Genomic DNA, 57671 nt, shown 5'->3' on the forward strand with positions numbered 1-57671 from the left:
GACTGGGAGTTGCGCGAAGACGTGCAAGCAGAAGTTGCTGAAATCTGGGATAACTTAACATCAGAAAATATTTATGAATTGACTGATCTGGAAGGATATCGTCGTGAATTTTTCCAATTGTTCGGTTTTGAGACCGATCATGTTGATTATGAAGCTGATGTAGAACCCGATGTAAAAGTTCCTAATATTTATTCAGAATAAGCTTGTCATACCAAAAAGCACATGCCTATCTCACATAGGATGTGCTTTTTGTGTATAACTATAGTATAAGGATAAAAATGATCTACATCTCTTCTACCTCTCATCGCGTAGCTCCAAATACATGTTGTAGATCAGCAGACTCCGATTGCAGTGATAGCACTAATTGGGATGGATCTTCAGGCAAATAGATAACACGAATAATCTGTCCTTGTTGAACTTGAGCTAGACTGCTTTTAAAAATTTCTTTTTGCACATTTACAGTTAATGTCTCTCCTGACGGTTGAGTCATACTAAGTGTAAGTTGAAGACTTATTTTATGTGCGTCGATATCTCCTAAAGGTACAACATCGATTATTTTAGCGTACGCTTGTTGACCCTGTGTAGCGATATTCATCATTTCTGGTGACACGCCTTGTTTGATCATTTGCTCATTTAATAATTGCTGTGCTTCTGCTTGCGAGACCGGCCCTTTCCAATCGATTCCTATTTTAGATGGATCTTTAGGAGAAACGAGTAATGGAATCAGTGCACCTGGTTGAAATTGAGCCAACGATGTAAGCGGCACTACAGCACGCAATTCAGCAGGATATGAATCTTCGCCCTGACAGGTCACAATCACTTTACACTGAATTTGCGGTTGCTCATTGATATAAGTACCTGTTTGTTGAATAGACTCAATAAGACCAACTGCGGACTTGCCAGATTTAACAGTTTTGAGACTGAATACTGTAGAAAGAATCGTGGGTATAAAAATAAGCGCAATTCCGATATAAAGCAAAGGATGATACCACGGTTGATCTATGACTTCTAGCACATCGCCCCCTGTTATATTCAAGTACATCGGTAGTCCCCATACAAGCGCTATACATAGTATACCTATTGTTAGCAGAATTTTTTTCATTATTATTGCTCCTTATTTGTTCAAATGGTTGTTTGTTTGGTTGTTAATTATGAAGAAGATATGATTCCCATATAAATAAAATTAGCAGGTGAAGATGGATGAATGCCTAATCCTATATGATCACCCGGACGTGGAATATGCATTTTAGATACCATTGTTTCTAATGTTTTCTGATATCGGGTTCCATTGTTCTCAGTCACATCTAAGACCAGAATAATAATAGGATCAAAATTTACTAACTTGCCTGTATCTTTTACAGAGATAACCTGTGCGGTAGCAGTGATCGGAATTTGTCCACTTGCAGAGGATTGGGCTTGGCGTGCCATCTCTAGGCTAGCATTTATCTGATCTCGCTGTTCTTTAGGAACTATAGTTTTCATAAATAATCCGCTTAATCCTTTGCTCATAGCTTGATCTGCTTGCTCCATATGATCTTGCTCTTTTTTATTTCGTTTAAAAAATCCCATAGGTGTATGCTCCTTCTGTTCAGGTATATTGTGGTTCTGCTTTTATTATATAAATGCTTTTGACACACAACAATAGATACAGGCACATACAAAAAAAGCAGACAAATCGTCTGCTTAATCTATCTTTTCTATCAAAATAGGGTTCGTTTCAGTAAATATTCGCAAACAATACGTACAAATCTTTGCTTGAATTCTTTTTCACACCTAGATATTTGTAAATTGATCAATATTTTTATCTAAATGATATAGATATATGAGCCAACAATATTAATAAGTACGTAACAAATAGACTAATTTTCGATAATACTGAGCAGCTTCTTTGTATCGTCGCTGATCTTCTGATACAACTGCTAAAGCTTCATATAATATACTGAGTCGGGTAGATTGATGGATTGATTCAAAGTAAGGCAAACACACCAAGGCTTTTTCAATAAACAGTTCCGACTGTCCTTGAGACAAAGCTATCTGACTTTCATAAAATGTAACAGCCATCTGCTGATCCTGATGAAGAGTGAGCGTATTCAATTGTTCGATATGATTTATTACGGATGCCCAATCTTTGGTCGCAAGTGCTATCTCACAACGATAAATAAGTAATACAGGCCACATATTTTGCTTTGTTTCTTCAGACTGATGATCCACCATCGCTTCAAATCGTAGAATCTCTGCTTCTGCCTGTTCTAGTTGCTCTGTCATGGTTAACATCATAATCCGATTATTCATAATCACACTTAACATATCACTTTGATGTTCTGCATAGACGAGATGAGCTTCTGCCATAGAGAGAGCAGTTAGCGATTCTTGTATAAATTTCATCGAAAAACAGTAACCACTATAGATGATATACAGACCGGATAATCGGTGAAACCATCGCTGTTCATACACTTGCTTCATAATTTGTTCAAAGGTTTTTTTCGCTTCTTCAAACTGCTTGGTATGTACATATGCTTCCATCCGAATATGTTGCGCTGTAAGCCATGTTTCACTACCGGTCTGAAGCAATGCAATCCAGCGTTCTACTTGATGCAGAACATCGTAATATTGATGCTTGGAGCGGAAATGTTGAATTTTATAAAATAACAACGCTTTGAGTAATGGAATAGGCAACAGAATATCGTCCGGTCGTCCAAACTTATCCAGATAAAAATTCAAATACGATTGATGCAAATAGTTGTACGCATCATGATCATTCAATTGTTGAAAATAGGTCGCTTTCATCAAAGCCGTTGTTAATTCTATCGTTAAAGTATCATCACGATCAGGAAGATCATTTACTTCTTGCTCAGGAATACTGGAAGCTTGCATCGATAATCGTTCAAAAATCTGTTCAGCACGTTGTAATGTCTCCAGATCATCAGCTGCTGTACGTTCCAAATACACCTTACTCACACCCAGACGTTCAGCAATCTGCTCTGCCAAGTCTTCTGGTAGTGGATAACGTTCTGCTAAAATATTAGCAAAATGAGCTTGAGTGACTAATCCTTCCACCAAGTCTTTACGAGTAATCTCCTTTTTTTTGCACAAATAATCAATACGTTCTTTTAGCATAATATAACCTCCTTGAACGATTGTTGTAGACATGTAGCTACTGCTCATTGTAATCAAAAACAACCTGACGGTCATCTATTCTGTTGGTTTATGCACAGAATAAGTGATCATCAGGTTGTGAGAGATTGATTATATTTTGAAGCGACTTACTAATGCTTGTAAATCTTCGGCAAGGCTTGTTAAAGCGACAGCAGAATGTAAAACTTCTTCACTAGAAGCTAATTGCTGTTCGGTTGCCGCTGCAATTTCCTGTGTGCTATCTGATATTTCTTGCGTGCCTTTAGTCATCGTTTGCATAGAATCGGCAGAGTTTGCAAACGAATCGTTAACATGTGAAGCATTGGAAGCAATACTTTCAGTTTTGGTAGAAATTTCTTCAACAGCACGTAAAATATCATGGAATTGCTGTACTGTTGCTTTGGTCATTTGATTACCTGTTGCCACATCTGTTTGAACAGTTTGAATAGCAGACATCGTAGATTGAGTTTCTAACTGAATATGACTGACCAGTTCTTTGATTTGTTTTCCTGCATTAGCTGATTGTTCTGCTAATTTTCTAACTTCTTCTGCAACGACTGCGAATCCACGTCCATGTTCTCCAGAACGAGCTGCTTCTATAGAAGCATTTAAAGCAAGCAAGTTCGTTTGAGAAGAAATTTCATTGATTAGGGTAGTAACTGTATCTATCTTAGTGGCATGTCCTGCCAGTACGCTAACACTTTGATCTGCACGAGACACTGAACTTTGGATAGACGTCATTTGCTCGCCTACACGTTCTATAGACTCTGTTCCTTTTTCAGACTGCTGTTTCATCAATTGCGAGAAGTTCACCATCTGAGCTGTATTATCTGAAATTTCAGACAATTTGTGGAATGAATTTTGTAAAGATGTAGATTGATACCCTAGTTGTTTGGCTTGTCCACCTGTCTGATCTGCAATCACTTGCATCGATTCAGCAACCTGTTGAGAGGTAGACTTGGATTGCTCTGCACTGGCTGAGAACTCTTCTGCTGAAGCTGCAACCATATCAGATGATACCCCGATCTGGCTAACAATCGAATGTAATGTAGCTACAAAAAGATTAAAACTAGAAGCCAATGTACCAAATTCATCTTTTTGCTTCAAATCAATCGTTTGAGTCAAGTCTGCTTCACCTTGAGCAATCTCTAACATTTGACGATTTAATAGATGTAACGGTTTGAGGATAGCACGTAATAAAAGAATACCTAGAATAATGCCTATTACAGACGAAACGATAATGACAACGACAATAACGACTTTACTGATATGTGCTTGTGCTTCGTTTTGCGCTTGTAATTGAGCTACTTCTTGATCCAGTTTGGTAATCACATCATTGACTACTGGTGTTAATGCTGTTTTGCGTAGTGTACGTTCTTCTCCGAAATGATATTGACTTGCAGCGGTAGGATTTTCACTTTGTAATTTGACAACATTAGCATTTAAATCCAAGACTTTAGCAAAAGTGGTACTGATGTTTTGCAAAGACGTTTTGTAAGGTGCACCTGCGGATGATTGTTGTAACAACTGTAATATATTATTAATTTCAGTGATCTTTTTCTGCATCTCAGGTACGTATTCTTGTTCACCTGTAAGTAAGTAACCACGTTCATCATTTGAAAGTCCTGCTAATCTAAAATCGATTTGTTTCATATTTTTTTGCATTTCCATTTTCGATTGCAATAGAGCACTCTGTTCAATCGTATTAGAGATGGTGACATAAGATAATATCCCGCTTCCTAAAATAGTAAAAATCAATAAACTGATAGTGGTGATTAATCGTGTTCTGACTGTCATGGTGTATCTGCCTCCGGTATATTCTTGTATAAAAATATTAGTAAATAAGACCTAATAATATTATCGAATTTTGTCGTATTATGTATTAGCTTTTTTCGAAAATTTTACACTGCGTTAACAAACCAAAAAAACTTTATCTCTGGTATGATAAAGTTTCGTGTTTATTTTATATTTTTTTCTGTATTGCGGTCATTCTTCATACAAATATAAGTAAATCTGACATGCCATTCGTACGTTAAACCACTCATCTCCATGATCAAAAGAATAACCTAATAATTCTTGAATCCGTCCAAGACGATAATACAGCGTATTATGATGAATATTTAACGATTGAGTAGTATTTTTAAGATTACGATCATATTTTACAAATGAGACTAGCGTGATCATTAGATTGGCTTTTTTTTGCTGATCATATTGAATAATTGGTTCTAATACATCATTCAAATACTCTTCTAACTCTTCACGCGATTGTTGCATAAAAAAGCGAATCACACCTAGATCGCCAAAATAAATCAATCGCTGTTGATTGCCTTCTTTGAGCAATAACTGCATACATTGTTCTGCATCTTTGTAAGACCGACTCACTTTATCTAACCCTTGATACATTCTACCGATACCTGATGACAATTGACGATCTCGGCGAAGCTCTCGTAACAATAATTGAAATTGGGATTGACGTTCTTCTTTATTTAGATGTCCTGCAATATTAACAATAATAATCGTATGATGATGCCGTTCAACCAATAGATAATGGATATGTAGCTGGCTCATAATAGATTCAAACGAATGTCGCGCAGTCACTGACAGAGGTTGCATTAACATTACTGCATAATGATCTTCCTGTTCAAATCCAAGTACACGAGCTTGTTCTTGTAAAGACATATTCATTTCGCCCGATAGAATACTTTCGAAAAAAACATCTTTGGCACGCATCTGAGATTGTTGAACGGCTTCTTTTTTCACCCAATCTAGCGCAAGCACAGTAGCGCTGTATTCAAAAATCATTTTATTGGTACTCATAACTTCCTGATTTCCTGTCCATGCACACAAATAACCGAGCAACCGATCAGTGCCGACAATCGGAGTAACAATAATAGATTGAGAATTATCTTCTTCCAGTACAATCCGTTGCCACTTTTTGCTACGTTGTACCCACTGCATCGCAGGATGTTGCAGAAATTGATCGGGTAAATGAGGGGTCACTTCAGCAGGTAAATAATCAATCGGTGTGAGTAATAGATCAAATACAGCGATAGGCATTTTGACATTACGATATAAAGCAGACAAAATTTCAGGCGTTCCATATCCTTTGGCCGCCAAGTTATTAATCTGATTATGAAAATCCATTGTGATTTGCAAACGTTCATGTTCTTGACGTAAAGCATCATGAGTCAAAAATAATTCATGATTCTGCTCTTGCACCTGTCGAAATAAACGATGATGCTCAATTGCTATCGTTGCCAGATCACAATAGATTTGTAACGTTTGAAGATCATGTTCGGTCAAAGCTTGTGAATCAGTAAAATTATCAAGCGTTATTACTCCTATACAACGATTATCAGATAATAAAGGTACTGAAATACAACAACAAGGAGTTTCTCCTTGAGTAGATGATTCTACATAATATTTGTAATTAAAAGCACTCATATTACTCATAGCGCTTTGTAGTTCAGAAAGATTGTTGATTCGAATAGGCATACGTTCTGCAAAGACTTTGCCTGATATCCCTTCTCCTGAAGACAATCGAGTCATCGTCATCACTGCCGGAAGATAACCGACTGTAGCTTGAATAATCAACTTATTAATTAACGGATCATGCAAAAATAAAAATCCTGCTCCTGCGGCTGGAATACTATCTATAGCTGTCTGCAAAATCAGTTGAAGCATCTGTTCTTCATGAACAGGAGACATAATCGTCTTCATGAAGCGCATCAGAGAATGAATCGGTGGATGCTCCATCGTTTACGCCTCCTTTAAGTTCATTTTGTGCTATAGATTACAAGTAATTGTTGTGTATCTATAAGGGTGATCCAGACTGTTCAAATGTAATCTGTCCACCTGCAATTGTGAATGCCACTTCGCCGGAATCGGTTAATGGATGCGTATTCCAGATCACAACATCTGCATCTTTGCCTACTTGTAATGAACCTGTAGAATCTGCTAGATGCAAATGACGAGCAGCTTGAATCGTCAACGCTTCCCATGCCGCATCTAGTGGTAATCCTGCTTGAGTAGCCATTTTGGCTGACGTTGGCAAATATTGAATAGGTAATACAGGATGATCAGTTGTGATCGATATTGGCACTCCAGCTTGGTACAAAGCAGGATACGTTTCCCACGAAAGGTTACGCAATTCTACTTTACTACGTGCAGATAACGTAGGCCCTATACTGCAATAGCGACCAGATGTTGCTAATTCTTTGGCGATTTTGATCCCATCCGTTGTATGTTCAATCGTAAGATCTAATTCAAATTCATCTCCTAATCGCAGTGCTGTAGCGATATCATCGGCACGATGTGCATGAAAGCGAACAGGGATTTTCTTTTCTAATGCAAGCGCTAAAGCTTCCATGCGTAAATTACGTGGCAATGTTGGTATCGATTGTTCTGTCTCTATCGATTGCCGCTCTGCTAAGTAATGTTGAGCCTGTACTAATTGTTCACGAATAATACCAGCTATCCCCATACGAGTCAATGGGGCTCGTCCACTCGCTACGCCATGATATTTTTTAGGGTTTTCGCCTAATGCCATTTTAAGACCGGACGGATGTAGTACTAACATCTGCTCTACGGTTGAGCCTGGAAGTACTTTGAGACAACACATTAAACCTCCAATCACATTAGCACTACCCGGTAACACTTGAACGGTAGTCACCCCTGTTCTAGCGGCATCGACAAACCCATCATCATAAGGATTGATTCCATCTAAGGCGCGCAGATGAGGAGTCACCGCTTCAGATGTCTCATTATAATCTGCACCTTCCCACCCGATACCTTGTTCATCTATACCGATATGAGTATGAGGATCGATCAACCCGGGCGAGACTAAGCGATGGTGTGCATCAATAATTCGAGTATTGGATACATTGCTCACTTGTTGTTTGTACCATTCCCATTCAGTTGTATCGCCTAAGCCTGCAATTTTATCATCTACGATATGAATCCAACCTTCATTTATCGTTGTTCCCTCCATCGTTAACAGAGTTGCATTGGTAATCAGGATAGAGGATGTGTTCAAAAGAGATGGTGTAGTAAAAGAAGGATCATGTTCTGGAAAATAACTCATCGACTCAACCTTTCTTTTCGAGTGGAATGCCTTTCATAACGGTGTCCACCCAGTCGTAGTATTGTTCAATTAGTACTGACCGATTGCTGTAATAAATTCTTTCTAATTCAAGAATAGGCTCAGGATGATCATCTACACGAAAATCGACATAAGGAAAACCAGGCGTAGCCGCTACTTTGAGCACAGATGCTTGTTTGCCGCGACGATCTCCACCAGCATCTGAACCTGCTTTGAGAGCAGCAAGTAGACGCTCTGCTAGTTCAATATCTGTATTTTGTTCAAAAGCTTGCTTCATAGCAGGTAAAACATCTTCATTTGCAAGCAGATTGCCGGATAGACAAAATTGATCACCGATCAAGTGTCCTTTGACATCATCATTCTCACTACCTGTAAAAGCAGCACAATGACCAAACCGATCCATCACAGCAACCTGTCTCAAATCCCGACCTGGATCTTCCATGAGTAGATCATCTAATACTTTATTAGCGGTAAGCCCCTGTCGTAACAATTCAATACCACGAGGCCCAAGTGCTGGATTCATCCACCCTTGCGTAGCTACCACACCATATTCAGGATCAACACAAGGAGAAAATGCGCCGACACCGGGAAATTTAGAAGCCGCCGCCGCGCCAAACCGCTTCGTTTGGGGACAACGGGCAATAATAGCAAAGGTATTACATTTAAAATCAGCTAAAGGTCGATCTGTCGGATAAAAGATAGGCATCACACACCACTCCTTTCTTCTAAGATGATTTAATGTTTATTGGATTTGGGATCAAGAACATCTCGTAGACCATCTCCCAAAATATTAAAGCTTAATACAGCTATCGTAATCGCCAGACCCGGGAATACAGCTATCCACCAAGCAGATTCCATCCAGTCTTTGCCTTCATTCAGCATCGTTCCCCATGATGGGGTATCTGGCTCTGCACCCAGTCCTAGAAAGCTAAGTGCTGCTTCTGCTAGAATAGCGAATGCAAAAGATAAAGTAATCTGTACAATAAGTGGAGCCATAATATTAGGCAATACATGCTTGAGCATGATTCGAATATGTCCTACACCGATTGAACGAGCGGCTTCGATATAAAGAGAGCTTTTAATCGACAATACAGCGCTACGAGCAATACGTGCAAATATCGGTGTATAGACAATACCGATAGCAATCATCAGGTTTGTTATACTTGCACCTAGAATCGCCATAATGGATAAAGCTAACAAAATATCAGGAATCGAAAATAGAACATCAGTGATACGTGAAATGATAGCATCGACCCATTTGCCAAAATAACCTGCAAGAATTCCCATCGTTGCTCCGATAAGCAAAGCAACCCCTACTGCAATAACACCTACTCGCAATGATATCCTTGCTCCATAAATAATGCGAGAAAGAATATCTCGTCCTAACTGATCTGTACCTAGCCAGTGATGAATACTAGGCTTGCCTAACATTTCGCTTCCCAGTGCATACGGATCGAATGGAGCTATCCAGCCTGCACCACATGCGATCAGTACAAAAAAACTAATACATAGGAGGCCCATCATGGCGAGTTTGTTTTTGCTAAAACGATACCAAATCTCTTTCATTCAGAGCTCCTCCTAATAACGAATTTTGGGATTTAAGATCGAATACAGAATATCAACAATCAGATTAATGACTACAAAACAAAAACCTACAAATAATATCGTTCCTTGCATCAATGCGTAATCTCGATTCGTAATCGCTTGCAGTGCTAACCGTCCAATTCCGGGTAACGAAAAGATTTGCTCAATAACGACAGAGCCACCGATCAAATAACCAATCTGGATACCGAGTACTGTGATGATCGGAATCATCGCATTTTTGAGTGCATGTCTTATTAATATTCGCAAAGGTGACATTCCTTTGGCACGAGCCATTTTCATATAATCTTCACTTAATACTTCAAGCATAGTTGAACGTGTCATCCGCATAACTACAGCAGATACCGCTGCACCAAGCGCAATACCTGGCATCCACATATGATGTAAGTTTTCGAGTGGATTTTCCCAAAATGAGATATACCCGCTGGAAGGAGCCCAACCTAACTTCAATGCAAATAATAAAATAAAGATCGTTCCTAACCAAAATCCCGGAATCGAAATTCCTAATAGCCCTACAACAGTTGCCATATAATCCGGGAGTCGATTATGACGATAAGCTGCCCATATGCCCAGTGGAATTCCTATAAGACTGGCAATCAATACACTGATCAATGTTAATTCCAGGGTGACGGGTAACCGTTCAATAATCGATTGCATTACCGAATCTCCGCTAAATGAAGAACGTCCTAGATCACCACGCAGTACATTGCCAATCCAGATCAAATATTGTACATAAAGAGGCTTATCAAGCCCATAATAAGCTTTCAATTGTACTGCTTGTTCTTCACTATAACGTGTTCCCAATAGAGCAGTAACCGTATCTCCGGGCACTAACCGAATCATCAAAAAAGTAACGATAGAAATTCCGAATAACACAGGGATAGAAACCAGAATCCGCCGGACAATATACTTCAACATCTTATCCCTCCTTTAACCAAACAGGAACTGACAGGCTTGTCCTTATCAGTTCCTTTGTTCATCTCTAATATTTACAGTTCACACGATATACGCACATCTTTTGTATAGATAGATCATTGTGTTCTATATTGCGTTTTACTGGACTTTGGTTTGTTTTAAGAAAATAGAAGTTACTGTTGGTTCTACAATAAAGCCTGTAACATTATTACGATAAGCGGCTGCACGTTCATTCATATACAGGAATACCATCGGAGCTTCATCGGCTACTGTAGTCTCGATTTGTTTGTAAATGTCTTTACGTGCTGCTTCATCCGCAGTCGTACGACCTTTTTCGAGTAAAGCATCCACTTCTGGATTAGAGTAACCTTGTTGGTTATACGCTTCACCTGTATGGAATAGGTTATACGTATATTCATCTGGATCAACAAATCCTTGCCAGCCGACTACTGCCATCTGGAAATCCCCTTTACCTAAAGCATCAAAAAAGACGCTAGATTCTTGAGATTCCACTTTGACTGTAATCCCCACTTCAGCTAATTGTTGCTTAATCACTTGCGCGGCTTGTACCTGATAATCATATTCAGAACCAACTTTAAGTGTAAGCGAAATAGCTGGACTTCCTGCGGCTTGTAATAATTGTTTGGCTTTTTCTACATTACGCTGAGCATACGGATGAATATCAGGGTATGCCCAGTGATTTGGAGGAATATTTCCACCATCAAGCACAGTCGCTTTACCTAACTTCACCAGTTGATTGATCTGATTGCGATCTACCGCATTGGCAATCGCTTGCCGAACACGAACATCACGTAATGCAGGGTCTTTAACATTCAGACCAATATATTCCCAGAAAGTACCCGGTTCTGACTTCAAAGTTATTCCTTCTACATTTTCTAATACTTTATTTTCTTTTTCTGTCGTCTCCAAAATCAGATCAATCTCATTATTACGAAGAGCGGTTGTACGAGCAGTTGCATCTGCAATAGGCTTGAAATCCACCTCATCCAGATACGGCAACCCTTTTTCATAATAATCAGGATTTTTTTTCAATGTTAACTGTTGATCTTTTTCCCATTTGACCAATTCGAAAGGCCCTGTTCCTGCATCTACATTATCCAGACTATTGTTGTTTGCTTTTACAATATCGCTATCTACAATGCCATTCATCGGGTTCGCTAGGTAAGTAAGAAAAGGGGCCATCGGCTGTTTTAAATGAAATACAACTGTATATGGATCTGTTGCATCTATACTTTTGACAGCGGTAAATTGATTCGCTCGTACTCCTTTATCAATAATTCGTTCTATGGAATATTTCACATCGGCTGAAGTCATTTCTTTACCAGAACCATGAAACTTCACTCCTTGATGTAGATTAAATGTGTAGGTAAGTAGATCATCCGAAATCGTATACGATTCAGCAAGTCCCGGTTCAATTTCACCGTATTTGCCATTGTATTGCATTAATGTACTATACATATTTTCGATATAATGCATTGAACCTGCATCTGTAGCGGTATGAGGATCAAGCGTTTTGCCATCAGATTGTACTGCTACTCTAATCACATTTGATGCTGTAGATTGACCAGTTGTTGTTGAAGAGGTTGTGGTTTGTGTTGTATTTGGAGCTGAACTAGAACAAGCTGTCAACATAATTAACATTGCAATCAAAATTCCGCCTGTTATCTTTCTCAATATACTCACCTCATCTATAAATTGTTATATTTGATGTTTTTCATGTTAACAATGTTTACTTTTTAAACATACGTTAAATCTACCAAAATCGAAGAGCACTAATTGGTATAATTCCCAAACAAACTATTGACCATTGTCCAAATAATTCGATTCAACTACCAAAACCTATGTATTTTTATCCAATATCATCTGTTGAATAAGTGCTACAATTAAAGAAACAACAATTTTTGTCTATAATCAGTTGTCAGCTAAGTTATCATAAAGATAAACTACGTATATAGTTTCTTATAAATAGGCACTTTCGATATTTTGTAACTTTTAATTGTACTTTTAGCAGAGTATTTACGTTATATTTGAATTATTAAAATTGTAATAAAGGAGATTGTACTTATTATGATCAAAAATGCTCTAAGTATGTTACGTGTGATTGGTAACGTGGAAGCGGTATCTTATCTTGCGCTAGTACTGATTGCGATGCCTCTTAAATATTTTGCGGATATGCCTCTTGCAGTAACTTATGTAGGAATGATTCACGGGGTATTATTTGTAGCTTATGTAGCAGCGATTGGATTGACTTTGATTTTGCGTAAAATATCATTCAAACAAGCTGTATTGGGATTAATCGCTTCTGTTCTTCCGTTTGGACCATTTGTATTTGATCGTTACTTGCATCGCCAACATCAACGTGATGCGGTAGAACAGACTCAAATTTCTTAATTGTTGACAGATCATCAGGAGCGAATATACATAAAAAGAGATAGATTAGCTTTATTGTGACAAAGACAATTCTTTTGAGAGAATTGTCTTTTTTGTATAGTATTGTATATAGAAGAGCAATGAACTTAAATACAAAGATAACGATTTGCACAAAGGAGACATGTATAATGCAACTGGAGCAAGAACATCAAGACTCTGCATTAAGACGCTTTCTTTCACCTGTACGTCAATCTAAAGCATTTACATATCTCTGGTTAGGTCAATTAATAGCCATGTTAGGTAGTTCGGTTACTATGATTATTTTGCCGATTCTGGTCTACAGCTTAACCGGTTCTTCTACTATTATGGGACTTGCGATGACCATCTATATGTTGCCGATCGTCATTATTTTACCGATATCCGGTTGGATTGTAGATCATACTGATCGTGTACGCTTGATTTTAATGACCAATAGCGTCCGGTTTGTTTTGATGCTTAGTGGAGCAATATTGATTTTTACAGATCATCTGTCTTTACCTGTATTGTATGTAGGACTTGCACTATATGGATTGATGGAAGGAATTTTCCAACCTGCTTATTCTGCGTTGCGTGCTGAAATATTTACACCTGATATTCGAAATGCGGCGAATGCTCTCACTCAAGTCAGTATTCAATTTGTACGTTTACTAGGCCCGACTTTGGGAGGAATCCTTGTTACAGTAGCTTCTCCGGGAAGCGGATTTGCACTCGATTCCCTTACATATTTGTTCTCATTACTTTGTTTTACATTACTTAGTAAGCACTTTATATCCGCACGTCAGCAACAACAGGCAAATCAACAGACTGTCGCCAATGCAGACCCTACTAATTCTCTATCTGTAGCAACCAAAACATCAGTCTGGCAAGAGTTTACTGCCGGGTTTGTGATTTTGAAAAAACAACCATGGTTGTGGATTACAATTGTTATTTTCTCATTACTGAATATCTGTTATGTCGGTATTACGAGCGTTCTGATTCCATGGCTTTTCAAAATTCATCATCAGTTAGATCCTGTTGTCTATGGACTGGCTATGACATCTGCTGGAGTGGGCGCTATTATCGGGGCAGTCTTATTTGGTAGTCGAAAGCACTGGCGCAAACGCGGTTGGATTGGTTATGGTGGAGCATTGGTAAGCGGAATCGCTCTATTTTTATTATCTGTGATTACATGGCCACCGGGTATGGTGATGATTATGGCTCTGGAAGGATTCGGTTTGATGATGTTTGCTCTAGTCTGGGAGACCAGTCTGCAAGAGTTAGTCCCTGTAGAAAGCTTTGGTCGGGTAGCTAGTCTGGATATGTTTGGTTCGTTCGCTTTTTTACCAATTGGATTTCTATTGATTGGTTGGTTAGCAGATCAGATTGGAGGCATAATAACGATTAGTTTATTTTCGGGGATTGGGATGTTACTGGTGATTATCGGGTTATGCGTACCTGCGATCAGACGATTCGACTAAAAGGCATAAAAAAGAAGCATCATCGTGTGTGATATGCTTCTTGTGTTTTACTTTTTGTAATCGTTCTTGTTTGGTAGAAGTTATACGAGTATGTTGTGAGATTGCCGCATAATCTTCGTTGGCTTTGCGACTATACTCTGGAATCCAACTGCCACTGCGTTTAGCTTTACGAATAGCTTTTTGAGTCTGTGTACGTGCCATAAAATCATTCACTCTCCTGAATATAAATAATATCGTTCTTTATAAGTATACCATATTTCTCCAAATAGAATAAATAGTTGAATAAGCGAATAATATGTTACTTATTATCACATATTATTCGCTTATTTTTGTTTAAAACTCAAAATTTGTTGTTCTGAATTGTGAAATATACAAAAAAGGACAAAATCTATAGTAACCCCTTTATTCAAATGTTATAAAATGCTACATAAGATAATTGCAGATTGATAACAACAACACCTATCATATGATTACTTTTTTATGCAATGATCATGTATCGTAGCCAAGCATTTGAATATCAAGGAGGTTTATTATGAATTTTTTTAAATCGTTGTTTTTTCAAATTATTGTAGCTGTTGTGATCGGTATTGGTGTAGGAATAGCCTTTCCCAACTTCGGAGAGCAGTTACAACCGCTTGGAACTGGATTTATCAAACTAATCAAAATGTTAATTGCACCGTTAATCTTCTTCGTTGTGGTAGCCGGTATTGCCAAAGCAGGTGATCTCAAAGCAGTCGGTCGGATCGGTCTCAAAGCAATTCTATGGTTCGAGCTTGCTACAACCGTTGCATTAATGCTCGGTCTGGTAGCCGCTCGTGTGTTGCGTCCAGGAGATGGAATGAATATCAATGCCAGTACACTTGACCCTAATGCAGTAGCAGCCAAAACAGGCGGTGCAGAACTTCCACATACTGTTGATTTTATTCTTAATATTATTCCGACCAGTGCTGTCGATGCTTTTGCTCAAAATGCACTGCTGCAAGTTCTACTACTGGCTTGTCTATTTGGCACAGCACTGGCAGCAAGTGAAAGTAAATTAAAAGATAATGTATTAACTCTAGTCGATCAGATTACGGAACTTATTTTCAAAGTAGTTGGTTATATTATGAAATTAGCACCGCTTGGAGCGTTCGGAGCAATTGCTTATACTGTAGGTGCTTATGGCGCAGCCACTTTAGCTTCTTACGGAATGCTTATTATCGCCTGCTATCTATCGGCAATCTTATTCCTGGTATGTCTGGGACTTGCTGCATGGTGGATAACAGGAATGAATCTATTGCAATTTATCAAATACACTCGTTCAGAAATTATGCTTGCAATCGGTACAGCTTCATCCGAAGTAGTGATGCCGCGCATGATGGAAAAGCTGAACAAAGCAGGTTGCGATAAAGCCGTAGTCGGATTAGTCGTACCGACAGGTTATTCGTTCAATCTTGATGGCGCTTCGATCTACTTATCATTAGCTACCGTGTTCCTTGCTCAAGCTGTAGGGATCGACCTATCGTTAGGACAAGAGATTACGATCTTAGCTGTATTGATGCTTAGTTCAAAAGGAATGGCAGGTGTACCGGGTTCAGCATTTCTAGCGTTATCTGCTACAGCAGCAGCGCTGAATGCTTTCCCTGTAGCGGTTGTAGCGTTATTGCTTGGTGCAGATCGATTTATGGATACGATGCGTGTATTTACCAATCTTATGGGTAATTGTGTAGCTGCTTTTGTGGTGGCTAAATGGGAAGGCATGTTAGATACGAAGAAAATGAAAGCTGTACTTTCAGGAGAATGGACAGAAGAAGAAAGCGAGCAGATCGCTACTACCAAACATACGAAATCACCAGAAACTATCCCTTCTCCACTTGGTCATCCATTGGCTCAATCTTATACTGTATACGATAAAACCTAATGTAGTCTGCTAATCTAGCTACGAATATATCTATGTATCACCGTTCTCTCCCACTACAGCAAAAAGCTGTTACCTTTTAACATAGGGTAACAGCTTTTTGTTGTCATTTAACTATAGTCATTTTGGTACAACTTTTTACTTATTATCTAAAGAAATGGTTTTGTTATCCGCTTGAGATTGGAAAGCAGACAAAATCACTGATAATGATTTTTTGCCTTCTTCACCTGAAATGGATGGTGGTGTATTGGTAACGATAGATTCGATAAATGCGTCTACTACACCACTTACTTCTTGCTTCTCATTTGTGGAGATAGCTCCAACACGATATTTCTCAACAGTACCATCACGAAGCTCTACAATAACTTGATCATCAGGATCAGTACCAATTTTCATAATACCGTTCTCGCACCACAAGTAAGTACCGTTATCTTCTCCACGATAAGCTGTCCAGCTCGCTACCAGTGTACCGATCGCACCGCTCTTCATACGAAGCAAGCAGATTGCATTATCATCCACATCGGTATCTTTTTTATCCAATGTGCCGATAAATGCACTCACATCCACCACTTCATCATCTAGCAACCAGCGAATCATATCTGATTTATGTACGCCTAGATCACCCATCGCACCCATGATTGCTTCATTTTTGCGGAAGAACCAGCTTTCTTTACCATCGATACTCCAGAATTCTGGACCTCCATGACTAAAAGCAGTACGGAATGTGAGAACGCGTCCCAATTTCCCTGTTTGCAATACTTCTTTTGCTTTTACATGTGGTGGCATAAGGCGTTGATTATGACCTACCATCAAGTAAACATTGTTCTTTTTCGCTGCATCAATCATAGCTTGTGCTTCTTCTTCAGAGACAGCCATAGGCTTCTCAACCAATACGTGCGCGCCAGCATTCGCAGCCGCTATCGACATTTCAGCATGGAAAATATTCGGGGTGCACACGCTTACAGCATCGAACCCACCAGCTGCTAATAATTCTTTATAATCACTATATGCTTTGGCATCGAAACGTTTCGCATAACCTTCAGCACGTTCTATAATTGGATCAGCAAACGCTACCAATTCTACATTCGGATGTTCTGCATACTCTGGAATATGGCGACGTTCCGCGATACTTCCACAACCTATAACTGCTACTCTGACTTTAGTCATCGTTACATTCCTCCTGAAATATGAAGTTAAGTGTTCCACAGCTATCTTATAGTAATCCGCTCAAATTATCTACCTCTTGCGCTAAAGATTCTACATTTTCAGAGCTAAAAAACAGCTTTTTCTAGAAAATAGTTATCGTTTATCTACCATATATAGAACTAATTTTATTTTACGCTCTAAATACAGGTCGAATATCCAGAGTATTTCGACAAAAAAATCTAGATATTTATTTTTAAATTTAATAATTACAACGTGCAAAAACACCAAAAAATGTAGTTCAACCCTGTCAGATAATCAACAGATTGAACTACATTTTATAATGAGCTATCTTTCTATTTATTTGGAAGTGATTGGTACTTTTGTTGATAATGTTTGGAATGTTTTGAGATACGTAGCCACTTGAGGTTGGATCTTTTTAAAGTATTTCAGATTCGCTTGATTCTCTAGCTTTTTGGCAGCATCACTTTCCGGGAAAATAGAGTATTCTTTATCTATTTTGCCTTTGCGATACTGAATTTGAATCAACTTACCGGTTGCCCAGTATTCTGCTATATTCTGGTTATCTCCATAAATCTGTAACCATGTATCTTTATCTTTGTAATTGAAGCTAAAAGCAGGATCTGCTAACGCTTGAGTTACCGTATAGCCCGTTTGAAAAACATCATTTACAAATTGACCTTGTTGGATCAAATTCGCTTCCGTTTGACCGGCTTTACTTTTAATAATTTGTCTCACTTCGCCCAGACCGTTCCGTTGGTCTTTGCTCCATTCCCCTTTATAAGTAACGACAAATGTCCGTCCTTTTAACGTATATTTGTTTACATATTTTCCGGTACCTTGCCGAATTCCATCGACCCATTGTCCGGCATAAGATTTGGAATCACCCCAGCGAATCGTGCCTGTTCCATTAGGCTTGCCATTTTCCACCTGTCCGTAATAAGAAGCACGACCAGAAAGTTGCAGAGATTCTTTATCCGTAGCCGCATGTATCGTTGCCGGCACAAACAGACCTATCGAAGTAGCAATCATTATCGTAGTTAAAGCTATCTTTGTATATGTATGTACTAATGCTCTCATTGCTTCATCCCCTTTAGTGTCTCTAACGATAGAAAAAAAGAAAATCATACATATTCGTCTGTACGATTTTCTTCTCTCTAAAGCAAGTTACCTTTATGCTATTTTATACCCTGAACAGGTCATTTATAATCTAATGGATTAGATATCTTCGCCAGTCAGACGATTAAGGAACTGCTTGGCACGCTCGCTTTGTGGATTGTTTAGTACATCTTTGGGATGTCCTTGTTCTATAATATATCCGCCGTCCATTAGAAGCACATGGTCAGCAACATCTGCGGCAAATTTCATTTCATGTGTTACAATAACCATCGTTCTACCTTCAATTGCTAATTGTTTGATAACTTTCAGCACTTCACTAACCAATTCAGGATCAAGGGCAGAAGTAGGCTCGTCAAAAAGAAGTACATCAGGCTCTACAGCCATTGCACGTGCAATTCCTACACGTTGTTGCTGTCCACCGGATAATTGATGTGGATATGAATTGCCACGATCGCCTAAGCCAACTTTGGCAAGTAATTCTTGACTGGATTGGCGAGCTTCTTCTTTGCTTTTTTTCTGTACTGTAATTTGTGCTTCCATTACATTCTCGATCACCGTTTTGTGAGGAAACAGATTATAGGATTGAAAAACCATGCCTGTCCGTTTACGAAGTTCAGTCACTTCTTTGCTAGACACTTTACGACCTTTTTGAAAATTCAAGGAGCGATCACTTAATTTGATGGTTCCTTGATCTGGAGTCTCCAGTAGATTCATACAACGTAGCAAAGTGGTTTTGCCTGAACCAGAAGGCCCGATTATTACCAGTACTTTTCCTTTATCCAAGCTTACATCGATTCCTTTAAGTACTTCCAATGCACCGAATGACTTGTGCAAATTACGAATCTCGATCATCATCGGCTAATCTCTCCTTTACTTCTTCAATGACTACTCTGTATGATAGTTAGTCCGCTGACGAGCGACCTAATCTTTTTTCTAATTTATTTTGGAAAAACGATAAAATTGAAGTGAATACAAGATATATCACTGCTGCTTCAGAATATACTAATAAATATTCGTACGTAGTTGCTACGATTTCTTCAGACTTACGAAATAATTCTACATAAGTAACAGTTCCTGCTAGAGACGTATCTTTCACCAAGCTAATAAATGAATTTGATAATGGTGGTAAGGATACACGTGCTGCTTGAGGAAGAATAATTCGGCGTAATGCTTGTCCACGCGTCATCCCTAGAGAATAAGCCGCTTCCCATTGACCTTTATGAATCGATTGAATAGCCGCACGTACAATCTCAGAACCATACGCCCCTACACTTAAAGAGAAACCTATCAATGCTGCTGGAAAAGGATCTAACTCAATCCCAATCGTAGGTAGTCCGTAAAAGATAATCGCTAACTGCACAATTAAAGGTGTTCCACGTATAATCCAAATATAGAAACGTGCAATAAAGTCTAAAATTTTCACACCCGATAATCGAGCTAATGCTGTTAGTACAGCCAAAATCAAACCAATAATAAATGAAAAAATAGCTAATGGAATCGTGAATCGTATCCCTGCTTCAAGCATAGGCCAAAAAGAATTCACAAGTATCTCTATTTGACGATCGTCCATATTCTAACATCCTTTATTTTCAACAATTTGGATTGGTACATCATGTATATACTAAGTAGATATCTTAGAAAGGCTTACAACGAACAAATATCTTGACGAGTATTTATTCGTCAAGATATCGTTATCGTCGCATATATACAAAATCAAACTAAACGTATTATTTAGATACATCTTCTCCGAAATATTTCTCAGAGATTTTCAAATAAGTTCCGTCATCTACCATATCTTTTAACGCTTTATTTACAGCTTGAACCAAATCTTCTCCGCCTTTGTTGAAAATAGCTCCACTTTGAGAAGCATTTGCTTCTTCAGCTACAACTTTGATCGGTGCATCTGGTTGTTGTTTTTTCAAATCAAGATAAGACAAGTTGTCGTTAATCGTAGCTTGAGCGCGATTGGACGTTAACAAACCTATAGCTTGTGTAAATCCATCTACAGAAACGATTTCTGCTCCATTGTCTTTTGCGATTTGTGCAAGGTTACTTGTTAAAGATTGAGCCGATTTTTTACCTTTTAAATCAGCAAATGATTTAATATCTGTATTATCATCACGTACAATCAATACTGCTTTGGAAGCGATGTATGGATCAGAGAATAAAAATGTTTTTTGACGTTCTTCAGTAATACCTACTTCATTAAATACAGTATCAAAACGTTTGGATTCCAAACCACCAAGCAAGCTATCCCAAGCTGCTTCTGTAAATACAGGTTCTACGCCAAGACGTTTACTTACTTCTGTTGCGATATCTACATCAAAACCAGTTAATTTACCATTAGCATCATGGAACGTAAATGGTGCATATGTTCCTTCTGTACCAATACGCAATTTACCGCTTGCTTTGACAGACTCTAATGTTGCCGCTTTACCAGAAGAAGCTGTGTTGTCTGTTGTAGCCGCTCCAGTTGTATCTGTATTGCCTGTCGTTGCTGTATTAGAACTGTTACCACATGCTGCAAGAACAAGCATGGTCAGTATCATAACCAGTGTAAAAGAACCCCATTTTTTCATTTAAAAAGACCCCTCTCAGATGTTGGTGAGCACGCTTATGGTTGGTGATTCACTACTTATTAATAACGTACTGCAAATTGTATAGTACACTGTCTTTCATCGCACGTCAACTCTTTTTCCGATAAAAATACTTGGTTTTATTAAAAGCGATCTAATTCTGTCATATTTCTTACCCTTTATACGTTGATTTGAACAGTATTTCTCTCTTTTAAAGCAATATATGTATTCAAAATTAGGGTATATACTTTTTAGAATAATGATCTCAGCAAGGAGGATTTTATCCAGATGATATGGATCACGTTAGAACATATTTTAAGAGTATTAATCGCTGGATTAGGCGGAGCTATTATAGGATATGAACGAAGTAGCCGGCAAAAAGAAGCAGGGATTCGTACTCATTTTATTGTCGCGGTTGGCTCTTCATTAATGATGATTATTTCCAAATACGGTTTTACAGATATGGGGAACTGGAATAATGTATCACTTGACCCCTCCCGGGTAGCTTCACAGATCGTTAGCGGAGTCGGATTTTTGGGAGCAGGCACTATTTTTATGAATAAGCAAAAAGTCAAAGGATTAACGACAGCGGCGGGCATATGGGCAACAGCTGGAGTAGGAATGGCAATAGGAGCAGGTATGTATACAGTAGGGATCGGCGTTACACTTTTAATAGTAGCTGTACAATTCGCTATGCATCGCCATCGTAAGCCCTTTGCAGCGACTCGTATGCCTCATCGACTAACTGTGCGGATAATTAATCATGAGGGGGCGATATCATCGATTCTAGACGTTCTAGATCAGCATCAGATACGTGTGGTTAGTCTACATTCTGAAGTAGAACCCTCTGTACATCATCATGATGTCTCAGATACTTCGTATTTGCTGTTACAATCTTCGGTTCAACTGGATTCTACTATCCAGAGTAAAGATATTGTTCCAATCCTTCAATCGATTCCCGATGTACAAATGGTCAAAATAGATGAATAACTTTCAACTCACTTTTAAGAATTACCCATCAAAAAGCATCTTGCTATGATCCAAGAACGAACATGTGACGCGTTCAGTTCTATTAGCAAGATGCTTTTATTGTATGATTGCATCGAAATATTAAGATCATCAAAAGTTTTGCTTTAACTGATCAAATTGATGACGTATCCGATCTCGTACATCTTCTGCCCCGTTTTTAAAATAAGCCTGACGCTGGTTATTCATTCGTTGTCTGGCTTCACGTTGCAATTCACGCTCTACTTCATATGCCTGATCAATCTCTGCTTCGACATCAATCACATCATGACGACATATGAATTGAGAACCTAATTGACTTAATACATAGTTGAATACGCTTACATTATTTTCTTGCACAATACTGATCAAAGCCATTTGTCCTTCATCTAGTGAAAATAGTGTAGATTGAATCAGTCCCATTTCTTGTTCTGCAACTTCGTGAGTAAATGGCATACTGATGATCGAATCGATACTACGTTCTAATAAAACACCCAAAGGGCCTGCAAAAATACCAATCATTGAACCTAACAAACCACCTGTTGTCCATTCGCCTGCAAGTGCTCCTTGTGTACCGAATCCATCCCAAAATACGACTTTGCCTTTCTCACGTGCTACAATAGCAGCTTCCAGTACCGCATATCCTTCCGTAATTCGACTATGTCGAAGTGTAGATAATGCTCGATATGCTTTACACTCATCTGTAAAAATAACGGTCACTACATTTTCCATAGGACACCCACTTTCTTTTGCTTATCAAGTTGTAAACGTTCTCAGGTAGGGTTAGATAGCTAGATTTAGAAGTAGAAATAGAGATCATCAAACGGCTGTTTCTTTTATCTTATGCTATTTTACAATTAAATCAACTTATTTTATTGTAAAATAGTAGAAATAACGCGAAATTGAAATATATTTCATTTTTAGTATATTATTTAATCTAAAGGAGGGTATATGATGTTACAGGGTATAGGTATATACGGGCTTGTTTTGTCTATTATTGTATTGGTTGCTTTTGTGATCGCAGTACGTTGGTTGGTAGCGAAGTTATTTCGAAAAAGCTCTTAGATTAGTAGACTGACTTGGGATAAGATACACAGCTTACATATTCGATAGATACGAATGGAGTGAATACTAATGACTCAACCTCATCATTCATCTGCTGAATCAAGATCGACGATAGAAATGAACACAGATTCTTCTTTTAATAGTGTTACCGAATACAATCATACAATTCTAGGGGTTCCCCGTACCGGGAATATCGAAAATATTTCGGATATGCCTGCTCCGATACGCTGGTTTGGCTATATAGCTTTTGGCGCTATTGCCGTAGGCGGAGTGGCTATTCTGGCTATTGGACTATTGATGTAGAGTTAGAACATATTCATATGTGTTCTTTGATAGAGGATAGCGTATTGATTATATTCATTTAGAGTTACGTCTAATTGTTGAGATTTATCCAAAACACGATCATCTGAAAATCCGTACATTTCAGCTAATTGATGCATCTCTTGACGTTGTTGTTCTATTTTCTGTAGGCATTGGTATAAGTTCAATGTGCCACTCTACTCCCTCTCATTTTTTCTTGGATACAGACAGATCTTTATCATCTTTATTATTCTGCTACTTTTTCTAATATGATATATCTATAAAGAGCATATAAAAATCGATTATTCTTTTTTCTATATACTTTATATCGAGCAGTTTTGACTGTTGTGTGAATAGTTCCGAAGTCTGCTTTATTCGACATTATAATCACATGTACTACGTTATTAGCTATACGCAAATAGAAAAAACCCGACTTTACTGAACGATCTGTTCATTAGTCGGGTTTTTATCGTTTTACATTATATAAGGGATATATCTATTATTCCGTAACTGTTCCGTACACCAATGTTGGAGCGTCTGCATGATCTGCGATACGAATACTTTCGTATAGTTTTTTCAATACATCGTCTACATTTTCACGATTAGCGTGGATGGTTACTAGAGAGTCGCCCACTTTAACAGCGTCGCCTACTTTTTTGTTTAACATTAGACCTACAGCAAGATCGATCTCGGATTCTTTCGTTGCGCGTCCAGCACCTAACAACATTGCTGCTGTACCGATCTCATCCGCTACCAGTTCAGCGACAAATCCGTCTTCTTTCGCAGGAACTTCGATCAAGAATTTAGCTTGGGGCAAACGTTCTGGTTGATCGACAACCGATGCATCTCCACCCTGACTTGCAAGGAATAATTTGAATTTCTCTAACGCTTTACCGTTAGCAATAACTTCTTTCAATTTTTCTCTTGCTTCGTCAAGTGAACTTGCTTTACCTGCAAGATATACCATTTGACTTCCAAGTGCCATGCACAATTCTTCTAGATCCGCAGGACCTTCACCTTTTAGTGTATCGATGGCTTCTTTCACTTCAAGAGAGTTACCGATAGCTAGACCTAGTGGTTGGCTCATATCTGAAATAACTGCCATTGTTTTGCGTCCTACGTTGTTACCGATACTTACCATAGCATGAGCTAATTCTTTAGCATCTTCTGCTGTTTTCATAAATGCACCAGCGCCTGTTTTAACATCCAATACGATAGCGTCTGATCCAGCAGCGATTTTTTTACTCATGATTGAACTTGCGATCAACGGAATCGAGTTAACCGTTGCTGTTACATCACGCAAACCGTATAACTTTTTGTCCGCAGGTGTTAAGTTACCACTTTGTCCGATAACTGCGATTTTGTTTTCGTTGACTAATTTGATAAATTCTTCGTTCGTGATTTCTACGTGGAAACCTTCTACTGCTTCCAATTTATCGACTGTACCGCCAGTGTGACCTAGACCACGACCGGACATTTTAGCTACTGGAATATCCAATGCAGCTACAAGAGGAGCCAATACCAATGTTGTTGTATCGCCTACGCCGCCTGTAGAGTGCTTGTCGACTTTGATTCCTTCGATAGCCGATAGATCGATCGTATCACCGGAGTTCACCATTGCCATTGTCAGGTCTGCACGTTCGCGTTCTGTCATGTCTTTGAAAAAGACAGCCATTGCAAATGCGCTCATTTGGTAATCTGGAATTTCGTCGTGTGTATAACCATTAATAATAAAGTTAATTTCTTCTGTTGTTAGTTCTTTACCATCACGTTTTTTTTCAATAAGGTCTACCATTCTCATAATTATTCTAGCTCCTTGTACGTTTTATTTTTGAAAAGAGATTGCTGCATCTAGTGCAACTTCCATCATTTCGTTAAATGTAGATTGTCTTTCTTCAGATGTAGTTTCTTCGCCTGTTAGCAAGTGATCACTTACTGTCAAAATCGTCAAAGCATTCACACCAAACTTCGCTGCTAATGTGTACAATGCGCTTGTTTCCATTTCAACGCCTAGTACGCCATATTGCATTAATAGTCCTGTTACTGTTTTGTCGTCGCGGTAGAATGAATCTGAACTGAACACGTTACCTACATGCAAGTTCAATCCTTTTTCTACACCACGATCATACGCAGCTTTTAGTAAAGGGAAACTAGCTACAGGTGAGAAATCGTATCCGCCGAAAATATGACGGTTCATGCTGGAATCGGTACAACATGCTTGTGCCAAAATGACGTCACGAACACGTACATTTTCTTGCATTCCGCCACATGTACCCACACGGATCAAGTTTTTGACGCCGTATTCGCTGATCAGTTCATTGACATAGATGCTGATCGATGGCAAGCCCATACCTGTACCTTGTACAGAGATACGGTTACCTTTGTATGTTCCTGTAAATCCAAGCATACCGCGCACTTGATTGTAGCAGACTACATCTTCAAGATACGTGTCTGCGATGTATTTAGCACGAAGTGGATCACCTGGTAAAAGAATTGTTTCAGCGATTTCGCCAGCTTTGGCTTCAATATGAACGCTCATTTTATAAAAACCTCCAAAGTGTGTGTTTAATAGTGGTTGCTTGTGTTGATCCGCTACGGCTAATGGATTGGGTTCCGCTCTCTGGTAAGCATAGATATCTTGAAAGACTGCTGATGCAGTCGATATCTATACTTACGAGGAGAGACTACACTCCAATCCATTAGCCTTCGCTCTGTGCGGATGCAACAATATGATAAAACAAAAAGATTGGTGGTCAGCGCTGGGATTCGCTTGACCGGGTAGGGCAAGGATTAAATGATAAACATTGATATTGATTTTAGACATGGGTTTAGGATTGGGCTACGGGTTATTGGGGTATGGTTTGATACTTCTTTGTGATACCTCAATAGATGTAAGCTTCGTCTTTGGGATTTCTATCGTTTCTTAACAAATTTGATGCATGTTTTATATTACTTAAGATCAGACAGGAAGCTTGTTCCGTACTCAGGGCTTGTTACACCGAAGTTTTCGGCTACTGTAGCAGCGATGTCTGAGAATGTTGTACGTAATGACAATTCTTTACCACCATTAGCAAAACGTTTGGAGTATACAAGTAATGGTACATATTCACGAGTATGATCTGTTCCTGTGTAGGTTGGATCGTTACCGTGGTCAGCTGTAATGATCAATAGATCATCTTCTTCCATACCTGCAAATACTTCTGGTAAGCGAGCATCGTATTCTTCCAACGCGTCAGCGTATCCTTTAGGATCGCGGCGGTGTCCGAATAGCGCATCAAAGTCAACCAGATTCAAGAAGCTTAGTCCATGGAAAGGCTTCGCTAGCACATTCACCAGTTGATCCATACCGTCCATATTAGACTTGGTACGAATCGATTCTGTTACGCCTTCACCATCGTAGATATCAGCGATTTTACCGATAGCAATTACATCTAGACCTGCATCTTGCAAAGCGTTCATTGTCGTCGGTTTGAACGGTTTGAGTGCATAGTCATGACGATTGGATGTACGTTGGAAGTTACCTACTTCGCCGATAAATGGACGAGCGATAATACGTCCCAACATGTACGGATCTTCAAGTGTAATCTCACGACAGAATTCACAGATTTCATACAATTCTTTCAAAGGAACAACATCTTCGTGTGCTGCAATTTGCAATACGGAATCTGCAGAAGTATAGATAATTAGTGCGCCTGTTTTCACATGTTCTTCGCCTAGTTCATCCATAATTTCTGTTCCACTTGCAGGTTTGTTACCAATCACTTTACGTCCTGTTTTTTCTTCGATGCGTCCAATCAATTCATCCGGGAATCCGTCCGGGAATACACGGAAAGGTGTATCAATATATAATCCCATGATCTCCCAGTGTCCTGTCATTGTATCTTTACCGCGGGATGCTTCTTGCATTTTAGTGTAATAAGCAAGCGGTTGATCAGCTACAGGTACGCCTTGAATCTCGCTGATGTTTGATAATCCTAGACTTGCCATATGTGGCATATTCAGACCGCCATTTTCGCGTGCAATATGTCCGAATGTATCGACATCAACATCTCCAAATTCAGCCGCATCCGGTGCTTCTCCGATTCCTACTGAATCCATAACTACTAGATGAATACGTTTAAATTCGCTCATTTGTATTACCCCTTTCAATGTTGTCCATATTCTATTGTGCTCGTTGCTCGTATACATTCCCATATCCAAAATGCGCAGTAGAGCATTTGGCTGCTATCATGCTTATGCAAAAATAGTGTACCAAATGCTCTATGTTATACCTATATCTGCTTTTTGAAAAGTCGGTTCATGATATGAAGATGTAACATTGCTCCTCTAATTATAAACCAAACTGTATTGATGGTAACAAATGTGGAGACATCTTACTTATTTTAAGAACAACCCTGTAATTGTAGCAGAAAGCACACTTACCAGTGTAGCACCATATAACAGTTTCAGTCCAAAGCGAGCTACAACATTACCTTGTTTCTCGTGTAGACCTTTTACAGCACCAGCAATAATACCGATAGAAGAGAAGTTAGCGAAAGATACTAAGAATACAGATACGATACCTAGTGTACGTGAGCTAAGTTCTGTGTGTTTAACTAGATCTAGCATCGCTACGAACTCGTTCGATACCAATTTCGTTGCCATAATACTACCTGCTGTTACAGCTTCACTCCACGGAACACCCATCATGAATGCAAATGGTGAGAAGATATAACCCAAGATTTGTTGGAACGTAATACCGAAGATTAAGCCGAATAGACCGTTGATCATACCGATCAATGCTACGAAACCAATCAACATGGCTGCTACAATAATAGCAACTTTAAATCCATCTAAAATATATTCGCCCAACATTTCGAAGAAGGATTGTTTCTCTTCTTCTTGTACTTCTAAAATATCTTCTTCTTTGGTAACAACATAAGGATTGATAATAGAAGCGATAATAAAGCCACCGAATAAGTTAAGCACTAATGCAGTTACAACATATTCAGGTTTAAGCATTTGCATATACGCACCTACGATAGACATTGATACCGTAGACATTGCAGATGCACAAAGTGTATACAGACGGTTTTTAGGAAGCGCACCGATTTGTTTTTTAACAGAGATAAATACTTCAGATTGACCTAGGATTGCAGATGCAACCGCATTGTATGATTCCAATCTACCCATACCGTTGACTTTACTAAGCACAAGACCAATGTATTTAATAATAAACGGTAGAATTTTGAAGTATTGCAGAATACCGATCAAAGCTGAGATAAATACGATAGGCATCAATACGCCTAAGAAGAACGGTGAAGAACCTTCGTTAGCAATACCACCAAATACAAAGCTAATACCTTCACCAGCATATGCTAATAAATGTGTAAATACTGCTGCAAATCCTCCGATAATCCATGTTCCTACTACTGTATTTAGAAGTAGAAATGCTAAAATGGCTTGCAACACGATCATAACAAACAATGGACGATAACGAATATTTTTTCTATTGTTACTTCCCAAGTAAGCTAATGCAAACACCAAAAGAATCCCCAAAATTGCGATAATATAATTCATAAATAATTAGCTCCCATTCTGCACTCTGCTTCATAATCACTTACTTAAAATCTTTTGAAACAAATTGAAATAATCAGAAATTATACATTAAGCGCTTACATTATTCGTAAAAAAGAACAAATCCTTGCGGATATATTCTTTTTTTGGATTATTCAGCAGGCTGGCTATGGTCCATATCATGTGCCTGGAAAAATCCCGGTAACATTTGAGATATCGTCCACTCGGTAACATCACCTTTAAGGTTAGTCAGGTATACTTTCGTATTCTCATCACTGAATTCAGCAATAACTTGACGACAAGCACCACAAGGAGAGACCGGACCTTCTGTATCCGCTACGATCGCAATCGCTTCGATCTTACGCTGACCTTCAGATGCAGCTTTGAAAATAGCGGTACGTTCTGCACAATTGGTAAGACCATAAGAAGCATTTTCTACATTACATCCCCCGTAGACTTTGCCATCTGCAAGCAGAGCAGCACCTACTTGAAACTTAGAATAAGGTACATAGGCATTTTTACGTGCTTCTATTGCTGCTTGAATCAATTGATCTTTCATGATAGGTCTCTCCTCTGACGGATAAGATAATTAGATTGGTAAGATAAATGTCGTATTTTTACTGCCAAATGCTTGGGTAAGATATTTTGCTTTGCAAAAATCACTTTTCATCCTACCAGAAGATGTCGCATTTTTACTGCCAAATGCTTAGGTAAGATATTTTGCTTTGCAAAAATCACTTTTCATCCTACCAGAAGATGTCGCATTTTTACTGCCAAATGCTAGTAAGAAGAAGTTCCTTCTTCACCTTCAACGATTTTGACACCAGAGCTTGCACCGATGCGTGTTGCACCTGCTTCAACCATGTTGTTCAAGTCTTGAAGATTACGTACGCCACCAGATGCTTTTACGCCAACATCAGGTCCTACTGTTTTGCGCATCAAAGCTACGTCTGCCGGTGTTGCTCCACCTGTAGAGAAACCAGTTGATGTTTTTACAAAATCAGCTCCAGCTTTTACAGACAATTCAGAAGCACGAACTTTTTCTTCGTCTGTTAGTAAGCATGTTTCGATAATGACTTTGACTAAAGCTTTACCTTTAGCAGCATCTACTACAGCTTGGATATCACGTTGCACTAGCTCGTTATTACCATCTTTCAATGCGCCGATATTGATAACCATATCAACTTCAGTAGCACCGTTTGCAATAGCATTGCTTGCTTCAAAAGCTTTCACTTCTGGAGTTGTTGCTCCTAGAGGGAATCCGATTACCGTACATACTTTGACAGGGCTACCTTTTAATTGTTCTGCACAGTACGCTACCCATGTTGGGTTAACACATACAGATGCGAACTCATATTTTCTAGCTTCTTCTGTCAATTTAGTCACTTCTGCTTGTGTAGCATCCGCTTTCAATAACGTATGGTCGATCAATTTTGCTAAGTTCATATTTTTAAGCTCCTTTGAGTAAATTAGATAGGAAACATAGTAGTAAATCGCTTCAATATCCACATCATAACACCAACATGAACATATGTAAAATGATTTTTGAAATTATGTTCAGACACAATTTGATGATCTTGTAAACATTCTTTTGCAGATTGCATTACTCTGTCCGCTAGCCGCATATCAGTGTAACAGGAAAGTAGGATTCGTGCTATTTTTTCGTTATAATACGGTATTGTATGTAGCTTTTTTGATGGATGATTTCCTTTATGACTTTACCACTTCACTTCTGAAAGGAAGATTAGATCATGACTCAATGGACACGTTATACATGGAATAAGCTTAATAGTGAGCAGCGGCTTCAATGGTTGCAAGAATTAGTAACCCGTCTTCCTGAAGGGTTTGCTTTGAAAAACATGCAATCCTTTAACAGATATGGACAACAGATCGAAACAGGTATTTTTTCATATCAACAATCTGAGTTTGTTTTTGTACCTGGTGATGAAGTTACACTCGGTTGGAATGATCCTTATGTGTCATGGGATCCATCTACATTAGAGGACTTGGAAAGTGGATTAGAGGAAATCGAGCTAACTATAGACGAAGCTATACCGATGATAGCCAAACAAATGTCTCCTGTGCGAACAGTACATATTCCATCGTTATTAGTAGAACGCCGTACTCATTCTGTAGGTTGGCAGGAATACACACTTGAAGAACTTGATCCTATCGAAAATAAAGAGATTATAGATGCTCGCGCTACCTTCTCCCTTTCAAATTATAGCAGTCATGAAATGTATCAAGATTATCGCTTCGTACGAGACGGGCAACAGATCCGTATTTATGTATTTGAAGAAACAGAAGATGTTCATGAATGGCAAAAGCTTTCTCTAGAACATCCATTTACTATTTTTACCGAAGATGAATGGGAATATGTATATGGCGGTGGAACTCGAACCTTATTTCCATGGGGAGATAGCTTTGACTATATGATGAATGTCAGACATTACGGCAATCTAAATCCAGCCGAAGATGACTCTTCTGATACAGACTCTGCACTTCCTTACGACTTGGAACAACCGAACGGATTCGGTATTTATTTTCTTGGCGATCCTTATGAAGCAGAATTAACGATTACGTCAGATGGTCAGGTGATCGACAAAGGAAGTGACGGTGGTAGTGGCATCTGTGGAGGAGTTGGTATTTTATTAGGTTATTTACCTGTAGCGACTTATTACCGTAATCCTTATCAAGATCAATTGGAGTGGAATGAACGAATCAGTTCGATGCATTATCGGCGCATTATTCGGCTATAAGAGCGATACTATCACTAGCATGTGAACAACAGCTTTATTGCAAATAAATCTATACCAAAAACCCCGTTCGCTTTCCAAGCTGACGGGGTTTGATTGGTTATTTTGAAATGGCAGGACGAGTAATTATACGAGATTGTACATAATATAAAACAATAATCACAATCGCTAACAATGCTTGTATAGAGAAAATATTGCTAAATACGTATCCGTCTGCATATATTGCCAGCGGATTCAAATGAACCGAGCCATGATTAGCTTCGATCATTTTACCAATAATACTGGTTGCTGTCGCTCCTGCTATAAAGTTTAACAGTGAGAACAATCCCATCCCTACACCGACTTGATCTTTAGTTAATGTACGTGAGATCGTATTAGACATAGCTATCTGCATAAAGGTCTGCCCTACATTACCGAAAATTAGAATAAATAAGACGATATATGGAGATATTCCGACCACGATGGATAATGAGACAAAACAAATAAAAATTAATGTTGTCGCAATATACACAAGTAATGGATTTCCTCTACGATCGGCTAACTTTCCACCTTGACGACCTAACAAAGCTGAACAAATCGCCGCCGGGAACATAATTAATCCGATCAATGCTGGAGATAATCCATTTAATGCACTTAGAAATTGCGGTGTTACATACGGTAAACCAAAGCTAAGACCTGTCGCTAGAAAAGCAATCAACAACCCGAATGAATATTGTTTGTTGCTAAACAACTTGGGCTGGATAAAAGGCTCTGCTGCTGTACGTATCCGAATAATAAATAAGATCAACAAAATGACTCCAATTACAGCAAACAACCAGTTTCCTTGAGAAATAGATAATAATAACATCGCTACAGTTCCACTTAATAACAGTCCACCGATAAAATCGATCTTTTGCGCTTCGCCCCGATAATCATCAAGATATTTACGGAAAAATGGCAAAGCAATCAAAGGGAAAAGAGATAATAAGAATAAAAAGCGCCAGCTTCCAAAGCTTGTGATCAGTCCGGCAACAATCGGTGCTATCGCTGTTCCGAGAGATAGACCAATCGCTGTTGTACCCAGTGCTCTACCCCTTTTTTCAGGAGAAAAATAACGTACAGGTACAATCATGGCTGTCGCTGGAATTACAGCGGCTCCGGCGGCTTGCAGTACACGTCCGACCACCATCATCCAAAATTCACTAGCAAATAATCCAACTACAGATCCTAATGCAAAAAAGATCAGACCGAACGTTAACAAATCTTTTAACCGATATTTATCCGCAAGCTTACCATATACGACCGAACCTACAGCATACACAATCATATAACCGGTCAATAACCATGTTACATCTGCGGCTCCAATATTAAATTCTTTACTGATAGTAGGCATTACTACATTGAACATCGAAGCGTTCATTACCGAGAATACTAATGTAAATGCGAGTACACGCATTAATTTATCGCCATTAGGATAGACTCGTTCTTGTTTTGTAGACACTTATGCTGTCATCCTCTCTACTCATACCGTTACTGCTTATTTTGATTGTTATTGATACACATCTACTAATTTTTGTAGCAACTTTTTAAGCTGGGTTAACTCTTGATCGGTAAATGTATGAGCAGAACGACTTTTCACTTCATTTACGGCTTGTTGAGCTTGAATATGCTTTTGCTGACCTGCCGGAGTGAGCATTATTTGCTTCATGCGAGCATCATTCGGATGAGAACGGCGTACAATCCAGCCCCTTTTTTCAATACCGTTTACCAGACTGGTCACACTAGATTTCTCTATCAGTAATTGATGTTCTAGCTCATGATTCGTAATACCGGGTTGGGTCGCTATTTCATATAAAGCCTGACTTTGCTGTGAAGTCATACCTAGTGAGCGTAAAGACTGCTCAATCTGACGCTTAATTGTTATATATGTTTTTTTGATTAAGGGTGTAGGACTATTCAAAGCGGCTTGTGCGTACTGTTCATGTTGCTCTCTATCTTTTGAACTCAATATGTCTCCTTCTCTCTTAGTTCGAATTCGAACTAATTTTATTTCAAAATAAAACTATTGTCAATACAAGTTGATGATTATATTTTTATTTCAATATCGCACAAAACAAACAAAAACAGCCTTTTACAAAGCAGTAAAAGACTGTTGACATAAAATAAGTATATTTTTTCTTTTTTATGTTAATAATGCTTGGGCTGTAAATTGATCTGTTACCAAAATGTTAGCATACTTGCCGATTAGCGCAGCTTCGATTGCTTCAATTTTGCGCTGACCGCCAGCGACCAGTATTGATTTTTCTTTTTTACGCAAATCGACCAGATCTATGCCTACTGTACGATCATTAATCGCAGGACTACAGATATTACCTTCTTTATCAAAAAAGCGAGAACAAATATCACCAGCACCGGTCTGTTGTAACAACCGTTGTTCTTCTTCATTGAAGTAACCTAGCCTGAACAAAAGCGCATCTTCTTTCACTGTACCTACTGTAAATACAGCGATATTCGCTTGTCTACCTAATTCAATAATACGCTGAATATGACGATCTTCATCCACCATTTTTTTGAGCTCGATACTATCGAAAATCACAGGCAATGGCAAATAACGAGCAATCGTATGATAAGCTTCTGCAAACAGATTGACTGTTTCTGCGGCATACGTGTTTACGTGCGAGTGGCTGACTCCGCCTTTGAGCTGTACGACTTCCACTCCGCGTACTTGCTTCTGTTCCAGATGTTCTGCTACTGCATGCATCGTCGTTCCCCATGTGACGCCAATAATATCGGTGTCTTTGACAGTATCAAATAAATAATCTGCGGCACGTTTGCTAATATGCTTTTGGATTTCTTTATATTCATTGATCGGTGAATAACAGACATGTACTGTATCTAATCCGTAGCGTTTTTTCAATTGTTCTCCGAGTGCATCCAAATCTTCTAAAGGATCTACAATATCTATCCGCACATAACCTTTTTCTTTCGCATACTGTAGCAATCTAGATACAGTTGGTCTAGATACACCTAGCTTAGTCGCTATCTCTTGTTGACTATAATCAGAAAGGTAATACAACCTTGCTGTTTCTATACTCAAACGCTGTTTGTCATTATCCACGGCTTTTATCATCCCACATCTCTATCAGAATCTAGTTGAACAGTTCAAAGCATCTCATTTCACATATTATACATTTTTTATACATTTTTTAAAAATTTATTTCAAGAACGCTTAAGATCATTGTTGCTTCTCGCTTTCCAGTTGTTAACAGCTTTGTCTACTTCCTTTATATTTTTAGCAAGTTGTTATTTACCGATGGTCGGTTAGAATTTCCTTCATATATGGCGTTTGTTTTCGGCAATATAGGGTATGGATTAAGAGGGCCTTTTATTTCAACAATTTGGGTGCACACCCATTGCTGAACATTTTTGCAGAAGGCTACAAATACAATAATACTGGAGGTAAGATAATGTTCACACGTCTTGACCAAATCATGATTGAAATCCCGGATGTCAAAAAACCAGATCCTAATGCAGCTGCGGCTGTACAAGAATTACTAGGTGGTAAATTCGGTGAAATGTCGACTTTGAACAACTATCTATTCCAATCGTTTAACTTCCGCAATAAATCCAAGTTAAAGCCTTTTTATGACCTGGTAACCAGTATTACAGCAGAAGAATTGGGTCACGTTGAGTTAGTTGCCCATGGGATTAACAAAATTTTGGCAGGTTCTAGCTTGCCAGGCGAACCTGATTCTACACCACTTGATCCGCTTAAAGATGTTCGTCTAAGCTATCATCATTTAGCAGGCGCACAAGGTGCAATGCCTCGTGATTCTATGGGTCGTCCTTGGACAGGTGATAATGTATTTAACAGCGGTAATCTTGTAGAAGATTTGTTGCATAACTTCTTCTTAGAGTGTGGCGCAAGAACACATAAAATGAAAGTCTATGAAACAACTGACCATCCAGCTGCACGCGAAGTTGTTGGTTTCCTTCTAGTACGTGGCGGTGTACACGTTGTTGCTTATGCTAAAGCACTTGAAGTTGCAACAGGCGTCAATGTAACCAAACTTGTACCTGTTCCTTCGTTAAGCAACAAATCGTTTAATGAAGCACGTAAATACGAGGAAAAAGGCGTTCATACTCGTCTGTATACACATAGCACAGAGGACTTCAAAGCTATCGATCAGATCTGGAAAGGTACTCATCCAGAAGACGGTTTGCCGCTTGAAGTGATTCATGGATTCCCTCAAGGTGTGCCTGTTCCTGAGTATCCTCCATTGGATGAAGAGTTCGCTCCAGGAATTTCTCAAGAAGATTTCAAAGAAATTGCGAAGCGTCTCAAAATGGCTGGTAACATCACAGACTAAAGCAAAAAAGGCTGGTTTCCAGCCTTTTTTTACATAATTCATTCTTCACATTTATCGAATTCCACCTATTATTTTTAGTTATTTATTTATTAAATTTTGAACATATGGTTTCGATTGCTAAACAATGGTTAATAAATAGACGAGAAGAGATTGCTGAATAAATCTTCTAAGTGCTTGTTGTAACACAAATGTTATGAAAAGTGATTTAGTGTAGTTATTCAACTATCTTAAAAAAGACATTCAATTATTAGGAGGCGACAACAATGGGTTGGTTATGGGCATTAATCGTAGGTGGTATTATTGGTTGGATCGCAGGTATGATCGTAGGACGTGACGTTCCAGGTGGTATTATTGGTAACATCATCGCTGGTTTCATCGGTGGTTGGTTAGGTAACATGTTGCTTGGTACTTGGGGTCCTGAAATCGGTGGATTCTTTATTATTCAAGCGATTATCGGTGCAGTCATCGTGATTGCTATCGTGAGTGCTATCATGCGTTCTTCTAGAAGATCACGCGGTTAACACAAAGCATACTTAACTTGAATATAATATTCAATCAGAAGCCTGTTCCTTTGGAGCAGGCTTTTTTTATGATTTTGGAAATCATTCTATCGTGCACTGGAAAATCGGTTAATAATACGTAACAACATAGAAGATGTAGCAAGGGATGGTGGATATGTACTTATATTCGTTTTGGGATAATATTGTTGCGTGGTATTACAATATCCGCTGGATCGATTTGCTTGTATCAATCGTTATCCTGTTTATTTTTCTCGCTTTTCGCAAATTATTTACACGCTATTTGTTCACTTTTGTTTTACGACGATTTGATGGTCATTTAGCGATGCTTCGCTGGTTACAAGCATTTGAACGACCTTTACAAGCTTTTTTCACATTGATCGGAACGTATTTGGCGTTACGATACTTTATGCATGAACAATGGACTTTTATTATCGGTATAGATCGTATTTATCGTAGTATCGGTATTATTCTATTAGGTTGGGGAATTTATAATGTGTCTGCCTCCTCTTCTATTATGCTAGAAGGTATGAGTAAGCGATTTGGATTAGATGCAACCAGTATGATTATTCCTTTTTTATCTAAAGTATTGCGTGTGATCGTGGTAGTACTTGTTATAACAATTGTGGGTGGAGAATGGGGATTCAGTATTAACGGTGTAGTCGCCGGTATGGGACTGGGGAGTCTGGCTGTCGCTCTCGCTGCTCAGGAGACATTAAGTAATGTGATTGCAGGGATTATTATTATTTTGGAAAGACCTTTTTCGAAAGGGGATTGGATCTCTACACCGGATATCGAAGGAATCGTAGAAGATATTACATTCCGTAGTTCCAAAATCCGCACATTTACCGATGCATTGGTAATTGTACCGAATTCCAAACTAGCAGCTCAGCCGATTACAAATGGTAGTCAGATGGGGAAACGCAAAATTTCTTTCCCACTACGGGTTGCGCTAGATTCTAATCGTGATGCATTATCACGAGTGGTATCTCGTATTCAATCTCAGTTAGAAAAGGATGAGAATGTTGTAGATGATTCAGCAATGGTCAAATTTAATGAATTTAACGAAAGCAGTCTGGGGATTCTGGTGCAATGTTTTACCAAAACAGCAGCCTGGGGCGAAAATCTAGAATATCGTCAATATCTTAATTTGATGATTCTGGATATTTTAGAAGAAGAAAAAGTAAAATTAGCTTATCCTACACAACGTATTGTCATGCAGGAAGCCGAAGCTTCTTCATAATATAGTCGATCAGATATGTATACTTATCTCATCAGAACTAATCACTACACAGCAAAACCACCTGCCTTGCTTCATGCACAAGACAGGTGGTTTTGTTTATTGTAGGTTTTGTTTGTTGTAGGTTTTATTAGTGATGTTAAAGTGTTATATCCACTAGATTGATTTGCGCAAAGGCAACCATTCAAGGACACGCTGAATTTTGGTATCCCAATATCCCCATTCATGTTCTCCAGGCTCTTCCTCATACGTTAATTGCAGTCCAAGTCCATTCACATGATCGCGAAAACGAATATTATGATCATACAAAAAATCTTCTGTGCCACAACATTGATACAATTGTGGAGCTTGCTTACTTTTATCTGAAGCTAATTGCTCAGCTAAATAGAATAAATCATTATCAGAACCACGTAACTCTTCTACTGTTCCAAAAATACGTTCTAGTTCTTGAGTGTACGCTACATCGCCACGTTCGAACAAAGCTGACGCATCTGTCGCACCGGAAAGACTTGCTGCCGCTGCGTAACGATCAGGTAAGCGTAAGCCTAGCTTGAGCGCTCCATATCCGCCCATAGATAAACCTGCTACAAAGCGATCCTCACGACGATTAGATAGCGGGAAAAACGATTCTGCGAGCTGTGGCAATTCTTCACTGACAAATTTAAAATAGTCGCCACCTTGCTTCATATCTGTATAAAAGCTACGATGCGCCGCAGGCATAACAACAGCAATACCATACTCTGCTGCATAACGCTCAATCGATGTCCGTCGTAACCAGATCGAATGATCATCCGAAAGACCATGTAACAAATACAATGTAGGATGCTTACCACCGGTTACTTTGCCTTCCATCCCGATCTGAGAATGAGTTTCCTGTGGTAAAATGACATTCATCGTGGATGAAAGCCTTAGTACTTCTGAATAAAAATCACATTGAATCAAAGCCATTATGATATCCTCCTCGAACTTGTGCTTATGTGTCATTTGTTGAGACATCTATTCTTCTTTTCTATCATACCTTTTTTCACTAATGAGAGCGATATCATGATGATATAAAAAAAAGCAAACAAAAAAAGTAACCGTTGGTGATTATATTCACCGGGTTACTTTTGCAGGTGTTCTATGGTATGCATAACGGTAAGCATGTATTCATAAAGAAACATGCTTAATATGTATATATTATTTTATACTATTTGGATTAAGCACGAGTTTTAACAGGGATTCGTGTAGAGCTCAATTGTGCGTTCAAAATATCTTGAAAGCTTTTAGGTGTTTCTTTGTCTACAGCTTTTTGAACGGTTGCGTTAGATTGCTGTCTGAAGTGGTTGTGGTTGTATGGTGTCATGTGGTGGATACTCATATTCATTTGCTTCACGCTTCCTTTCGTTCATCGAATTTGTTTGTTTTTGTTTTGTATCTTGTAATGTGTATATACCCCTGCTTTTTGCGAATGAAAACATAAATAACACATATTTTAGTATATTTTTGGTAATTGATTCTATAGACCCTGATCCAAGTTCAAAAGGGTTATGTTAACCAGGATCACGTTTGTCGGATGCTGTAGAAAACAAATTCTAAAGTCCTATAATCGACAATATGACTTTAGTTACATATAAAACCAATAAAATATATTCCTAAATTTAAACTATTAATTTTTAACTATCCATTTGCAACTTATTTGCAATAGCTTGCGTCTGTAACGATAAGCAAGCCAAATCAGGCTAATAATTTATTGAGGTGATGGATCATGAAAAATAAACAAAAATGGATGACTGTAGTAGCGGCTTCTGTATTAACATTATCGTTGAGTGCTCCAACTTTTGCAGCGAGTGGAGATTTTTCAGATATCAGTAAAGTACCTGGACATGAAAAAATTGAATCGTTAAAAGATCGTGGATTTATTAACGGTGTTACCGATGATCAATTCAAACCTAATCAAACCATCAATTCAGCACAAGGCGTGCAAATGATCGTAAAAAGCTTCCAATTGAGTCTTGCTGCTTTTAACTTCATCAAAGCTCCAGAAGCAAAAGACTCTTATGATAATGTAAAAGACAATGTGTGGTACTCTGATGCGTTTATTATTGCCAAGCTTAACGGTGTAGATATTCCTGAAAATGTGAATCCTGCGTCTAAAATGACCAAAGAGCAATTCACAACATTTGTGATGCAAGCGATGGAAAAAGCGGGCAATCTACCTATGATTAATATTAAGCCGGTTGATATCAAAGACGATAGCAAAATCAATCCTTCTTATCAGGGAGCGATTCAACGTTCATTAGCACTCGATATTAATACATTAGATAGCAAAGGTAATTTCGATCCGAAAGGCGAAGTTACTCGCGCAGAAGCAGCAGTGATGATCTATAATGCTCTAGAATATATGAGTAAAATCAAAACACCTACTATCGATCCAATACCTGAACCATCACCATCCCCTTCTCCATCCGATGATAGTTTGGATAAATAAAAATAACGTTCACTTGGACTTGTAAAAGAATAGTTTCTGAATCTAATTAATCCATCAAATAGCTCAATCATATTCTCCAATTGATAACGAGTATAAACAAACAGAGTCTATCCCTATCGCAATGTAGGAATAGACTCTGTTTTTGCTGTAGTATACAGCGATATATATTTATAAATCGTGATTATTTATCATTTAGATTCCGTTTTGCATCTGCTGATTCCATTCTTCACGTAAAATACCCATACGAATCGAATCATAGTAGACACCGTTATACAATCTACATTTACGCAGACGCGCTTCCATCGTCATCCCTAATTTGTAACCGACTGCAATCATCCGTTCATTGCCTGACCATGTGGTGAAACCTACTCGTACCAGTGGCATTGCTGTAAATAAATGATCGATCCACAATGTCAGTGCTCTAGTACCGTATCCTCCGCTCCAATAAGCAGGCTCATAAATAATAATCCCTACCTCTAACCACAGTGAAGGTTCATGCTCCCAGTAATAACTGACGATCCCGATGATATGCTGATTCACTTCAATAATCCAAAAGCTTGGACTGTCTATAATACGTAGTCGATCTTGCCAGTATTGCTCATACGGCACGTGAACATGATCATAATAAGGAGCATCCCACTTTTTCCATTCTGGAGATTCTTCTTTGTATATCAATTCCCATAATATTGGGATATCAGCTTCAGTTATCGGGCGAATGTGTAATTCTTGAACGGTATACTCGATATGCCTTCAACTCCTTCAATCTGACTTTTGGAGCATTGGTTTGAATCTTATAGGTACATTTATAAATACTCATTGAACCAACCTACAATATGATTGAGTCGTTGTATACGTAATTGTGGATGACCGCTACGAGATAACTCATGATTGGCATCCGGGAAACGTACAAACTTGGTCACAGCACCTAACCGTTTTAGCGCTATAAACCACTGTTCTCCTTGTTCAATCGGACAACGCAAATCTTTTTCCCCGTGCAAAATCAAAATAGGTGTTTTGACGTTAGCCACATAAGCTAATGGCGAATGATCCCACAACGTATTCAAATGATCCCATGGATTACCGGCAATCTGATCTTCTACAAAGTGAAAACCAATATCACTTACTCCGTACATTGAAATCCAGTTACTGATCGAACGCTGAGTCACTGCTGCTTTGAAACGATCGGTATGCCCTACTATCCAGTTGGTCATAAATCCACCATAGCTACCGCCGGTTACACCTAAGCGATCTTTGTCGATCCAGTCGTAATGTTCTAGCGCATAATCTGTGATTTCCATTAAATCTTGATAATCTCCACCACCATAATCATGACGGCACGCATTTACAAATAATTGTCCATATCCATGACTACCCCGCGGATTACCGAAAATGACAGCATACCCTTGTGATACTAACAATTGAAATTCAAGCATAAACGTATACCCGTACATCGCATGAGGCCCGCCATGAATTTCTAGAATCGTCGGTACTTTGGTATGATCTGCTTGATCACCTGCCGGACGCATAATCCAAGCTTGCAGACTTTTGCCATCAACAGAAGTAACACTCATTTCTTCAGGCTTACTCAAAATCAGTTGTTGTAGCAAATCATCATTATGATGAGTCAGACGTGTCTCTACTTCCGTCTCTATATTCCAGCTAAATAATTCACCCGGTTGTAGTGGATCAGCCGCTATAAAGATTAGATGTTGCTTTGCTGTGCGGGCAAAATAATGAATATTACGCTGTCCACCTAATATCGTCTGCACTCCTGATCCATCGGTTGCTATCGATAGCAAATGACAAGCTCCAAATGTAGTGCATAACACATCTATCGCTTGACCACTAGCTTGATAGATCGGCTTATACGTAGAACTGAGTCCTGTATCCCCGACTACAGAATTCAACAACATAATATCATCATGATCATATAATCCAGTGATCGTTCCTGTAGCTAATGACAATTGATACAATCGATTTAACGTAGCATTATAATAAGACTGATCGTCTGCTACCATAGCAATAAATTGTCCATCCGGTGACCAATTCACACTCGAAATCACATATTGATGTTGTGTCCACTGATGGCGCTCATGACCTTCTGCATTGATCGTAAACAGATCATTTTTAAGCGAAAAATCAGGATCACCTTCATCTGCTGATGGGATATGAGCGATATAAGCGATTTGTTTGCCATCCGGCGACCATGCAAAATCGTCAATATCGTAATCTCCTGACGTAATCCATGTTCCAGACTGGTCTGCTATCTTATGTACATATAAATGCGTTCGACCTCCATCCCACAATCCACTACTATCTGATTTGTAAATGATTCGATTGATTTCGATAGCCTTTTTCGATAAAGGAACTGATTGATCCTCAGCATGATCTGCATGTGTCGATGTTGATTGTTCGGATTGATTAGAGATGGCTTGATGAGGTTGTGATGATTTATTTGTTGCTGCAATTAATAACGATTGACTATCTGGCGACCATAGAAAAGAACCGACTCCATCTGCCATATCTGTTGCTTGATGCGCTTCTCCACCATAAGCAGACATGATCCAGACTTGCGGATGCTGATCTGTCCCACTTTTACGTAAAAAAGCAAGCTGTTTGCCATCCGGTGACCATGCAGGCAAGCGATCACTTTGTCCAGCAGTCCATTGGATATCTTCACTACCGTCTGCATTCATACGGCGCAAATGCGAATCATACCCGTCTTGCTTGGCGTTAACTTTCTGCACCTCATATACAATCGTACCATCTAACGGAGAAATGACTGGATTTTTGACCCAGTTAAAGCGATATAAATCTTCAGCGATGACTCCACGTCTACTTCCCATATTTCGTTATCCCCCATCATATTTAGAGTGTACAAAATGTATGCGTATTCTTGCTTAAATACTATATGATAACATTTTTAATCGCAAGAAGATCACTCCTACACTACGATCTTTTTGACTATCACTATTAAAGTATAATCCCTTTTATTACATTTCCTCTAGCAGTCAACATTTCATTTCAAAGGAACTCTCATCACTTTAAAGGAACCTTCATCACTGTTAGATTACTTACAATTATCACTCAATAGCCTTTTTTCTAAAAACTTAATATAGCAACTTAAAACTACCTCAATCTTCCCCACTACCAATCCCCCATTATATTTCTGTGTATATCTTGTGTTCACCTCCAAATGCTGCTAGCGAAGGGCGGAGGATTGTTCCGTAAGTCGCCTTTAAGATTCGGATATCGGCCGCTAGACGGTCATTCAAGATATCCGATCTTACCAGCGACGATAGGAACCATCCACCGCCCGTAGCGTCCCTCCCATTAAACACCTTATACACTTTCAATATAAAAACCGCCACAAGTAAAATGTCGCATAGGACTCCCATAACGTCCAACCTGCGGAAAGTTCTAAAATATGGGCTTTTGTCGGTTTGGCATCCATTTTCAATACATGCTTAATCGAATTGTGTAGACCTACATCATCAATAGGAAAAGCAGACGGCATGCGTAGACAGCGCATCAATACATAATGAGCAGTCCAAGGGCCGATACCGCGAATTTTCACCAGTAATTTTTCAGCTTGTTTGACATCTGTAACTTGTAATAATTGTTCTTTGGACAATGTACCATCTACGATTAACTTTGCAGTATCAATCAGATATTCACACTTTTTGACTGTAGTCATACCTGCGGCAGACAATTCATCTACAGTAAGGCTAGCGATCGTTTCGGCTGTTGGAAAAAGCCAGTACGTCTCCCCTTCATACGTCAGCGCTTGTCCAAAATGTTCTACCAATCGTCTTTTTAAAGTATAAGCAAATCCTAAATTGATCTGTTGACCTAGAATCCCCCAGCAAATTGCTTCATACAGATCAGGGATACCCATATTTCTCAATCCATAAAAGGAAACAACTGCTTGCTCTAGCAAAGGATCTTGAGCTGCCATTTTATAAAAAGGAGCTAAATCTGTGCCTAGATCGAACCAATCGTATACATATTGAGCAACTCCTATACGTACTGCAGATGAGATCGACTGATGTTCGTCTACGAATCGAATTAACATATGGTGTTCATCATAATTGCTAATCTCTACAATCGCCGCTTCTTGATCGACAGCAATCGCTTTGTAAATCATACCGTCTCGTAAAGTATATAGACTTTCATTGGTAGCCGTTGATAAATGACTGTAATTTTCAGTAAAGCTAAATTCCTTCGGTACAGAGATCAACATATCTTGTCCATGATCTTGTATTTGATTCGTAATCGATAGATTAGAGTGAGCATGAAGTTCATGTTGCATAGCGTTAGACTGCCTCCATTCCTATCCTTGATCGACAAAATAACCATGTATCCGTATCAGGATGTATCAACCTATTAACCATCTCTGTCTATTCATTAACGGAATGATATCCAATATCAATAGCTTACAGCGCACAACACAAAAAGGAACTTGCAATAACAAGTCCCTTGAATGATATCTATTCTATTGACGATTACACAAAAATCTCTTCAATATGCAGTGCTCTTACTTTAGTCAAATCTACAAATTGATCATTCACCTGCACCAATGGTCTAAAAATATCGAGCGGATTATTTAAAATAATCGTGCCCTGTTCTCCATTAGTTAATTGCACTTTTTTGCCTATCAGATTAGGAGCAAGATGATGAATCAATGCTTGAACAGGCTTTTCATTTAATTTGGAAAATCCTAATTCATAAATACTTTGCAGCACAGCAACAAACCCCTGTTTGTTTTGTTCATTTTTGGCAGCAGTCATATTTACAAATACATCTGCTACTGAAACGATCTGGGTAAACGGATGAATTCCTCTTTTGTACAACCGATTCGGATATCCTGAGCCATCTCCACGTTCATGATGCTGTAGAGCAACAGATGCTGTCACTTTATCATTCATCGATTCCATAATAATATCGTAGCCGTAGGTGGTATGGTTTTTGTATTCTTTCAGCTCTGAAGCATTTAATTCTTCAGGACGACTACGCAAAATAGAAGGCAAACGGCTTTTGCCGATATCGTGCAAATACCCGGCTTTGCTGATTCGATAACAATCATGTTTGGAATAATCGAGCCATTCTGCAATATAGTAACTCAACAATCCTACTTTGAGCGAGTGACTATACAGATGATCGTCTTCTTTTTCTAAATGCAATAAAAGAGCGACTACATCTTTTTGTGCATCCAGATCCAGCAGTAACGGTTGCAACAACTCGTCAACCCCATCAGCATTGAACTTGCCTTTCGTAAGAGCTTCCAAAAAGATCGACTGATAAGCATCAATCGAACGATTGATTTTCTCTTTCAACACAGGTGATAATCCTGTAATCGCTATCATATCAGCGACTGGCTTGATTTCTTCTTTTGCTTCAATATCCACATATTCTACTTTATGACGTAGTAATAGAGTGATATCTTCCTCTTTAATGTCTACTCCTTTTTTGAGTAATGGGACACCCGAGCTATTAAAGGTATCACTGCTTAACCGCTGTCCTTGCTTGAGTTCAGTAATATGTATAATCAAATATTTTTCCCCATTTCATCGTTTTTATATTTACATGTCAAAAATCAAAATAGCGTATATACGAGTAAATAAAAGCCAGATCAGTAATTATAGATAGAAGGTAAATGATACACAGATGTTTTTCTAAAATTATGTATACCTTTTTCTGATATTTACTCTATTATATCGACAAATTACTGAAATATTGTATAGCTCTTAATCCTCAATTCTAGGTAAAATGACCTTCGCCTTTATGCAAAAATAGATTTATAGTGTGGATGATCTCTTTTTGAAGGAAATCTCTTATTTGCGAATTATGATGTTGCATCTCATATCAAAAAAAGATGAACCGCCTAATAAACGGTTCATCTCTCATTATTTATTTACCTATTAAGATCATTTATTGCATCTACAACAGATTAAGAATACGAAATCAACTGTTGACGTTTTGCACTTTCTGGATCGTGTACCACATTCAGTTCGCGATTAAAGAGCATTGTGGAACGCTCTTTGAGATCATAATCAGACCACGGCAAATTGCTTGTGACTGGCATACTGTTATGTGCAAAATTAATCCAGGCGGTCTGCATCTGCTCTGCTAGATTATACGTATCTTCATCTATTTCTAATCCAAGATGTGCAAATAGAGGTAGATTGTTAAATGCAAATGCAATTTCAGCACCATGTGTAGCTGTTCCTAACAACGGATGACCGGGTTGACACCAATCAAATCGATACATCCATACAGGAGCATGCCCAACCTGTGCTTCTGCATATTGTAAAGCCGAACGCCAGAAGAACAAATCAGTCATCAGATCCGCATGACCTCTTACTGTTAACGGATATTGCTTCGCTAATCCATGAGTATCTTCTCCGAGCAACGCTTGGACAATATTCACAATTTGACTTTCACTCATTAACTGAGTCGGTTGATTGAAAAATAATGTACCTTCTTCCAAGTTAGTACCGATAATCAAAGGAATATGTTTGGCAGAGCCATCTTTGATCGCTTGTACAGGTTCGACCGGTAATGTATGTGGATGAATCGTTGGTTGGAATAACAGCGCCCATGTATCATTATCTAGCGTTTGACTAACACGATTACCTGCTTGCAATATCTCTTCTGTCGAAGCGGTATACAATTTGGATAAATCTTGTTCACCTACACCAAGTGCTTGTACAAATCCGTCTGCAATTTGTCTGCTAACTTCAGCTGGCATTGCTTGGGAGGCTCCACTTTGCATAATAGCGCTTTGGAATAAACCTTTAGCTGCTGGCATCGCTAGTAAAGACGCAATACTCATCGCGCCTGCTGATTCGCCGAACACCGTTACTCGTTCAGGATCGCCACCAAAAGCTTCAATATTATTTTTGACCCATTCTAATGCTGCAATCTGATCAAGTAAGCCTACATTAGCATGATAATCGTCACCATATGATGACAAATTCAAAAATCCAAACGGCCCTAATCTATAGTTAATCGTAATCACAATCATATCTCCATTGACTGCAAGCGATGTTCCATCATATAAAGGAATACTACCTGCACCTGTTACAAAAGAACCGCCATGAATCCAGACCATCACAGGTCGTTTTTGAGTGGATTTATCAGAAGCCCATATATTCAAATACAGACAATCTTCTGATTGTACAGGAGGTTCACTTCCAGAACCAAACATACTCGCTCCCTCGTATACTGGCTGAGGAGAAATCGGACCAAAATGCAATGCTTCTTTGACACCTTGCCATGGTTGCGGCGGTCTTGGAGCTTGAAAACGCAGTTCTCCCACAGGTGGTTCTGCAAAAGGAACTCCTTTCCAGATCACTGCTCCATGTTCACGTATACCTTGTATTTCTCCGTATTGTGTATGAATTTGTGTCGTTTCCATCTTTGTCTCATCCTCTCTAATACGCTGCAACAACAATCGATCAAATGGTCATTTATACATAATGACTATCTTTAGTATAGTACACTTCTTCTATGTATATAAACATACGCCCTCTTTTTGAAGATAAGAGCGCGTATGTTTACCAAAATCACACGTATATATCTACATGATCATATCCAACTACAATGTATTCTGCTCTCGCTTCGCTAAAATAACAGCATTATCCAGACGACTGGAAGACAGTGATTCGACACGTGCTTCTGGAAAAGCAGCAGAAGCCAGACCACTGAGCACTTGACCCGGTGGCATTTCAAGAAATAAACGAGCACCCAGTTCGTAAAATAAAGTCGTTACTTCATGCCAGCGTACAGGGTGTGCAATATTTAATGACAAATCTTCGATAATACCGTCTGCTGTACGCACAGCTCGTCCTTTATAATTGCCTGCATAAGGAATCTTAGGTCGAGATACTTCCATCTTGCTCAGCGCTGTAGCTAATTGATCAGAGACCGAAGATAACAAAGGACAATGGGAAGGCACACTGACATTGAGTCGTTTGGCAGTATGCGCACCATTACTTTTGCAAGTCGTTAACAACTGATCGATCGCTTCCCATTGTCCAGCTACTGTAATCTGTGTTGGTGCATTTAGATTAGCGATATATACGGGATGTTCATCTGAATGAATACCCAAGCGAATCTGTTCGACCTGACGCGCAGTCATTCCTGTAATAACGCCCATTCCATACCCTTGTGGATAAGCTTGCATCATCAATTGTCCACGTAAACGGGTTAAATGCAGAGCATCTTGAAATGAAAGTGAACCGGCAACCACTGCCGCAGCAAAAGCACCTGCACTATGACCTGCAACCAGATCAGGAAAAACACCTTCTGCTGCCAAAGCTCTAGACACCGCTACTCCTGCAATACATAGAGACATCTGTACATGATCTGTTGTCTGTAATGCTTCTTCACTATCCAGTTGCTGGATCGATAATTGCAGTATTTCTTCTGCTTCTGTCAGTGTCTGCTTGATAACAGAATGATCAGGTAATTCATGCAACATTCCGGAACGCTGTGAACCTTGCCCTGGAAAAAGCATCACTACACTCATCTGGCATCGCTCCTTTCTCTTATCATGTCTATGCTAGACGTGGATTCCACGGATCTTTCACCAGTACAGGCCCTTGTAGTGTACGCATTAACACACGGTCAGTAGCAGGCTTTGCCCATTCACTAAGAGCGACTGCTCCATAAGGTGTCTCGATCTGCACATCGACACGCACAGGCAGATCAAGCGTCTGTTGCCATAATTGCTCTGCTCTAACTCGATCAATAGATTGAGAACATCGTAGTAAAATATCCAGATCGCTAGTCATCGTTAATGTAGGATGTCCTGTAGCCAATTCAAATCCAGCACTGCCTGTCGGTCCCCAGATCATCTGGTTGTTGTGCCAGTGTGAATACAGTTGCTTTAATGCTTGCAACACTGGCATACTGTCCCAACGATCGTTGGCAGATGCAGTCTGTAGATTCGAATCGAACTGTGATGCTATCAATTGCTCTGGTGTTACTTTTTGTACAATTAGTGATGCAGGAATATTTAATGCTTGTCGTAAATGACGCTCTTGACCACGCACACCAACAGCAACCTGTCCTTCTAATGCAGGAGCGCGCCGCACGACCACCCACGGTGTCTGCTGTAAAGACACATGCACCCATGACGGTACATGCTGTAACTCTTCTGCTTCTGTCCAGTGCGGATGCAATTGGAGCAGATCATGAGGAGCTGTAATTAATCCCATTGTTCTGCAAGCAACTGTCTTACTTTGATCGAAGAAGCTCTACCTGTAGCCGCTGTTGCACTGGTTAGACGGTTACTGAGATCGCGAGAACCTTGACGTGCATCTGTGATCGCTGTCATCAGATACTGATGGATACGTTCGATATCTTCTGATTGTGGTTGATCGGCTTCGATACCTTCGATCAATTGATCTAGCGCCCCCAATTTAGCAAAGGAACGAATATCATATGCTGCACCTGGCACTTTGGTTGCTGCTTCATTTAGTTGATCGATAGAGCGACGGGTAATACGTGCCGCAGACTGTTTGGACATAACTTGTACAGTTACTTTTTCATCATCTAACGCAAGTAATCGATTCGCTTGCATGCCATGTGCTAGAAATGCTCCAGAAATCGCATTTCCTACAATTAGAGCGATCACAGGATGACCGGCAAGACGTGCACTAGCATAAGCATCTACCGCTGATCCGCATGATAAATGAATACCTAACACTTCTTCGCGGTACCCATAGGCTTGACTGGGTACATCAACTATCGCTACAATAGCACGCTTTTCTCCGTCTTGGTCTGCTTCAATAGCTTCACGAATATAACGGGCAATATTCCAGCCTTCTTCTAGTCCAATCTCTCCTTGGCGAGCTCGGACAAAGCGCGCATTAGGATTTGGAACAACCGAGATATAACGTACCGATTGACCTTCTAACGAGGTATCGGCACACAATACAGAAGCAATGCCTTGTTGGTCTGATGCGGATCGACCAGACAACGCTTCGAACCATGTCCGTCCTCTAGTGATCGGTGCTTCACTACTATTGACTTGAACTTGCTCTGCTCTCGCTTGCTGTTGTTGAAGAGCCTCTTGATCTACCGTACCGGATTTCCATGATTCACGAATAGACGATGGTACAATCAATGTATCAGCATCTACTGCTGCTAGTAATTCCAGGTAACGCTCCACTTGAGCTGTACGAGTCACTTCTTTTATCCCTTGACGGAATACGTCATGAATCGCTTGATTGATTTCTTGTACATCATCATTTACAAGCGCATCAGCGAATCCAGCACCTACCCGTTGTTCACCGCCTACCATCGACCAGATTCGGGAACGATCGGAAGCATCCATTTCTTGAATCCCTGCTTCTTGCTCAATGACTTCTGAACCATTCAATTGTAAGCGACCTTGACGGGTCATAATCAAATGACTGGATAATCCTGCCGCGCAGATCGACATCCCACCATAACAGCCAATCATACCAGAGATAACGCTAACGACCGGGGTGTATGGACGAAGTGCCATAATAGCTGCGCCAATCTCGGCAATAGCGAGCAGACCATAATTTCCTTCTTGTAGTCGTACTCCACCTGTTTCGAGCAATAATACCGGACGTGTTTTGATTCCTTTTTGATGGTCAAGCAGTACTTGCTCTAATGCACCTGAGATTTTGGCTCCACAGACTTCCCCTATACCTCCACCTTGAAAAGCACCTTCTAAAGCAATCGCTACCGCAGGTTCTCCATCAATCGTTCCTCTACCTACAATGACACCATCATCACTTTGTGCCACTATTCCTTGTAACGGTAAATGAGGTGAAGTGATTCGATCAAAAGGACCAATCAATTCACGAAAGCTACCTTGATCCAATACAGCTTGTGCACGTTCTCGTCCAGATAATTCGATAAAGCTTGCATTAGCGATCTCTATCGGTTGAGTATTATTGTTCATCACGAAGCACCTCCATGGCTTGAGTTAACCGCAAATTAACAACACCTGGTGTAGCGCCAAAATCATTAATTTCGATCTTAACCGCATAAGAATAAAGTTTGAAAAAACGATCAAATACTGCACGCCAGATCTCTTCAAATCCATTAGCACTTGTACTGATCTGAATATAAGCTTGATTGTCTGTTGAAGGTTCGATCAATAGTTCCAAATCTCCTGAACCCGCTACACCAATATGAGCGCGCTGGGTCAACGATTGCTGAGCTGGATATTGCAGATGAATAATTTGCATTACATACGACCTCCTGTCGTTTTTGAAAAGGATTCGGTATACGACATATGTGTAATACCTGTAAGTATAGAATCAATATATAAAGTAGCTGCAAGCAGATCAGCACTACCACCGGGTGAAAAATGATGCTTCACCATCCACTGGTCGAATGCTAATAGCGCTTGCCAGCCTTTATTAGTAGATGTTCCACCTTGCGCCAAAATCGCTGACGCACGTTCCTGTGTCTGCACAAGTGCCTGCTTCCCTCCGCGATATAAAATGCAGGTGTCTGGCAACACAGCGATAATCGAAAGTAAACTATCTAAACGGGCAGAACATTCAGCGATCCCATGCTGACGAGCTTGTTGCAACGCTGGCAGACCGATATCGATCACATGCGGAAATCCATGCTCTGCTTCGTCTTTTGCTCCACCTGCTCCATATTGATGCTTCACATGAGTTCCATGCGAACCACTATTAGGTGCATAACGATCGGTATAGCGAGCGATAGTTCCTGCTATATCAGCGATTTGTGTAGCAGATATAGTATCTAATGAAGATACATCTGCTGATAGATGATCTGATTCAGCGATCCATAGTGAAGTCGCACCTGTTAACAATCCTAGTGCCCAGATAGCGCCCCGATGGGTATTCACACCTTTGGTCACTTCTAACATATGTTGCTCACCCTGACGTCCGATCCAAGCCAGTTGTTCACGTAATGATTGATTAGCGCTATTACTATAAGATGATTGAGCCATCTGAATAAATGTAGAGCGCAATGATTCTGCTGAATTATACATTAACTCTATATTCATATCTTGATGTGAACCGTTATGATGTAGATCGACAAGCCCGGGCTTAGGTGTCAATGAAGCTTCGTCTTTCAGAGCAGTGACAGCAAGTTCACCTAACCACCTTGCATAATAATCGGCTTCTGCTTTTCGCTGGCTTGGTATAGATAAAGATGGGAAAATATTAAGAGTACTCATATTACCAGCTCCGGAATTTGGATGGTGGTTCATATAGTCCATCTGACCAGTCTACAAGTTCTTCTATACTTTTAGCAGCTAACAATGAACGCTTCGCATCCGTACGGCGGATATCCAAATCTTCTGGAAAAGCGATTAATCCATCCTGACGTAACTTCTCATTTAGATCGGTATCATGACGTTGTCCTAAAGGTGTGACCCCTGCGATTGCCGCCAAAGCTGTGCGACGTTCTTCGATATTTTGCGCTTTATATAAATAAGCGATTCCTTCTTCTGTAACGACATGGGTCACATCATCTCCATAGATCATCACTGGAGCGAGCGGTAGACCTGCATCATGACCGACTTGAATCGCATCTAAAGAATCGACAAATGTCGGTTGATCTCCTGATTGGAACGTTTCGACCATTTGCACAACTAATTTGTGTCCACGTACAATCGGTTCTTTATCTGTAATCATATTCAGCCAAGCTTCTGTATCATGACGGCGACCACGAGCATCACTACCCATATTCGGTGCACCACCAAAACCGCTTAACCGACCTGAAGTGACTGTCGATGAATTACCATCTGGATCGATTTGTAGACTGGCTCCAATAAACATATCTGCGGCATACTGTCCGGCTACTTGTCCCATAGCTCGATTGGATCGAATCGTACCATCATGTCCGGTGAAAAAGACATCTGGGCGAGCGGCTGTATATTTTTCCATTCCTACTTCGCCACCAAAGCAATGGACACTTTCCACCCAACCACTTTCGATAGCTGGAATCAATGTAGGATGCGGATTAAGTACCCAATTTTTGCAAATCTTACCCCGTAATCCGAGCGATTCTCCATACGTAGGTAACAATAGTTCAATAGCGGCTGTATTGAATCCAATCCCATGATTCAGCGATTGCACTTGATGACGTTCATAGATCCCGCGAATCGCCATCATCCCCATTAAAATATGCGTTTCTTTGATATGACGAGGATCACGAGTAAATAAAGCTTCCAATTGATACGGTTGATCGGCTTCGACAATCACATCAATCCATGAAGCTGGCACATCGACACGTGGTAATTCGTCTACGATTTCATTGACCTGTACAATCACAATCCCATCGCGGAAAGCAGCCGCTTCAATAATCGTTGGCGTTTCCTCGGTATTGGCTCCTGTATAGAGATTTCCTTGACGATCCGCTTTGTCTGCGGCAACCAGTGCAATATTGGGAGTCAGATCAACAAACATTCGACCATACAATTCTAGATACGTATGAATCGAACCGATACTTAGTGTCTGATCTTCCACCATTTGTGCAATCCGCAGACTTTGAGGCCCTGCATAAGAGAAATCGAGTTTGCTTGCAATATTTTTCTCGAAAATATCTAAATGTTCAGGACGAGATACACTGGACATAATCATATGCAGATTGTTCACTACTTGTGGATTCACATTGGATAATGCTTGAGATAAGAAGCTAGCTTGCTTCTGATTATTACCTTCTAAAGCTACTCGATCACCGCTAACCAATAGTACTTCCAGTGCATCTACAATATGATCTGTAGGCAAAATCACACCGTTTAACATCGAGCGAACTTTTTCCATACGACGTTTTTTTTCATCACGACGGGTCGTCCAAATACGCGGTGTTCCAGTTTTCAACTTGCTGATGTGGGTTGACATGATACTCCTCCTTGATGTTTGATTAACTGAGATTGGATGGTGTTCTGAATGGAACTGCTTCACTTAAAATATTTTTGCAAAGTGGCAAAACTTCAACATATGACCCATGCTGCGGAAGAACTTCATATCGCTCAACCTGCACTGAGTAAATCGATTAAAATGCTCGAAACCGAACTCGGTGTTTCTTTATTTGACCGTACCGGACGTTATATTACACTCAACGAATATGGAAAAACATTTCTCAAACATGTGGAAAAGGCGCTACAATCGCTGGAAGATGCTACTCGCGAAGTTCATGATCTGGCGACAGGTACTGTAGGCTATATTAAGCTTGCTTTTCCTGTTGGCTCACATATCGTACCGAATCTAATCACAGCTTTTCGTGAACAATATCCTGATATTCATTTTCAATTGCTTCAGCATTACGAAGAAAATGTCAAACCTGAATTCGATCTATGCATCTCTTCATTGCCGCTGAATTATGAACATATGCAAAGTATTCCACTGGTAACAGAACAGATATTTCTAGCTGTACCCAAAGGTCATGCTCTAGCAGATCGCCCTAATATTGCTCTGTCTGAAGCCGCTCACGAACATTTTATCGGGCTTCGTCATGGACATAGCTTGCGTGAGACGACCGATGATTATTGTCATATGGCTGGCTTTAAGCCTAAGCATATTTTTGAAAGTGACGATCCTGCTACAGTGCGCGGACTGATTCGAGCTGGACAAGGTGTTGCTTTTATTCCGGCTGTCTCGTGGGAAGGATCGACAGGACCGGATATTTCGCTTGTTCCTATCCATACACCTGTCTGTCAGCGCACGATTGGTATCTCATGGCGTGGAGATCATTATTTGTCTCGTGCTGCACTCGTATTTCGTGAATTTACGATTGAATTTTTTGCCAATGCTTCTGATCCTACTACATTGTCTTGAGTCGTCGTCTGCTGTGATGTCGGTAGGGATGATTTGCGAAATAAAGCCATTATTTTTTTGCAAATCCATTCTACGATATACACGATAGCAAAGGAGAAAAAAGCAGTTATTCCAAAAGTTATCAACAGATTCAGACCTAAAGGAATCTCACTAAAATAATCTCCTATCAAAGCCACTGTAAGTTGAAGCGCAAAATAACTGGCGAGATACGCACGAAAAGCATATTTAGCGATAAATTTAAAGTGCTGTAACGATTTGGAGCCTGTGTTGATTAACGATACAGTGAATCCATACACGATAATAATCAATGTAATATTGAATAGCACCATCGACCATTTCAAATAACTGGCATCTAGTAAATTTAGCGTATCCAGTCCGAATGAAAATAATTCATGATTGACCAGTATAAATAGTAATGCACCGACAGGTAATGCCCACCAGCGAATGCGTTCTACTAATGCACGCCATTGCTGATTGTACGTAGAAGCAATCACACCGAGTACTGCATAAATGCCAAACATAAATAACAATCGATCCCACTGAACCCAGCCAGGATGTTCTTGATTATGGAACGCATAAATAGAGTACCATGCAATCAACCCTGCATAGATGATTATGGTAATGATTATTACCCCAATCGTATTCTTTTTATTTTTCAGTAAAAAGAATACCAATCCTGTAAGCAGTGGCAACAACAGATGAATCTGAAACATCATAATCGTATACCAGAGCTGTGGTGCGGCACCGCCAAGTAAAATACCTTTAACAACACTCCAGATCGTTGAATAATGACCTGCATTAAAAGCAATCATATAAACGGCTGTCCAGGCAAGATAAGGCCCTATAATCTCTTTCGTTTTGTGCCATACATAATGAGAATAATGGGTGTCTCTTAACTTCGCCAGATCAAACGCAATCGCAAAAATAAACATAGGTGCTGAAAATTTAACCAGATCGTATAATATGCCAATTTCTATCTTTTGGGCTGTACTATGGTAATGAAGTAACATAACATTTAACATCAATTGCCATATTACAGCACTTACCGCTAACGTCTTCATGATCTCCGGCTCAGTCGCTCCACTTACACGCACAGCAGGAGATGTGGATGACATACTCAAAATGACACCTCCAGTGACCAGCCACAATGTATTGCACATGGCTTAACGGTTCTTTTTGAATAAAATCCTTACGATGAATATGTATCATCAAGCGCTTGAAATCTCATATTCAATTCCCTTACATTTATAATAGTAGAACAGATATACGGCTATGTATAATACAGAACAAGTTATCAGCTTATAACCTATTTGGTATAGAACAAGACATACAAATCATGTTTCAAATCAGGAGGATATTATGATAAGACCCGCTACACCTACAGATGCACCTGTTGTTTTAGAATTAATGTACACCGCTATTGGTGATATCGCCCATGCTTTTACAGGGACAAATAACAAAGAACAATCTCTACTTGCTCTTCGTCCATTGTTTGAGCAAACCGGCAATCGAATCAGTTATGAAAATATATTTGTAGAAGAACGTGAAGATCAAGTGATTGGCTTTGTTCTTGCTTATCATGGCAGTCAGATTGCTTCTCTCGATGCGCCCCTTATCGAACGTGTTCGACAACGTGGACAAGATCCATCAGCTATTATTCCTGAAGCCCGGGAAGACGAATATTATCTCGATTCACTTGCTGTCGATGCGGCTTATCAAGGACAAGGGATCGGAACAGTATTAATTCATGCTTTTGAACAGCAAGCACAGCAATTAGGACATCACAAAGTAATGTTGATTGTTGATAAAGAAAATCCTAAAGCAAGAAAATTATATGAGCGGTTAGGCTATACCAAAGATGGTCAGATCACTGTGAATGGACATGAATTTTATCGGATGATTAAGATAGTGTAGCTATTGTTTGAACATGTACTCCGATGTTTAACCATGTATTAAAGGCTAATTATGTTAAATAATTGAAATTAATAGCTTGGTTAACATGCATAGGAGGATCATCATGGAAAACAAAAAAGCTAGAGAATCTGTTATTTATCAGATTTATCCGCCTAGTTTTATGGATAGCAACAACGATGGTTGGGGAGATCTCAATGGGATTGCTTCGCGGATTCCTTATCTTCATCAACTGGGCATTGATACGATCTGGCTCGGCCCTATTTACGATTCGCCGATGATTGATAATGGCTAT

Annotated in this window: 54 protein-coding genes (2 of these 54 only partly in view); 14 read left to right on the forward strand and 40 right to left on the reverse strand. The window is 39.4% G+C overall.

The genetic code is table 11. The annotated features are described in order from the left end of the window. Positions 1–201, forward strand: partial view of an enoyl-ACP reductase FabV gene (fabV, locus tag PQ456_RS16375; RefSeq protein WP_273613250.1) — the 3' portion only. It extends 996 nt beyond the left edge of the window; only the last 201 of its 1197 coding nucleotides appear in the window; its start codon lies beyond the left edge, outside the window; it ends in the stop codon at positions 199–201. A gap of 100 nt (positions 202–301) precedes the next feature. Here fabV and PQ456_RS16380 read toward each other — a convergent pair whose 3' ends face one another. From PQ456_RS16380 to PQ456_RS16425, 10 genes are all read right to left on the reverse strand, one after another. Then, positions 302–1102, reverse strand: coding sequence for a hypothetical protein (locus tag PQ456_RS16380; RefSeq protein WP_273613251.1), 801 nt, complete (start codon positions 1100–1102; stop codon positions 302–304). A 47-nt stretch (positions 1103–1149) separates the two neighbouring features. Beyond that, entirely contained in the window at positions 1150–1569 is a 420-nt protein-coding gene (locus PQ456_RS16385; RefSeq protein ID WP_273613252.1) for an integrin alpha, read from the reverse strand. A 267-nt stretch (positions 1570–1836) separates the two neighbouring features. Next, the gene (locus PQ456_RS16390; RefSeq protein ID WP_273613253.1) at positions 1837–3117 is read right to left on the reverse strand and encodes a helix-turn-helix domain-containing protein; all 1281 of its coding nucleotides are present in this window, start codon (positions 3115–3117) and stop codon (positions 1837–1839) included. 129 nt (positions 3118–3246) lie between these two features. Then, positions 3247–4932 carry a methyl-accepting chemotaxis protein gene (locus PQ456_RS16395; RefSeq protein WP_273613254.1) on the reverse strand — a complete coding sequence of 562 codons (1686 nt, stop codon included), beginning with the start codon at positions 4930–4932 and terminating at the stop codon, positions 3247–3249. A 189-nt stretch (positions 4933–5121) separates the two neighbouring features. Next, positions 5122–6891, reverse strand: coding sequence for a helix-turn-helix domain-containing protein (locus tag PQ456_RS16400; RefSeq protein ID WP_273613255.1), 1770 nt, complete (start codon positions 6889–6891; stop codon positions 5122–5124). 58 nt (positions 6892–6949) lie between these two features. Continuing rightward, entirely contained in the window at positions 6950–8218 is a 1269-nt protein-coding gene (locus PQ456_RS16405) for an amidohydrolase (protein ID WP_273613256.1), read from the reverse strand. Between the two features lie 4 nt (positions 8219–8222). Beyond that, positions 8223–8942 carry a DUF1028 domain-containing protein gene (locus PQ456_RS16410; RefSeq protein WP_273613257.1) on the reverse strand — a complete coding sequence of 240 codons (720 nt, stop codon included), beginning with the start codon at positions 8940–8942 and terminating at the stop codon, positions 8223–8225. Between the two features lie 29 nt (positions 8943–8971). Next, complete coding sequence (locus PQ456_RS16415) at positions 8972–9802, reverse strand: ABC transporter permease (RefSeq protein WP_273613258.1); 831 nt, start codon at positions 9800–9802, stop codon at positions 8972–8974. A gap of 12 nt (positions 9803–9814) precedes the next feature. Continuing rightward, complete coding sequence (locus tag PQ456_RS16420) at positions 9815–10756, reverse strand: ABC transporter permease (protein ID WP_273613259.1); 942 nt, start codon at positions 10754–10756, stop codon at positions 9815–9817. A 135-nt stretch (positions 10757–10891) separates the two neighbouring features. Continuing rightward, positions 10892–12448, reverse strand: coding sequence for an ABC transporter substrate-binding protein (locus PQ456_RS16425; RefSeq protein WP_273613260.1), 1557 nt, complete (start codon positions 12446–12448; stop codon positions 10892–10894). 393 nt (positions 12449–12841) lie between these two features. On the opposite strand from PQ456_RS16425, the gene PQ456_RS16430 reads away from it, so the two are divergent. Together PQ456_RS16430 and PQ456_RS16435 are read left to right on the forward strand one after the other, a co-directional pair. Beyond that, positions 12842–13165, forward strand: a complete 324-nt coding sequence (locus PQ456_RS16430) for a DUF3817 domain-containing protein (protein ID WP_273613261.1) — start codon at positions 12842–12844, stop codon at positions 13163–13165. Between the two features lie 167 nt (positions 13166–13332). Beyond that, positions 13333–14640 carry an MFS transporter gene (locus PQ456_RS16435; RefSeq protein ID WP_273613262.1) on the forward strand — a complete coding sequence of 436 codons (1308 nt, stop codon included), beginning with the start codon at positions 13333–13335 and terminating at the stop codon, positions 14638–14640. On the opposite strand, the gene PQ456_RS16440 is transcribed toward PQ456_RS16435, so the two are convergent. Beyond that, positions 14608–14841 (reverse strand): hypothetical protein, encoded by a 234-nt coding sequence (locus PQ456_RS16440; RefSeq protein ID WP_273613264.1) that lies wholly within the window; start codon positions 14839–14841, stop codon positions 14608–14610. The genes PQ456_RS16435 and PQ456_RS16440 overlap by 33 nt on opposite strands. A 331-nt stretch (positions 14842–15172) precedes the next feature. On the opposite strand from PQ456_RS16440, the gene dctA reads away from it, so the two are divergent. Continuing rightward, a complete protein-coding gene (gene dctA / locus PQ456_RS16445; RefSeq protein WP_273613266.1) occupies positions 15173–16540 on the forward strand; it encodes a C4-dicarboxylate transporter DctA in 1368 nt (455 codons plus the stop codon). Positions 16541–16675: 135 nt separating this feature from the next. Here dctA and PQ456_RS16450 read toward each other — a convergent pair whose 3' ends face one another. The 5 genes from PQ456_RS16450 to PQ456_RS16470 form a co-directional block, all read right to left on the reverse strand. Further along, positions 16676–17704, reverse strand: a complete 1029-nt coding sequence (locus PQ456_RS16450; RefSeq protein WP_273613267.1) for a Gfo/Idh/MocA family protein — start codon at positions 17702–17704, stop codon at positions 16676–16678. Positions 17705–18040: 336 nt separating this feature from the next. Beyond that, a complete protein-coding gene (locus tag PQ456_RS16455; protein WP_273613268.1) occupies positions 18041–18781 on the reverse strand; it encodes an MORN repeat-containing protein in 741 nt (246 codons plus the stop codon). 138 nt (positions 18782–18919) lie between these two features. Continuing rightward, the gene (locus PQ456_RS16460; RefSeq protein ID WP_273616340.1) at positions 18920–19672 is read right to left on the reverse strand and encodes an amino acid ABC transporter ATP-binding protein; all 753 of its coding nucleotides are present in this window, start codon (positions 19670–19672) and stop codon (positions 18920–18922) included. Positions 19673–19721: 49 nt separating this feature from the next. After that, positions 19722–20390, reverse strand: coding sequence for an amino acid ABC transporter permease (locus PQ456_RS16465; RefSeq protein WP_204823070.1), 669 nt, complete (start codon positions 20388–20390; stop codon positions 19722–19724). Positions 20391–20547: 157 nt separating this feature from the next. After that, entirely contained in the window at positions 20548–21399 is an 852-nt protein-coding gene (locus tag PQ456_RS16470; RefSeq protein ID WP_273613269.1) for an amino acid ABC transporter substrate-binding protein, read from the reverse strand. A 285-nt stretch (positions 21400–21684) separates the two neighbouring features. Here PQ456_RS16470 and PQ456_RS16475 point away from each other — a divergent pair, with 285 nt between their 5' ends. Continuing rightward, on the forward strand, positions 21685–22386 hold the full coding sequence (locus PQ456_RS16475; protein WP_273613270.1) for an MgtC/SapB family protein: 702 nt from the start codon (positions 21685–21687) through the stop codon (positions 22384–22386). A 129-nt stretch (positions 22387–22515) separates the two neighbouring features. Here the strand turns inward: PQ456_RS16475 and PQ456_RS16480 are convergent, their stop codons facing one another. After that, positions 22516–23133, reverse strand: a complete 618-nt coding sequence (locus tag PQ456_RS16480) for a hypothetical protein (RefSeq protein ID WP_273613271.1) — start codon at positions 23131–23133, stop codon at positions 22516–22518. A 402-nt stretch (positions 23134–23535) separates the two neighbouring features. Here PQ456_RS16480 and PQ456_RS16485 point away from each other — a divergent pair, with 402 nt between their 5' ends. After that, on the forward strand, positions 23536–23769 hold the full coding sequence (locus PQ456_RS16485) for a hypothetical protein (protein WP_273613272.1): 234 nt from the start codon (positions 23536–23538) through the stop codon (positions 23767–23769). A gap of 2 nt (positions 23770–23771) precedes the next feature. Here PQ456_RS16485 and PQ456_RS22980 read toward each other — a convergent pair whose 3' ends face one another. The 7 genes from PQ456_RS22980 to deoC all read right to left on the reverse strand — a co-directional run bounded on the left by PQ456_RS22980 (position 23772) and on the right by deoC (position 30768). Then, positions 23772–23954, reverse strand: a complete 183-nt coding sequence (locus PQ456_RS22980) for a Spo0E family sporulation regulatory protein-aspartic acid phosphatase (protein WP_420540620.1) — start codon at positions 23952–23954, stop codon at positions 23772–23774. 311 nt (positions 23955–24265) lie between these two features. Beyond that, complete coding sequence (locus PQ456_RS16490; RefSeq protein ID WP_273613273.1) at positions 24266–25567, reverse strand: pyrimidine-nucleoside phosphorylase; 1302 nt, start codon at positions 25565–25567, stop codon at positions 24266–24268. A 24-nt stretch (positions 25568–25591) separates the two neighbouring features. After that, positions 25592–26305: a purine-nucleoside phosphorylase gene (gene deoD, locus PQ456_RS16495; RefSeq protein WP_069329260.1), complete on the reverse strand. Its 714-nt coding sequence runs from the start codon at positions 26303–26305 to the stop codon at positions 25592–25594. 410 nt (positions 26306–26715) lie between these two features. Further along, positions 26716–27897 (reverse strand): phosphopentomutase, encoded by a 1182-nt coding sequence (gene deoB, locus PQ456_RS16500; protein WP_273613274.1) that lies wholly within the window; start codon positions 27895–27897, stop codon positions 26716–26718. 246 nt (positions 27898–28143) lie between these two features. Beyond that, entirely contained in the window at positions 28144–29325 is a 1182-nt protein-coding gene (locus tag PQ456_RS16505; RefSeq protein WP_273613275.1) for a NupC/NupG family nucleoside CNT transporter, read from the reverse strand. A gap of 148 nt (positions 29326–29473) precedes the next feature. Next, positions 29474–29881: a cytidine deaminase gene (locus PQ456_RS16510; protein WP_273613276.1), complete on the reverse strand. Its 408-nt coding sequence runs from the start codon at positions 29879–29881 to the stop codon at positions 29474–29476. A 221-nt stretch (positions 29882–30102) separates the two neighbouring features. Further along, entirely contained in the window at positions 30103–30768 is a 666-nt protein-coding gene (deoC, locus tag PQ456_RS16515; RefSeq protein WP_069329256.1) for a deoxyribose-phosphate aldolase, read from the reverse strand. Positions 30769–31073: 305 nt separating this feature from the next. Between deoC and PQ456_RS16520 the strand changes: the two genes are divergently transcribed. After that, positions 31074–32081: a formylglycine-generating enzyme family protein gene (locus tag PQ456_RS16520; protein WP_273613277.1), complete on the forward strand. Its 1008-nt coding sequence runs from the start codon at positions 31074–31076 to the stop codon at positions 32079–32081. A 97-nt stretch (positions 32082–32178) separates the two neighbouring features. Here the strand turns inward: PQ456_RS16520 and PQ456_RS16525 are convergent, their stop codons facing one another. The 3 genes from PQ456_RS16525 to PQ456_RS16535 form a co-directional block, all read right to left on the reverse strand. After that, positions 32179–33513: an MFS transporter gene (locus tag PQ456_RS16525; RefSeq protein ID WP_273616341.1), complete on the reverse strand. Its 1335-nt coding sequence runs from the start codon at positions 33511–33513 to the stop codon at positions 32179–32181. Positions 33514–33606: 93 nt separating this feature from the next. Then, on the reverse strand, positions 33607–34065 hold the full coding sequence (locus tag PQ456_RS16530) for a MarR family winged helix-turn-helix transcriptional regulator (protein WP_273613278.1): 459 nt from the start codon (positions 34063–34065) through the stop codon (positions 33607–33609). A 174-nt stretch (positions 34066–34239) separates the two neighbouring features. Beyond that, positions 34240–35175 (reverse strand): DNA-binding transcriptional repressor DeoR, encoded by a 936-nt coding sequence (locus tag PQ456_RS16535; protein WP_273613279.1) that lies wholly within the window; start codon positions 35173–35175, stop codon positions 34240–34242. Between the two features lie 349 nt (positions 35176–35524). On the opposite strand from PQ456_RS16535, the gene PQ456_RS16540 reads away from it, so the two are divergent. The 3 genes from PQ456_RS16540 to PQ456_RS16550 all read left to right on the forward strand — a co-directional run bounded on the left by PQ456_RS16540 (position 35525) and on the right by PQ456_RS16550 (position 38188). Then, positions 35525–36427 (forward strand): manganese catalase family protein, encoded by a 903-nt coding sequence (locus PQ456_RS16540; RefSeq protein ID WP_273613280.1) that lies wholly within the window; start codon positions 35525–35527, stop codon positions 36425–36427. A 263-nt stretch (positions 36428–36690) separates the two neighbouring features. Next, positions 36691–36948: a GlsB/YeaQ/YmgE family stress response membrane protein gene (locus PQ456_RS16545; RefSeq protein ID WP_069329254.1), complete on the forward strand. Its 258-nt coding sequence runs from the start codon at positions 36691–36693 to the stop codon at positions 36946–36948. Between the two features lie 154 nt (positions 36949–37102). Beyond that, positions 37103–38188 carry a mechanosensitive ion channel family protein gene (locus PQ456_RS16550; protein WP_273613281.1) on the forward strand — a complete coding sequence of 362 codons (1086 nt, stop codon included), beginning with the start codon at positions 37103–37105 and terminating at the stop codon, positions 38186–38188. A 153-nt stretch (positions 38189–38341) separates the two neighbouring features. Here PQ456_RS16550 and PQ456_RS16555 read toward each other — a convergent pair whose 3' ends face one another. After that, the gene (locus PQ456_RS16555; RefSeq protein ID WP_273613282.1) at positions 38342–39133 is read right to left on the reverse strand and encodes an alpha/beta hydrolase; all 792 of its coding nucleotides are present in this window, start codon (positions 39131–39133) and stop codon (positions 38342–38344) included. 799 nt (positions 39134–39932) lie between these two features. Between PQ456_RS16555 and PQ456_RS16560 the strand changes: the two genes are divergently transcribed. Beyond that, entirely contained in the window at positions 39933–40655 is a 723-nt protein-coding gene (locus tag PQ456_RS16560) for an S-layer homology domain-containing protein (protein WP_273613283.1), read from the forward strand. Between the two features lie 192 nt (positions 40656–40847). On the opposite strand, the gene PQ456_RS16565 is transcribed toward PQ456_RS16560, so the two are convergent. The 11 genes from PQ456_RS16565 to mdcA form a co-directional block, all read right to left on the reverse strand. After that, a complete protein-coding gene (locus PQ456_RS16565; protein ID WP_273616342.1) occupies positions 40848–41399 on the reverse strand; it encodes a GNAT family N-acetyltransferase in 552 nt (183 codons plus the stop codon). A gap of 59 nt (positions 41400–41458) precedes the next feature. Continuing rightward, a complete protein-coding gene (locus tag PQ456_RS16570; protein WP_273613284.1) occupies positions 41459–43501 on the reverse strand; it encodes an alpha/beta hydrolase family protein in 2043 nt (680 codons plus the stop codon). Positions 43502–44007: 506 nt separating this feature from the next. After that, positions 44008–44967, reverse strand: coding sequence for a DNA-3-methyladenine glycosylase family protein (locus PQ456_RS16575; protein WP_273613285.1), 960 nt, complete (start codon positions 44965–44967; stop codon positions 44008–44010). Between the two features lie 193 nt (positions 44968–45160). Then, entirely contained in the window at positions 45161–46207 is a 1047-nt protein-coding gene (locus tag PQ456_RS16580; RefSeq protein WP_273613286.1) for an HD-GYP domain-containing protein, read from the reverse strand. Positions 46208–46605: 398 nt separating this feature from the next. Continuing rightward, positions 46606–48075 carry a carboxylesterase/lipase family protein gene (locus PQ456_RS16585; protein ID WP_273613287.1) on the reverse strand — a complete coding sequence of 490 codons (1470 nt, stop codon included), beginning with the start codon at positions 48073–48075 and terminating at the stop codon, positions 46606–46608. Between the two features lie 180 nt (positions 48076–48255). Continuing rightward, positions 48256–49188 (reverse strand): malonate decarboxylase subunit epsilon, encoded by a 933-nt coding sequence (gene mdcH, locus PQ456_RS16590; protein WP_273613288.1) that lies wholly within the window; start codon positions 49186–49188, stop codon positions 48256–48258. A gap of 28 nt (positions 49189–49216) precedes the next feature. Then, positions 49217–49879 (reverse strand): malonate decarboxylase holo-ACP synthase, encoded by a 663-nt coding sequence (locus PQ456_RS16595; RefSeq protein ID WP_273613289.1) that lies wholly within the window; start codon positions 49877–49879, stop codon positions 49217–49219. Next, positions 49870–51600 (reverse strand): biotin-independent malonate decarboxylase subunit beta, encoded by a 1731-nt coding sequence (locus tag PQ456_RS16600; protein ID WP_273613290.1) that lies wholly within the window; start codon positions 51598–51600, stop codon positions 49870–49872. Before PQ456_RS16600 ends, PQ456_RS16595 begins: the two co-directional genes overlap by 10 nt. Then, positions 51590–51889 (reverse strand): malonate decarboxylase subunit delta, encoded by a 300-nt coding sequence (locus PQ456_RS16605; RefSeq protein WP_273613291.1) that lies wholly within the window; start codon positions 51887–51889, stop codon positions 51590–51592. The genes PQ456_RS16600 and PQ456_RS16605 overlap by 11 nt, the downstream gene beginning before the upstream one ends. Beyond that, positions 51889–52860, reverse strand: coding sequence for a triphosphoribosyl-dephospho-CoA synthase (locus tag PQ456_RS16610; RefSeq protein ID WP_273613292.1), 972 nt, complete (start codon positions 52858–52860; stop codon positions 51889–51891). Before PQ456_RS16610 ends, PQ456_RS16605 begins: the two co-directional genes overlap by 1 nt. A 1-nt stretch (position 52861) precedes the next feature. Next, a complete protein-coding gene (gene mdcA / locus PQ456_RS16615; RefSeq protein ID WP_273613293.1) occupies positions 52862–54529 on the reverse strand; it encodes a malonate decarboxylase subunit alpha in 1668 nt (555 codons plus the stop codon). A gap of 48 nt (positions 54530–54577) precedes the next feature. On the opposite strand from mdcA, the gene PQ456_RS16620 reads away from it, so the two are divergent. Further along, on the forward strand, positions 54578–55465 hold the full coding sequence (locus PQ456_RS16620) for a LysR family transcriptional regulator (protein ID WP_273613294.1): 888 nt from the start codon (positions 54578–54580) through the stop codon (positions 55463–55465). Here PQ456_RS16620 and PQ456_RS16625 read toward each other — a convergent pair. Then, positions 55381–56580, reverse strand: a complete 1200-nt coding sequence (locus tag PQ456_RS16625) for an acyltransferase family protein (RefSeq protein WP_273616343.1) — start codon at positions 56578–56580, stop codon at positions 55381–55383. The two genes, PQ456_RS16620 and PQ456_RS16625, sit on opposite strands and share 85 nt — an antisense overlap. 244 nt (positions 56581–56824) lie before the next feature. Here PQ456_RS16625 and PQ456_RS16630 point away from each other — a divergent pair, with 244 nt between their 5' ends. Together PQ456_RS16630 and PQ456_RS16635 are read left to right on the forward strand one after the other, a co-directional pair. Next, complete coding sequence (locus PQ456_RS16630; protein WP_273613295.1) at positions 56825–57379, forward strand: GNAT family N-acetyltransferase; 555 nt, start codon at positions 56825–56827, stop codon at positions 57377–57379. A 103-nt stretch (positions 57380–57482) separates the two neighbouring features. Then, positions 57483–57671, forward strand: partial view of a glycoside hydrolase family 13 protein gene (locus PQ456_RS16635; RefSeq protein ID WP_273613296.1) — the start only. 1536 nt of this gene lie beyond the right edge of the window; only the first 189 of its 1725 coding nucleotides appear in the window; it begins with the start codon at positions 57483–57485; its stop codon lies beyond the right edge, outside the window.

It is taken from the genome of Paenibacillus kyungheensis (genome assembly GCF_028606985.1).
GTDB classification, from domain to species: Bacteria; Bacillota; Bacilli; order Paenibacillales; family Paenibacillaceae; genus Saccharibacillus; species Saccharibacillus kyungheensis.

What these genes read in the sequence shown, in the direction of transcription:
- PQ456_RS16490 (WP_273613273.1), bottom strand. Translation starts at nt 25,567, where the DNA reads ATGAGAATGGTAGACCTTATTGAAAAAAAACGTGATGGTAAAGAACTA.
- deoB (WP_273613274.1), bottom strand. Translation starts at nt 27,897, where the DNA reads ATGAGCGAATTTAAACGTATTCATCTAGTAGTTATGGATTCAGTAGGA.
- PQ456_RS16620 (WP_273613294.1), top strand. Translation starts at nt 54,578, where the DNA reads ATGGAACTGCTTCACTTAAAATATTTTTGCAAAGTGGCAAAACTTCAA.
- PQ456_RS16415 (WP_273613258.1), bottom strand. Translation starts at nt 9,802, where the DNA reads ATGAAAGAGATTTGGTATCGTTTTAGCAAAAACAAACTCGCCATGATG.
- PQ456_RS16475 (WP_273613270.1), top strand. Translation starts at nt 21,685, where the DNA reads ATGATATGGATCACGTTAGAACATATTTTAAGAGTATTAATCGCTGGA.
- PQ456_RS16585 (WP_273613287.1), bottom strand. Translation starts at nt 48,075, where the DNA reads ATGGAAACGACACAAATTCATACACAATACGGAGAAATACAAGGTATA.
- PQ456_RS16380 (WP_273613251.1), bottom strand. Translation starts at nt 1,102, where the DNA reads ATGAAAAAAATTCTGCTAACAATAGGTATACTATGTATAGCGCTTGTA.
- PQ456_RS16555 (WP_273613282.1), bottom strand. Translation starts at nt 39,133, where the DNA reads ATGGCTTTGATTCAATGTGATTTTTATTCAGAAGTACTAAGGCTTTCA.
- PQ456_RS16540 (WP_273613280.1), top strand. Translation starts at nt 35,525, where the DNA reads ATGTTCACACGTCTTGACCAAATCATGATTGAAATCCCGGATGTCAAA.
- PQ456_RS16385 (WP_273613252.1), bottom strand. Translation starts at nt 1,569, where the DNA reads ATGGGATTTTTTAAACGAAATAAAAAAGAGCAAGATCATATGGAGCAA.
- PQ456_RS16410 (WP_273613257.1), bottom strand. Translation starts at nt 8,942, where the DNA reads ATGCCTATCTTTTATCCGACAGATCGACCTTTAGCTGATTTTAAATGT.
- PQ456_RS16390 (WP_273613253.1), bottom strand. Translation starts at nt 3,117, where the DNA reads ATGCTAAAAGAACGTATTGATTATTTGTGCAAAAAAAAGGAGATTACT.
- PQ456_RS16575 (WP_273613285.1), bottom strand. Translation starts at nt 44,967, where the DNA reads ATGCAACATGAACTTCATGCTCACTCTAATCTATCGATTACGAATCAA.
- PQ456_RS16470 (WP_273613269.1), bottom strand. Translation starts at nt 21,399, where the DNA reads ATGAAAAAATGGGGTTCTTTTACACTGGTTATGATACTGACCATGCTT.
- PQ456_RS16450 (WP_273613267.1), bottom strand. Translation starts at nt 17,704, where the DNA reads ATGACTAAAGTCAGAGTAGCAGTTATAGGTTGTGGAAGTATCGCGGAA.
- PQ456_RS16545 (WP_069329254.1), top strand. Translation starts at nt 36,691, where the DNA reads ATGGGTTGGTTATGGGCATTAATCGTAGGTGGTATTATTGGTTGGATC.
- PQ456_RS16595 (WP_273613289.1), bottom strand. Translation starts at nt 49,879, where the DNA reads ATGGGATTAATTACAGCTCCTCATGATCTGCTCCAATTGCATCCGCAC.
- PQ456_RS16430 (WP_273613261.1), top strand. Translation starts at nt 12,842, where the DNA reads ATGATCAAAAATGCTCTAAGTATGTTACGTGTGATTGGTAACGTGGAA.
- PQ456_RS16610 (WP_273613292.1), bottom strand. Translation starts at nt 52,860, where the DNA reads ATGAGTACTCTTAATATTTTCCCATCTTTATCTATACCAAGCCAGCGA.
- PQ456_RS16630 (WP_273613295.1), top strand. Translation starts at nt 56,825, where the DNA reads ATGATAAGACCCGCTACACCTACAGATGCACCTGTTGTTTTAGAATTA.
- dctA (WP_273613266.1), top strand. Translation starts at nt 15,173, where the DNA reads ATGAATTTTTTTAAATCGTTGTTTTTTCAAATTATTGTAGCTGTTGTG.
- PQ456_RS16400 (WP_273613255.1), bottom strand. Translation starts at nt 6,891, where the DNA reads ATGGAGCATCCACCGATTCATTCTCTGATGCGCTTCATGAAGACGATT.
- PQ456_RS16455 (WP_273613268.1), bottom strand. Translation starts at nt 18,781, where the DNA reads ATGAGAGCATTAGTACATACATATACAAAGATAGCTTTAACTACGATA.
- mdcH (WP_273613288.1), bottom strand. Translation starts at nt 49,188, where the DNA reads ATGAGTGTAGTGATGCTTTTTCCAGGGCAAGGTTCACAGCGTTCCGGA.
- PQ456_RS16440 (WP_273613264.1), bottom strand. Translation starts at nt 14,841, where the DNA reads ATGGCACGTACACAGACTCAAAAAGCTATTCGTAAAGCTAAACGCAGT.
- PQ456_RS16420 (WP_273613259.1), bottom strand. Translation starts at nt 10,756, where the DNA reads ATGTTGAAGTATATTGTCCGGCGGATTCTGGTTTCTATCCCTGTGTTA.
- PQ456_RS16520 (WP_273613277.1), top strand. Translation starts at nt 31,074, where the DNA reads ATGACTCAATGGACACGTTATACATGGAATAAGCTTAATAGTGAGCAG.
- PQ456_RS16605 (WP_273613291.1), bottom strand. Translation starts at nt 51,889, where the DNA reads ATGCAAATTATTCATCTGCAATATCCAGCTCAGCAATCGTTGACCCAG.
- PQ456_RS16550 (WP_273613281.1), top strand. Translation starts at nt 37,103, where the DNA reads ATGTACTTATATTCGTTTTGGGATAATATTGTTGCGTGGTATTACAAT.
- PQ456_RS16570 (WP_273613284.1), bottom strand. Translation starts at nt 43,501, where the DNA reads ATGGGAAGTAGACGTGGAGTCATCGCTGAAGATTTATATCGCTTTAAC.
- PQ456_RS16395 (WP_273613254.1), bottom strand. Translation starts at nt 4,932, where the DNA reads ATGACAGTCAGAACACGATTAATCACCACTATCAGTTTATTGATTTTT.
- PQ456_RS16560 (WP_273613283.1), top strand. Translation starts at nt 39,933, where the DNA reads ATGAAAAATAAACAAAAATGGATGACTGTAGTAGCGGCTTCTGTATTA.
- mdcA (WP_273613293.1), bottom strand. Translation starts at nt 54,529, where the DNA reads ATGTCAACCCACATCAGCAAGTTGAAAACTGGAACACCGCGTATTTGG.
- deoD (WP_069329260.1), bottom strand. Translation starts at nt 26,305, where the DNA reads ATGAGCGTTCATATTGAAGCCAAAGCTGGCGAAATCGCTGAAACAATT.
- PQ456_RS16405 (WP_273613256.1), bottom strand. Translation starts at nt 8,218, where the DNA reads ATGAGTTATTTTCCAGAACATGATCCTTCTTTTACTACACCATCTCTT.
- deoC (WP_069329256.1), bottom strand. Translation starts at nt 30,768, where the DNA reads ATGAACTTAGCAAAATTGATCGACCATACGTTATTGAAAGCGGATGCT.
- PQ456_RS16510 (WP_273613276.1), bottom strand. Translation starts at nt 29,881, where the DNA reads ATGAAAGATCAATTGATTCAAGCAGCAATAGAAGCACGTAAAAATGCC.
- PQ456_RS16480 (WP_273613271.1), bottom strand. Translation starts at nt 23,133, where the DNA reads ATGGAAAATGTAGTGACCGTTATTTTTACAGATGAGTGTAAAGCATAT.
- PQ456_RS16505 (WP_273613275.1), bottom strand. Translation starts at nt 29,325, where the DNA reads ATGAATTATATTATCGCAATTTTGGGGATTCTTTTGGTGTTTGCATTA.
- PQ456_RS16525 (WP_273616341.1), bottom strand. Translation starts at nt 33,513, where the DNA reads ATGCGTGTACTCGCATTTACATTAGTATTCTCGGTAATGAACGCTTCG.
- PQ456_RS16600 (WP_273613290.1), bottom strand. Translation starts at nt 51,600, where the DNA reads ATGAACAATAATACTCAACCGATAGAGATCGCTAATGCAAGCTTTATC.
- PQ456_RS16485 (WP_273613272.1), top strand. Translation starts at nt 23,536, where the DNA reads ATGACTCAACCTCATCATTCATCTGCTGAATCAAGATCGACGATAGAA.
- PQ456_RS16460 (WP_273616340.1), bottom strand. Translation starts at nt 19,672, where the DNA reads ATGATCGAGATTCGTAATTTGCACAAGTCATTCGGTGCATTGGAAGTA.
- PQ456_RS16435 (WP_273613262.1), top strand. Translation starts at nt 13,333, where the DNA reads ATGCAACTGGAGCAAGAACATCAAGACTCTGCATTAAGACGCTTTCTT.
- PQ456_RS16625 (WP_273616343.1), bottom strand. Translation starts at nt 56,580, where the DNA reads ATGTCATCCACATCTCCTGCTGTGCGTGTAAGTGGAGCGACTGAGCCG.
- PQ456_RS16465 (WP_204823070.1), bottom strand. Translation starts at nt 20,390, where the DNA reads ATGGACGATCGTCAAATAGAGATACTTGTGAATTCTTTTTGGCCTATG.